Raw genomic sequence first — 57,671 nt, forward strand, 5'->3', positions numbered from 1 at the left:
AAGAATTTTCTCGGAGCAATGTATAGGCGGACAGCTGCGCGAAAAGGTAAAAAACGAGCAGCAATAAATGTTGCCCATGCAATGCTGCGAATTGCATTTTATCTCCTCACTCGTAAAGAAATGTACGTAGATCTTGGTGAAGATTATTTTGACAAACAGAAGCAGCAATCTATTGTAAAGTATGCCGTTCGAAGATTAGAGAACTTAGGCTACTCCGTAACAATTGCCGCTAACTCCTAGCTCCATTCCCCAGACGCTTCAAAAAATGATTAAGTGGCGTCTTATTTAGTGCGGCCTTTTTCTGATACTCCGGATTTAATTTTCATGGGAGCTCAATAAGAATTGGTTAATCTCAGCCTTTTACGAAAGATCCCAGGCGAGTTAAAATAACGAATGGATTGGCCTCGACTCTTTTTGAATTTTTAGTTGGGGGCGTTTGTTTCCATTTGCCAGTCCCTTAATGGCTTGTAAGTGCCGGTGAGAAAGTCCATTACATAGATGTCCGTTAAATCGTCTTTAATCAAAAATGTTTGCCATCGGACCTTGTGGTCCGGGTGATCTTCTCTCACATAAACCGAATAGTACTGATGCTTTTCCCATTAGATAATTCATGATTTGTGCTTCGGAGATCTGTGTAGACTGTCCCGCGCCCCTTTGGGTAATGAGAATAATATCTGTAACCTGATCCCAACTAACTGTAGCTCCTAAATCGTTGCTGATCCCCCGGATTGGGAAATACATAGATCCATTATATGATTTTTATTAAATGACATCAAAATCGAATGAAATCCTTTTCCAAATGGATATTCATAAGATGTGACACAATTATTGAGCAATTATGGCTTCCCCCCCACAAGAACGGACATCACCAGCCGTTCTTTTTGTTTCAATTTGAGCTGAGGCAGGATTATTAAAAATGATGAGGAACTTTTAAGATAAGATTGTTTCACTCCGCTAACGGGCAGTTTGCCATCTGCGATGACGTGAAGCAGGGGCTAAAATCTTAATTTTCTAAACCATCATTGTAAGCGTATTCAATTTGCGTCAAATGCTCATTTTTCACTAGCGATACAAAGGAGGAATGCCATGTAAGGTGCCATTTCTAGGAAGAAGTTTTGTATGGGAAAATGGTGATTTTGGACATGCCTCGCCTCCGTCATTTACTGGTCATTTCTTGTGAATAAGCAGGTCTAAATAGACTCGAAAAAATATGTTCTGGTTGTTGTCAGATAAATGCGTTGTATACTCGTTACATCGTTGCAAACCACGGAGAATGTTTTAAGAGGAGGATATTTGATGAACTTAAGATTTCTTGCAATTCTAATATCAGTATGTATCTTGTTTACTATGATACCAATCCAGACTTTTGCTTCTCCGCTCGCTGCGTCATATCCCTTGAATACGTCAAGTTCGTACATTGTTGCGCTTGGGAATGGCAAGGTTGTATCCAGTGCTGATATAGTAACAAATCCAGGCACTACTGGTGATAAAACTCCTTTAAATGCTGCTCATGCGCCGATTATATCAAACGCAAACACAGAGCTGTCAAATAATGAACAGTTCAAAATCTATTATAGTACGACTACGACTGCGGGATATAAAGGTACTTTTCTTATGCAGGCTGTCGGCAGATTTGTTGCAACAAACAGTGCAAAACTAGTAGCTGATGATGGAAGCACTACCGGAATAGATCCAAGGACAGCAAAAACCTTAACTGACTATAATGTCGGCGGTTGGGAATCCTTTGATTTCGTACCGCAGGGAGATGGCAGCGTTGCTATTAAAACATTTAATGCAAAAAAATATGTCAGCTTGCAAGCTGACGGCTCGTTAAAAGCAACAGTTCCTTACACTCAAACCCCAAGCGATAATGAAAAATTCGTTATTGTCACACCGACTGCCCCTATAAACCCATCCGGTTTAACAGTAACAGCAAAAACAGACGTATCTGTAAACCTTGAGTGGGTTAGACCGACTACGACCACTCCCGGTACACAAAATGCGTTTTATACAGGGTTTAATGTATACCGCTCAGAAGACGGAGGAGTGTCATACACTAAATTGAACACTTCCTTAGTAGTCACAACAGACCCTACAACAGTTACCTCCGATCCTGTCACCACTCAGTATGTTTATACTGACAATAGCATACCTACAGGAGGACACAATTACACATATAAAGTTGTCGCTGTGAACTGGGCTGGTGAATCAGCTAGTGGACCAACCACCAATGTAGTTAATGTTACTACTCCAAACGGTCCAGTGCCTTCTGCCCCTACCGGCCTTGACATAAACGATACCGGCGCAGGCAATCCGATCGTTGTAAGCTGGCAGCCTTCACCAACTGCTATAAGCTATGATGTATATCGTGCTGCAAGCAGATATGGTACATATACAAAAATTACAGCTTCACCAATTACATCTACTACTTATACAGACAGTACTTATACGACTCCGCTTTACAGCACCTATTATGAAATAGTCGCAAACAATGCAAATGGTCCAAGTTTGTATTCTAATCCAATTTCTAAAGAAACGAAGCTTTTCGGTCCAAATGTGTATATATTTAATAACTTAAACGGCTCTGGAGCAGGAGATTCAAATGCTTCTGTTAATAAAATCAGCAACACAATATTTTCTCAACAAGAATCAAATCAATTTGGCAATGCGAGATATTCATTGTTGTTCAAAAAAAGTACGGCGACTTACGGAACTAACTTTAACGTAGGTTTTTATACCCATGTTGCTGGTTTAGGTAAACTTCCGACTGATAGCGTTTTGCAACAATTGACTGTAAACGCAAGATGGCTGACCGGAACTTCAGGCGGCAATAATGCAACTGATAACTTCTGGCGTACGGTTGAAAACCTTACAATCAACAGCAATACAATGTGGGCTGTTTCACAAGCTGCGCCAATGAGACGATTAAAAATAAACGGCAATCTTACACTTGATGATGCGGGTGGCTGGGCAAGCGGCGGATTTTTAGCAGATAGTTGGATAACAGGCTCTGCTGGTTCAGGCGCCCAACAACAATGGTTCAACAGAAACAATCAGCTTACTTCATGGTCAGGAATTAACTGGAACTCTGTACTTGTCGGTAACAGCGTTACAGGAACAGTTACATCAAATTCCGGCAATCCGAGTAACTTGACCCAAGTGGCACAAGCTCCGGTTGTTAAAGAAAAACCTTTCTTGTACTATGATGATGTCTTGAACAATTATGAAGTATTTGTTCCAGGCCTTAGAACAAATGCCTCCGGAACTTCATGGTCATCTACAAGCATGGGTCCTGGATATTCGATATCGATCGATAATTTTTATGTAGCACAACCTACTACGGATACTGATGTAACAATTAACGCAGCCCTAGCCTCCGGCAAAAATTTAATACTAACACCAGGGATTTATCATGTTTCAAATCCAATAAGCGTCAACAATCCTGACACAGTAGTTTTAGGACTTGGACTCGCAACTATTACGCCGGACAATGGTTCTAATGCAATGAACATTGCTGATGTTGACGGTGTTAGCGTTTCTGGAATTATATTTGATGCTGGTCTTGGTAATTCTCCTCAACTGTTGCAAGTTGGTCCAGCAGGAAGCTCAGCCAGACATACAGCAGATCCTACATTATTAAGTGATTTATTCTTTAGAATAGGCGGTGGTAGTGTTGGTCCAGCAAAAGCTGTAGAAGCTATGGAAATAAATAGTAAAGATGCTATAGGAGATCATTTTTGGCTTTGGCGTGCAGATCATGGCACAAAGGTAGGCTGGGCGCTTAACACAGCGAAGAACGGTCTAGTTGTAAACGGTGACAACTTCACAATGTATGGTCTTTTCTGTGAACATTTTCAAGAATATGAAACATTGTGGAATGGAAACGGTGGTAAATTGTTCTTCTTCCAAAACGAACTGCCATATGATGTACCTTACCAGTCAAGCTGGATTTCTCCAACAGGTAGCAACGGATATTCCGCATATAAAGTCGCTGATAACGTTACAACACATGAAGCTTGGGGAATGGGCATCTATGATGTATTTATAAACAATATCGGATATATAACTCTTGATAACGCAGTCGAAGTGCCTAAGGTACCCGGTGTTAAGATCCATAATATTTGTACAGTAAATCTCGCTAGTGGCGTGGGCGGTGAAATTACTCATATTGTAAACGGCGATGGTCTAAAGGTAGGTATTGGTTCAAATTTTAGAGAGTCTTTAGCTGAATATAGCGAAGGACTTCCACTTCCTGTTATTACACCAGCCAGCGGTGGATACCTCTCTGATCAATTAGTAACAATAACGGATGCTGATCCGACTTCTGTGATTTATTACAGCTTAAACGGAACTACTCCTACAAGGACTAATGGACCAACAGGACCAACGTATACTGGCATTTTATACACAGGTCCATTTACATTGCAGGCATTAGAATCATCTTTATCGGCAACTGACCACTCAATTAATAATATAACTGCTGTCGCTTTTGACAACGATAGCTCAGGAATATCACAGCCTGCGACCGCAACTTATGGGTTTAGCATAGCGCTTAATAAACCTGCAACCGCTTCAGCAGTAAATCCAGGCAGTGGAAATACTCCGAATTTAGCATTTGATTTATCTAACTCAACACGTTGGGAATCTCCACATGTTACTTCAACAAATGATCCTGAATGGATTGAAGTTGACCTTCAGCATACATTCAACCTATCATTTGCAAGAATTCTATGGGAAGCAACTTCAACTTTAGGAAACGCCTTCCAAATTGAGACGTCAATTGATGGTAGTACTTGGACTCCTATATCGACAGTCACTGGCAATACATCGACTACTTGGACTGATTCTTATCCTACACATCCAACAGCAAGATATGTCAGAATGAACGGAAGTGTAAAAGGTGGAAACCAATACGGTTGGTCGATGCTCAGCTTCGAGATATATGGAACTCCTACCAATCCGGCTAATGCTATAAGCTCAACCTATGACCCCACTACAGGGATTCTTACTTTGACCGGTACAGATTTTGTTGGTAATACCGATGTAAGCAAAATCACTTTGAAGGGTACAGACAACGGTACTTACACGCTTACACCCGCAAGCACAACTAATGCAATTGTCGATCCTTCGGGAAATACAGTTACGATTAAGTTAGGTGCTACTGACATGACAGATGTTAATGCTCTTGCTGGTTTTAATCTTAACAATACCTACAAAGGCGCAACTTCACTTGCAGCAAATTATTTAGGAGTCAATTTAGGTTCTGCAAGTACAGTTGATTTGTCAATAATTAACAACCCCACTTATGCGGTGACGTATAACGGAAACGGTAACACGGGAGGCAGCGTACCGACGGACCCCTCCGCATATGTGCAGGGAGCGACTGTGACTGTGTCCGACAACACAGGAAGCCTTGTGAAGACGGGTTACACGTTTAGCGGATGGAATACAGCGGCGGACGGGAGAGGAACGGATTATGCGGCCAATGCCACCTTCAGCATGGGAAGTGCCAACGTTACACTGTACGCCAAGTGGACGGTGATCACGACTGCAGCGGTCATGCCATCTCAGCCGGACGGTCAGAACGGCTGGTATGCACATCCTGTAACCGTCACCCTAAGCACCTCCAACAATGTGATGACCGAGTATAGTCTGAATGGTGGTGCTACATGGCAGGCATATACGTCAGCGGTAACCTTTAACCAGGACGGTAAATATACACTTAGCTACCATTCGACGGACAATGCTGGCAATACGGAAGCTGTACAGACCACCAATATCAATCTGGATTCGTCCGCGCCGGTCACGACAGCTGTAGTGTCGCCTTCTGATCCTGACGGACAAAACGGCTGGTATGTTCATCCTGTGACGGTCACCTTAAACGCAGCCGACAATCTTTCGGGTGTGGCCAAGATGGAGTACAGTCTGGATGGTGGAAAAACGTGGGAAACCTACACGGCGCCATTAACGTATAGTCAGGACAGTAAATATACCATCAGCTACCGCTCGACGGACAACGCCGGCAATGTAGAAGCGACGAAAACAATTGGCTTCAATTTAGATGCGAATGCCCCGACGATTACAGTAACAGGTCTGGTTTACGGCCCATACAGCGATTCCCAGGATATTACACCGACCATTACGCCTTTCGATAACTTGTCAGGAAATGACAGCAGCAAGATGACGGTCACAGTAAGTACAAATGGAGTCCAGCAGGCCGTACAGCCAGGAGCAACCATTTCGCTTTATTCGCTTCCTCTCGGTTCACATGCTTTTATCGTATCGGCAAGTGACAAAGCAGGAAATATGAGCAGTCAAACCCTCTTATTCCAGACTACGACGAGCATCCAATCCATCCAGGCCTTGATCACACGTTTTACGAATATGGGATGGATTGATAATTCGGGCATCGCTGCTAGCTTGCAAAGCATACTGAGTTCGAACGATCTGGCCGGTTTCGAAAGTCATGTAAAGGCACAAAGCGGCAAGCATATCTCTACACAAGCCGCAAATTACTTGATTCGTGATGCTCAGTATTTGTTGTCTGGGCAATAAAAAAGAATCTCCTAGAGGTTTCACCTAACGGATAACAATAGTTCAATAACCAGCAGAAAACAAAGGAGGCCGCTAAATATTAGTGACCTCCTTCTTCTTGCTCCTTACAACCCGATAATTTTAGCGGCGATAGGTGGTTCATTTAAACAGTTCAAATAAGCTTTGTTTCCAAACTGACTGATTTTGAGCAATGTATTCTTCAGCTTCAATCAGCTTAGGAACCAATTCGCCACTTGACATCTTTAAATAACGCTTTTGAACTTGCGCCAAGTTGCGGTTTGGTTTTAGGTGCTGGTAGGAGAGGGAACCCGTCGTGGGCTTTGCTCGACTTTTTGTAGTCTTCACGGTACGAGCAAACTGAAGATAACTTGATCCTTACGGTATGTATGGGTGGTTTGTCCATCCAGTTCTTCATCCCACTCTAAATCACGACAGAGCCGCAGTGTTGGGTGCCCAAATCATAAAGTGAGGAGCAAGCAGGGTGCCTATTCCTCACTTACTCATTTAAGAGAGGCTTACTCAATCAGTTTGACATCGACAATGACTTCAAGGTCTTGCCCGCCGGCTCCGCGATAGACCCCTTTGACAGGGACGATATCGTTATAGTCGCGGCCATGACCTAACTTGATATAACGCCAGTTGACCTCGCAGTTGTTGGTGGGGTCATACCCGAACCAACCGCTGCCTGGGATCAGGCACTCCACCCAAGCATGGGAAGCTTGCGTAAATTCAGCGCTGCCTCCTTGCAAATCGCCGACAAAATGATACCCGCTCACGTATCTGGCAGGTATCCCCTTATCCCGGCAAACGGCGATCATCAGATGCGAATAGTCCTGACACACGCCTCGTCTAAGCTTCAACATTTCACCCACTGTGGTCTGTACGGACGTAGCAGAGGGATCATAGGTGAAGTCGCGATGGATCGTTGTATTGATAGTGCTTAGCAAGTCATACAAAGAAATATGTTGGTCGTTAATGGCATCTGAATAGGCCTTAATTTCGGTAGTGAGTCCTGTATAGCTTGTAGGCAGCAAGTATTCCGCGTATTCATTTTGAAAATCATCGCTGAGCCGCAGCGCCTTCTCCTCATAAGGGGAGAGCGCTGCACTCGGGATGTTATCGTTATCGTGCGTCACAACGGTAGACTTCATTTTGATCGTGAGCTCGCGGTGGATTTTATTCACGGTGAAGGCATGCACCCGATTATGAAAGTAATCGGAATACGTAAAAAAAGCAGATACAGGTTCGGTGATCAAACTGTGATGATAGCAGGATTGACGATTGTCGGTCAGCGGTGTTAACCGGACTTCATTGACACTGTCCTGCACCGTATCTGTGTAGGAATAACGTGTGATATGCGTAATCTCCAGTTTCTTCATGCAATGACCTCCTCCCTGGAGGGAAAAAAGACTTTGGACATCCGAGTGCCCATCAGGTTGCAAGATTCACGGAGAGCCTGCAGGGCCATTTCCAGTTTACCGGATAAAATATCTTCCTCATCCATGCAGGCCAGGTTAGCTTTCACTTTCCCAGCCAACTTGGCTAATTTGTGTACCGTCATGTTCAAATCGGGATCTTCAAGCTGAATGCTCTTTAGGGAACGTTCCAGCGCTTGAAAAGAGTAGCTGATCGATCTCGGGAAGGCCTCATGCAGCATCAGGAATTTGATGATGTTGGTCAGGTTCACCGTGTCCGCATACTCTCTGCGGAATGATTCATAGCCGCTGACTGATTTTAGAACAGAGAGCATAAGCGGGTAAGAGGACATTTCCTCTTTGGCATAGTCCTGGCATAAGGATTGCAGCAAGCGAAGTAAATTCTCCGCACGCTCCAAATACCGTCCTGCTTCTATGAAATGCCATTCATTTTGGCGCGGCATGACAGAGGTGGCCGCTCCGTGAAACATCGATAAATGGTCACGGACGTATCGGTAAAATAAATGCGGTGAATCGCTTGTGATATCGCGGACGTCTTTTTCTTTTAGCCACAAATATAGGCCATTCATAATATCCCATAGTTCAGCCGGCATCTTCTCGCGTATATTGCGCAGATTGGTTCGCGCATGATTGGTGCAGGCGAGCAAAGAGTTCACATTATTTTTATCAAGTGTAATGTATTGAAGGACGTGCTGCTCCGTGCAACTGCTATATTGCTCGTTAAAAGCAGCTCTGTCGCCGATCGTGTCGATTAACCGGCTCCACATTTGAACGCTGCCGTTCTCACGTTCCTCGCGGATATGATAATAAACATCAATTAACCTCGCGTGATTCTCCGTTCTTTCTGTGTACCTTCCGATCCAGAATAAAGCTTCCGCTGTTCGTCCCATCATCACCATGTTTTCGCTGCCTCCCGTCTAAATGTGGATTTCTACGAATTCGTCACCCATGTATCTTTGCAGCCCCCGCCTTGGGAGGAATTCACGACAAGTGAACCTTCTTTGAGCGCTACCCGTGTAAGTCCGCCAGGAATAACCTCAATCGTTTCGCCTGCGATAACGAAGGCTCGAAGATCAATATGCCGTGCAGCCATTTGGCCATCCATCATGACAGGTGCTCTCGACAGCTGAATGGTTGGTTGGGCGATATATCGATCAGGGTTAGCTATAATTTTCTGCCTGAAATCCGCCAGTTCACTCTCCGAAGCCGTTGGTCCGATGAGCATTCCGTATCCGCCCGATAGGGACGTTTCTTTGACGACCATCGTGCTCAAATGTTGGAGGACATGCTCGCGTTCATCCGGTCTCGATAGAATGTATGTAGGTACGTTATTGAGAATAGGTTCTTCATTCAAATAGTAGCGAATCATATCGGGAACGTAGGCGTAAATGGCTTTATCGTCCGCTACCCCTGTGCCTGGGGCGTTCACGATGTTGATGTTGCCGGCACGGTAGGCATTCATGATGCCTGCGACACCCAGCAGCGAATTAGGGTCAAAGGCAAGCGGATCAAGGAAATCGTCGTCAATTCTGCGATACAGGACGTCAATTTGGCGAAGACCTTTGATACTGCGAATGTACACCTTGTGATCGATCACGACGAGATCATTTCCTTCTACAAGCTCGATTCCCATTTGCTGAGCAAGGAAGGTATGCTCGAAGTAAGCTGAGTTATAGCAACCTGGGGTCAGCAGGCCAATAACAGGATCTTTTTTCCCGGCAGGACTAAGTCTGCGCAAAGCTGATAGAAACACGTTCAAACTTTGTTCGATATCTTGGATGGAGTGGCTAAACACGAGCTCGGGGAATAAGTGCGTCATGATGGAACGGCTCTTATATAAGTAGGAAAATCCGGATGGCGATCGGAGATTGTCTTCGAGAACAAAATATTCGCCGTGCTCATCACGGATTAAGTCGATGCCTGAAACGGTCACGTACACATCATTAGGAATGGAGAGACGCATCATTTCCGGCCGGAAGTAGCAGTTCGAGAGAACCATTTTTCTTGGAATAATGCCATCCTTAAGGATGCATTGGTCATGGTAGATATCCTTGAGAAATAAATTCAGCGCCTTCACGCGCTGCCTAAGCCCTTTCTCAAGCTTAAGCCATTCATCCCTTGGTATGATCCGTGGAATTGGATCGAAAGGAATCGTGCGTTCGAGCGCCTCCGTCTGATCAGGACTATACAGCGTGAAGGTGATTCCTTCTTCCATCATCCGTTTCATGGTGGCTGTTTGGCGCTTGTTCAGATTGCCGGACTTCATCTTCATGAACTGACGAAACACCGTTTGATAATGCGAACGAACCGAATAGGCGTTCATAAACATTTCATCGTAAAAGGGGTGTGGATTATAAGGCGTAGTGACCAGATTCTCAGGTTTTGACATCATAGCTTCCTGGTTTCTTAACTATGCTTTCGGAAGCTACATGGAGATATGGGCCCGAAGCAGAAACCAGGCCTCCTTTCTGATCTTCATTCTTAAAATGTGTTAGAAAATATAACGTGAATTGATGGCGATGCCTATATATTCTTATATTGTAGATTTTTCAGAAAATTATGTCAATATAACTGACATAAAATTAATATGACGAAAAAACCCTATAGTTCAGGAGTATTAAATATTTTCGGAAATTCCTATTTTTGTATTGCGTTACGACAGAAAGACCTATAGAATGTCGAATAAGGTAAATGTTAAAAAAAATCACACACTTATGTGAATATAGGGGTTGGTCATTCTTCGTAGCGAAGAAACTCTTTTCCTTACCCGTTGGCATAAGAACACCTCATTCGAAATGGCTCATTCAATTATCCTGCCCGTTCAGCAAAAAGCAGCCGATCTGAAATGTCGGCTTCCGCGGTGTCATTATTTAGCTATCGTATCCGTTTGTTTAATCAATCCTCTTATACATCCACCAACCATAAAAAATTCCTTGCACGAGCGACACTTGAAGTAACGGCTGATAGTGTAATGAATTTCTTTGGACAAACATCTAATGGAACGTCGATGCTATCAATATTATTCAAACCTGATTCTACTGACTTTGTGGCAAAGAATAAATAGCAAGAAATATAGTGGAATCGAATATAACAAATTCCAATGCAGCATTTTATAAAATCCTATCCATAGGAAGAGAGGTTCTCCAATAAAAGCACTAATTAAGGCAAACATAAGTGCCTTCAAATAAGCTGAGGTTTGCGGACTAATTTGAAGCATAAACATAATTAACACTGGAATCATACAAAAATCCCATGGTACATAATCTGGAATAGTTGGAATTGCTAATCCGGTATAATACCAAAGCCCTATATTCACTCCGGTAAAATCCAACCATGAAGCAATGATTATCGCTAGAAAACCAGCCAAAAGTAAACGTCCATTATTTTGCTTATTACGGTATCGAAGCCATAAAATCCAGGGGACAATAGCAAAACACCAAGATAACCAAAAGTCCCATTTAAATAATGTTTGTTCGGTCCAATACCAAATAAAATTAATACTGTTTTCAGTATTGATTTGAAAAAATTCCCCAACTTTTTTAATTTTCTCTGGGTCTTGAAGCGTTCTAATTACTCTCACCTCTAAGGTCATTATAATAATAATTTCACCTTAGAGTATGAAAATTATTCCACTTCGCAATCCTGCCCGTCCCATGATATACCATTTGACCATTCTCATAGAATTTGTATACCCCACCTCTATATGGTAATATATTGTAATATTTCCTATATTGTTATCAACGGAGTGATTACCTTTGTCAAAATTTTCTTCATTCATATTAGAATTAATAAGGATAGTCATTTACCTTGCCATTGGGTATGGAATACTGGGCCGTATTGAAGAATTAATTTTATATTCTCCTTTTAATATTCATTTAGAAGATTACTTTTCGCTTTACTTAATTGGTAATCTATTGATATTATTTATTTTTTACAGGAATGTATTACAATTCTTTGGTTGGTTTAAATCTGAAAAAAGTCGAAAATTATCATCTTCTACAAGTATTATCTTAACAATAGCAGCCGTTTTTCTGATAATATTTCCTTTACTTGTACATTAATGATGAAAATAGTTAGTGGGAGGACCTATTTAACCCTCCCACTAACTATTTTTAAATTTTGCTTATTGCAGGAACAATATCAATATCCGAACCATTATCAGAAACTGTACCTTTTGGACTTATGTAGTAGTTAGTCGGAACTCCTGACCAGTTTTGAGTTTTACCTTGATACAAAGAAGTTGTATTTGTACTTTCATTAGATATTACAAAATCGGCAATTTTTACAACCCCACCCGATCCTACTACTCCATATGCAGTAAAATAGACTGAGTTTGTTATTTTAATGTGACTGGCAGAATTTATATCTGTTGTGCTGAAATTTGTTGAAACAGTATGATTAATAACACCTAAATCAACTGTAGCGTATCCAGTAACGTCAACAGTTGATTTAGTCGTAGCAATAACCTTTCCCCGTAAAATAGTATTTATCAGTTTGAACTGAAGAAAATGTTCTTGATGTTGAACTACCAACCTTTGGGATAGTTGGAGTATTGCCTATGATGAAATCAGAGTCCTCTTTTGAAAACTCCTGTCCGATACCATACTTTTTATTAATCTCATCAATTTTTTCAACTATATCTTGGTTCTGAGGGGTTGTAGCAACTTCTTCTGTTACTGGTACATTCGTCTGTTCTGCTGCAAAAACATGAGAAGAAATCATAGATACAGATAGTAGCGACGCAACAAGAACAGATTTAAAAACTTTTTTCATTTGTAACACTCTCCCATTTTATTGGTATAATTTTGAATACTTTTACATCATTCTAATCTTTTCTCTTGAATTCCTCTTTTTCAGAATATTAAGTAAATTATTATCACAGATGGAAATATCAAAAAGTTAAAAAGCCCCCACCAGCCAATTAAGGCCAGTGAGGGCTTTTGTGTTTACCTCTTGTTTGGAGCAACCCCCGCAGGGTTCTCGGCATCAACATTGATTCCTTTCTCCCTCGCATTGATTACAGCAAGCACATGAGTATATTCTCCAGCGGTAAGCGTCCGATCAATTGCCTTTTGACACCAAGTCCATTCGATCTTGCCAGAATTAAATGCTGCTCCAAGAATGTTATATACTTGCTGCCAGCCCCTGTCCTCAAGCTTCATCATTTCCTCTTCATCCTCCTTATTTTGATCAATCCAGCGAGCATAAAGTGCCTGTCTATCTTCCAGGCCATTGATACCACCATTTACCCGCCGCGTGGCCTGTTCGACAGTCGCTCCACCATCGATCAAGGCATTCATTCCAGCATTTGCCCACCAAAAGCCTGCACTGCTCCAAGGATATTTTTCAGCGACATAGGCGACGCCTTGCATAATTTTCTGGTCACCTATGCTGTTCGCAAACCCTTGGGAGTTATTACGGCCTGTAAGCGATATAACCGGCACCCTTATAGCGAGGCCCATCGCCCCACTGCGTGTTACCTAGGTCTGCCCGGCCTTCATATGCCGTACCACTCGCAAGCTCTTGAGTATACTTTCCAAGTCCGCTTTCGTGCCCGCACTGGCTCATAAAATGCGCGATTCGCGCTGAAGTTGTGATATCGTATTTCGTTAATGTGTTATTCAAATTGGTCAGCATAGTGTCCGTGATGCCACGCCAGCCAAACGCTGAAAGCTGCGCCGCTGATATCAAATTCATTTCCCGTCCCCCTTTCCTTGCCCTGGAGGGCTTAACGTTTTATTTTGAATATGGCCGGCTGCTGCGGCAACAAGGAACGAGTTGGCTAACGCTAGTCCATACACCCGCCAATCGTGAGTATTTGCACCTACCGCGATCTGTGCAGTGACTAACACCATAAATGCAATTACTACGGCGTACACATCGGTCGGAACCTGTCTAATCAACACGATCCGCCAATACTTTCGTATATTGCACGATAAAGAACGTCAGCAAAGAAGCTCCACCCATCGCGGACAGAGCTTCCCATGTGAAAAATGCGTCTTGCATTGGATCCCCTCACTATGAAAGATTTCGTAGTCCCCACACTTCGCTAAGCTTGTCATACTTTTCTTCAAGACTTGCCATGTTGTGCTGAATGGAGTCCAATGTTTTTGTGATTTTCTCTAGATGTTCCATTAACTGCATTTCACGCGACTGGCAGTCGAGACGCTGCTGCTCGTACAGTTGAACGAGCTGCTGCTCACGCTTGGAGCTATCTTCTTTTAAGTTCTTCTAGTGTGTCTGCAGGAATCTGTAGACCCCAAAAAGTAGACCGATAAAAAGAATCGCCCAAACATATTGACTTGACGCGAGATGCTCGATAGTTGACATTTCTGACATACCTTTCACCTCTTGTATTTTGCTAGTGGTTCGGAAGCTCTTTCACATCTTCCAACCAGGCAGATTCCCATAAATCCTGCGGGCATACATCGCCTGTTGACTGATCGACTATCCGAATACCGGTCTCAGCGTACACCGCCGTAACCAACTCCTCGGCGCATTCAAACGCATCCGGATCGTCCCAATAGATCGGACAGCCAAACCGTTTGCGCAGCAGCAGGGCAATAACCTCGCCCCAGCCGTATGGCTTGCCCTTTGTTTGAATGATTCGATCAAGCACGCGCTTCCTTATTTCTAACGGTAGCTTCAGGCGCTTAACATCGTATTGGGCGTAATCATCCAGCCGTGCAAAGCCTGCATACCGGAATGGGTTTGCCTCAAGAATCGATTTTCGTCTAACAAAATAGGCTACGTGAGAGTATTCACTCTTCGTAACCCATCGGACAATAAATGAGATTATGCGGCCAATCAACGTTGGATTGTATCGTTTATTACCCCCATTTGCAACCAACTCCTTATGTCTCTCAATATTATTCAAAGCCGATCATTATTTTTTTGATATTAAGAAGCTTATCCCGAAGTAAATTTTTGTTGAATAAATTTATACTTTCAGGAAATTTTAACAACCGCTTTAAAAGACACAATACAAATTAACCTTCCTTCAATATTTGTTCGAATGAGATGGTTTATAATGGCAACACTTATAACTAGGCATTGAAAAACAAAAAATATTATGGAGTCAGCATGGATAAACAAAAAGTAATTCAATATGCAGATCAGAACACTTCACAAATTCAATACCTAATACAACAAAAGGTTAAATTCTGGACATCTGAAGTTTTATTCTCTTCATACTGGTGGTTTGCGCTGTCCTTATCAGTTATTCCATGGTTAATATGGTGGATTTTTAGGAACAAACGAAGCACTGATCGTTTGTTTTACGCTGGGTTATTTGTTATGTGTATTTCACTTATCTTAGATGTTTTAGGAGATCAATTAGGATTTTGGTACTATCGATTCAACTTAATTCCTGTTCTTCCAACTTACTTCCCTTGGGATTGTACTTTGATGCCTGTAACTATTATGTTCATGCTTCAAATTAAGCCAAGAACAAACCCGTTCATTAAAGCAATAATTTTTGCAATTGTGTCTTCATATATCGGCGAGCCAATATTTAAATGGATGGAAGTTTACGTTCAATCTAACTGGAAATACAGCTATTCAGTACCGATCCAAATCATCATTTATCTAATAGCTCACTATTTATCTAAAAGAAACAAATTCGATGAATTAGTTTGATAATGAAATTGTCTAGGGAATATTTCCTTCTCCAACTTATTACATAAATCCCCTAAACAATGACAGAATATTATAAGGAACCACCAATTTACAAGGGAGGAAATACACCATGTTTGGCTATAAGAAGTCTGATCTGATGATTATGAGCCTCGGGGCTGCTGGACTGGTATTGACAGGAGTGTTATCCTAACGCATCCTAAGTAAACTGGATTCCCGATAGTTTTCTTCTAAGCCCCGTATCCATACGGGGTTTAGTTATGTTCCTCAATATGTTATTCTTTTCTCACCTTATATGAAACTTCTCTTTTATTGAGAGCATCAAACGAATAGCCAAACATACCTAACCCGATTAAAACACCAACAATTCCATATACTGCAATGGTTCTCTTAATGACCATCTTCAACATCATGGCTTGCTCCTTATTTTCGATCGATAAATTCCATGTTTTATTTAATGTTGTTGATATCATGTTCATCATCAGTGGGTTTCCGAACAAAATCTCTGCAACGCACTTCACATGCCCCGAACTGAAGATAGTTTTTTTGTCCTTGCCTTAGGGATACTTCGTTTGGTCCAAGGGTACGAATGGGGTACCAAACCCTTCAAACATTTAAAATTCAATCCGTTTACATCATTTATAAATTCTCAATTTTTTCAACAATAGAGGGTTTCACATATCATTGCGACTGAAATGTGAAACCCTCTATTTTTAACTAAACAGTTCGTTTGTTCAACAACATGTAGTTTTCTTTAAAGAACCAAATTCAACTGCTACCGGCCCGGGAGCTGGAGTAAAGCAGGCAGCCTCAGCTGGCTCAACGGGAGCACAGCAAAGCGACAAGTCACGTATTTCACCAGCACTCTCAAATTCTGAATCTTCTTTTGTATAAAAAATTTCCCAAGCGTTTCCATCCGGATCATATACCCAAACTTTATCTTGTACAGCATAACAGCAGGTTGTGTTCATTTCATCGATTAGAAGAAGTCCAGAGTGGCGTAAGCGCTCACCCATCTCCAGAACTTCTTCAGTATTGTTGACTTGGAAACCCAAATGGTTAAGTACACCATTCTTCTCGAATGGACGAACATTTAGAGAAAAATGCAATGCTGGTTCTTCGAGTTCAAACTTAGCATAATTATCTTTTACTTTAGTTGGCTCAGTACCAAAAAAGGCCTTATAGAAAGAGAGTGATTTTTGAAGATCGCTGCAATTAACTGCTACATGCATCCGTTTGATCATACTCATTTACCTTCTCTCACAAACCGCTCAACACGGTTTTTAATGGAGTCACGAACTTCATAAAACTTTGAAGCAATTTCTTCTTCCGTCCCTGTAGCCTTAGCGGGATCATCAAAGCCCCAGTGCCATCTTTCAGCCTTATCGTTTTTTACGGCAGGGCAGTTATCGTTTGCATGACCACAAAGAGTAATAATGTAATCGGCTTTCTTCAGGGTCTCTTGGTCAATCACATCAGAGGTGTGGCCCGAAATATCAATGCCGTCTTCTTCCATTGCTTGTACGGCTCGTGGGTTAAGTCCGTGCGCTTCCAAACCTGCGCTTTTTACTTCATATTTGTCACTCCCCAGAGCTTTCAAATAACCGTCTGCCATTTGGCTTCTGCAAGAGTTCCCCGTACAAAGAAAATACACTAGTTTTTTATCCATGTTGCAATACTCTCCTTAATCATGCAGTAGTTTGTATACTAGAGTGGCAGTTATGGCGCCAAACATGGTCGCCACTAGATATACCCATAAATGCTGTGTTATCCCTGAAACTAAAGCTGGACCTAACGATCGTGCAGGATTCATAGAGGCTCCGCTTATCGGACCAGCGAACATCGCCATAAGTCCAACTGTGCCACCTATTGCGATACCAGCAAAACCTTTGACGGCTTTGCCGTGTACGGCGGATCCTAAAATGACCATCATCAGGACAAAAGTCAAAATAAACTCAAGAACAAAAGATTGTTTCTCCGTTGAAAACGGAATAGTAGCTCCTAAATTCGCAATATTTCCAAATAGCAGAAGCAATGTATAACTTGCAGCAATCGCGGCAGCACATTGAATTACGATATAGAATAAACTATCTCTTAGAGTCATATCACCTAGTACCCAAAATCCTAATGTAACAGCGGGATTAAAATGAGCGCCGGAAATATGTCCGAAAGCATAGATTAGAGCCATTACAACAAGCCCAAAAGTGATTGCGACCCCTACATGCGTAATGCTTTTGGTGATGTTGTCAATTACCATCGCTCCAGGACCCGCAAAAACCAAAAAATAAGTCCCAATGAATTCAGCAATCAACTTCTTCTTCATGGTGTACTCCTCGAACTGTACATCAAAATTATTTGATTTAATAACTAAAAAAATTTAGCAGCAGTTGCTACCGTCTTTTCTAGCAGGTTTAAAAATGCAGCATAACTGCTCAGATAAGATCCTACTTACTTCATCCTGATTGATTTCATAATAGCTCCAAGTTCCGCGTGTTTCCTTCGTGATCATTCCTGCGTCCAGCAATATTTTCAAATGATAGGATAGCTTGGATTGAGGCATATCCACGATTTCCGTTAGATCACATACGCAAGTGTTTCCACGCTGGGTAAGCTCATACATAATTTGCAGACGTTTTTCATCAGCAAGTGCTTTGAATTTTGATTCGTAAGCTTTAAAGGAAGCGTTTGATGGAGCAACTTGATCGACCGGTATTTCTTTAATCATTGGTATCACCTTCTTTGAGCATTAACTAACAGCAACAGCATGCGGTAGATGTTTGAAATTGTGCTTTTCTACTTACTGCAATAAACTTTAAGACCACGCCCCGGATAATCTGTCTTTGCTTTTTCTCAATGCAACACGCTTGCCATGCGATCGCAGCAGCTTTTTCTACTTCCATTTTGCGTTCAAGCATCAAATTTTCCAACGCAATAATGTTCATATTCATTTTACTCCCTCCCTAATATTTAATCAATTTTTTTGATTAAAAGCATAGTATAAATTTACCAACTAAATTTTTGTATGTCAATAATTAAATCAAAATATTTTGATTTAATTCTTTTTTGTAAAAGAAGCTGTTGCAAGGCAGCAAACTCTCCTATTTCTACAATATCAACTCAGATGAATCATCAGGCCCTTCTCCGCTCGATCAATTTGAATATTCCATCTAATCGTTCAACATTACTTATCATATGATCGATACTTTTTCTGCTGTTTCTCCGCATCCTCTTTCAGCTCTTCAACATTAAACGCAAATAAAGCTTCTCTATAATGCCAACTTCTCTTGCCTGTTGTATTCCACGATGTTATATTTACGAATATATGTTCGCAAATTGATATTGGAGGGTTATCGTGATGGCATCTGTCACACCTACTGAAGTTGAAACATTTCTTATCCGTGAATATGTCATGTTGCCTTTTTTGATTAAAATAGTTGAAAATAACTTAGATAAAATGAAATCAGGTGATTATGGACGGCCGCTGCAAGAGCTGTATATTGGGATTACGACCAAGATGATCGACAGAATCAATGCTGATCTTACCATAGTTAGAAAATCACTACGTGATCTTAGAATCAAGATTTGGGAAGATAAAAGCAAGGCAGGGGTGGGTAATGCGATATATTACCGCTATGTCTGTCGCGGATATGAACATGAACTAGCTATCCTAAGGGAACAGGCAAAAGCGGAGCTTGGTACTCGCTTGGGGAAATATGCTCAGAGGTTGGAAGATGAGTTAACTCGAGGATAAATAAAATATTGAATTTCCAATAATACCGTATTTTGATAAGGTGTTATTTAAGCCCTCCAGTTTGAATCACTAGTATTTTCTCCAGACAAATGCCAATAAAGTCTGTTTATCCGGGGGGTCGAGCCCACTACAGGTCATACCCGACAAGCTTTGATGTACAAGGCTTCTTTTCTTTTTATTATTAGTAATTAAAGATATAAAACCATGTGCCGGGGACGAATTAGGGACTGTTTTGTATCTTTTCTTGTAATCATTGTGTACCGATCCGATACGCATTCTCAGTGAAAATTGAACTGAACATTGAAATGACACTTTAATGAGGATGCCATGGAATGTAAACTGCAGCACATTATGAAGGATCAAGGAGAAAGACTTAAATCAGCCGCTCCTGCGGCTTCTCAAACAAACCAAATGATGCGATAATATACATACATCTTGAAGGAGTTGATATCATGAGCGAACAACTTTTGCAGCAAATACTTACTGAATTGAAAGGTATTAAGACCGATCAGCAAAGTATGAGAATTGATATCCAAGAACTTAAAATTGATGTTCAAGAACTTAAAACCAGTCAACAGAGTATGAGAGTTGATATTCAAGAACTTAAAACCGGTCAACAGAAACTTGAAGCGGAGATCATTGAGATCAAAAAAGACACCGCACTCATCCCTTTTATCCAGCAAGCTATCACAGAAGCATCAAAAGAAATAGCTGTTGCTAGTGAAAGTGTCAGGCACATAGAGGGAACGCTAACAGACCACGAAACGATTATCGACATGCTTTCAAGACGTTCACTAGAACAAGAAGCAGCGGTGAAGCGAATTAAATAGCAATCCCGACCGTCGCCCGCAAGCGGCGGTTTTTCTTATAAAAAAAATGACCTCGACACGGAGGTCATTTTACTCCAAACTTCAACTTTGCGCCTTCGGTCGAGATCTCTTCCATTGTCATAACAATTGCGTAAGTGTGCTAGCCTGATTATGCAGCGCTTTCGCTTGCTCGCCGATGTTGGCAAACTCCTCAAGCGCTTGACGAACGCGGATTTGACTGTCTGCTGCGGCAACATCCGATCGCTTGGTTCCCTTACCGATCTCAGAAACCTGCCTAACAATGTCAGCAATATTGCCTCGTACCTCTTTGGTTGCATGGTCTACCTGCTGAGCGAGCTTACGCACTTCTTTGGCAACGATATCGAACCCGCGACCGAATTTGCCAGCATGGGCCGCCTCTATTGCGGCGTTAAGCGCGAGAAGGTTCGTTTGAGAAGCAATGTCACTAATCAAACTAATGATTCCTTGGATGGAATCGACTTGATTCTGCAAGGATTGAAACAATTGCAAGTTGTCGCCGGATTCCTTGACGATACTTTCGATGGAGGAGGCTACTTCCTGACTGCGGCTAATCCCATTATCCGCCCGCTCAAGAAGTGCTTTAGCCATGTGATGTAGATCTTCTGTTACCTTAGTAACGTTACCTTCAAGACGTTCTGTAATATCGGTAGCTACCTTAACAACGGCTTGTACGTGACCATCCTGATATACAGGCATATATGTGGCCTCAAGCCAGATGATACGGCCATGCTTGGTTACACGCTGTATTTTTTCTTGAAAATGGACACCTTGTCGTAAGTTGTTCCAAAGTGTTGTGTACGCTGGACTTTCGACTAATTCTTTGGTGCAAAATTGTCTGTGCGTCATACCCGGCATCTCGGAAGCGGTGTAGGCCATAGCATTCGCGAAATTATTATTGACCCACAGTACTTTCCCGTTTAGGTCGAATTCGATCATAGCAAGTGTACTCTCCATTGCAGCAAGGACAGAACCCTCGTTTAATACTTGTGTACTTTGATGCTTTTGTGAACTATCCATATAAGCCCCCTGAATTATGGTGTCATGGTTAGGCTACAACTCAACCATCTCTATTGCTAAAATATTTTATTGTACTCAACCATTTAAATATCCTCTTTTGCACGATACTTGACAGTCAAAATTTCCCGAATCGTTACAGCATGATTTCTACTAGGACTTTCGCCGCACGTGCTGAGATGCCGAATTTTTCTTGAATAATAGGTTGATATTCACCCATGAAATGATATAGTTAGTATATCAACTACACGCACTAGGGAGACTTAGATGGACACGCCTTTATACGAACAGTTGTATATGCATATTGTTCATGAGATTCATGAAGGTAAATTGAAGAGCGGAGATCGTGTGTCCTCCGAAAAAGAGTTGGCCGAACAATTCGGCGTCAGCCGCATCACGTCGAAAAAGGCGCTTGAAAAGCTGGCTGAAGCAGGCGTCATCAAACGAATTCAGGGTAAAGGTTCGTTTGTGGCAGACGTCCACCCTTCCAACTTGGAATTCATGCGCCAACTGGAGGAACGACCGGCTCCATTGATTCATGCGCAAGATCGACCGCTTATTGGATTAATTATTCCAGGTTTTTCCGATGAATATGGCTTAAAACTTCTTCAAGCGATGGAAAAGCGGAGCGCACAGCATCAATGTGATCTGCTCATCAAGCGGACCGGCGGCAGCAAGGAAGAAGAAGAGCATGCGATCCAGCTTTTTGTCAACCTGGGCATCAAAGGCTTGATCGTGACTCCCGTCCATGGCACGCACTATAATGCGGAGCTGATTCGCCTTGTATTAGGGAAGTTTCCCGTCGTACTGGTCGACCGCTATTTGAAAGGGATTCCGGTATGTTCCGTATACACGGATAACAGGAAAGCTGCGCAAGATCTTACCCTTCACCTGATCGATAAAGGGCATCAAAACATCGCCTATTTATCGCCACCGGTGGAAAATACGTCAGCGCTGGAAGACAGGCTTCTGGGGTATCAGTTGGCTTTTACGCTGGAAGGGTTGAAGCTCAATCAGGACTATTGTTTGACCAATATTACGGGCACTCGCACAGGTTCTTGGGCAGAAGATTCAGCGATACTCAAAAACTTTTTGGAACAAAATATCGATGTCAAAGCCTTTGTTGCTTCTGAATATTCGGTAGCCACGATGCTGGCTCAAGTCGTTGACGCCTTGGGAAAGAAGGCTGACACCTACGACATCGTCTGCTTCGATTCCTTGAACGATTATTTGGGGAAGCCGATTTTTACCCACATTCAACAAGATGAAGAGCGAATGGGCGAAGAAGCAGTGGACTTGCTGATCTCGCAATTATATGGCGAAGCTGTCCCCGAACAACGAATTATTGAACATAACATGATTATAAAAGAACAGTAAATACAATGAATTCCAACAAAAACCATGAATGCCATGGTTTTTTCCTCGTTAATTCGCCCCTGTTTTGTCTCCTTTCGTCTGAAAAAGAATTTTTTTGTACAGACATGTCGCAAAATCGTAGTGGACATGGTATATTTCCCCATATTATTATACTAAGTATACAAACATATTTTACTGGCTTGTTTGTATCAGGAAGTGTCATACTATTCTTACTTTTCTGAAGGAGGTAACAGTATGTATCGGAGCAGTAAAAAAATGTTATCCATCTCCACCTGTGTCTTATGTGCATCCATGTTATTCGGTTGTTCAAAGGGGACTGAAACGACAACCACCACAGCAAGTACCAGTACCCCAGCAGCAACTAGCGCAGCTACAGCTGCGGCAAAGGAATCGAAAGCACCCGATGCCGCCAAAAAAACCATCACCATCACATACAGAGACGATGGTACTGGTGAGAACGGAACGCTTTACAAATGGATTAAAGATGTGGCCGCCAGCTATCCGAACAAAGATGTCGTCATCAAGCAGACGCCGATCCAGGCTTCTGAAGGCGACTACTTCGCGAAGATTGCGCTTGCCCTCAAATCCAAAGACACAGCACCGGATATCGTTACAGAAGACACCTTCATGTTAAACTCCGATGCCAGCGCAGGCCTCCTGTCTCCTATCGATGACAAGGTCAAAGGCTGGACCGACTGGACGAACGGTTCCTTCATCGAAGCAATGAAAAAAGGGGTAACAGCCGCCGATGGCAAGATTTACGGCGTACCGTATAACACGGACTCCCGGGGCCTCTGGTACAACAAGCAAATTTTCAAACAAGCCGGACTGCCTGAAGACTGGAAGCCAAAAACTTGGGATGAAGTCTTGAGCGCAGCAAGAACAATTAAAGAAAAAGCAGCGAAGGACGTTGTACCTATTTGGATGAATATGGGTAAAGCAACTGGGGAAGCGACTTCCATGCAAACATACGAAATGCTGCTTTATGGAACTGGCGAAAGACTTTACGATGATGCAAGTTCGAAATGGATCGTTAAAAGTCAAGGTATTATGGATGCGCTTTCATTTGTTGACAGCGTTAACAAAGAGAAGCTTGGCCCTCCTCTCTCCAAAGTATTGAATGGTCAAGCGGGCAACTCCTCTTCTCGTGAATATTTGCCAAAAGGCAAACTGGGTATCTCCTTGGACGGTTCCTGGATCGCAGGTAACTACTTGCCAAATGGCGCTGCTCCATGGCCAGAGTATAAAGACGTTCTGGGCTTCGCTCCAATGCCGACAAGCAAAGGTCAAGCACCTGGTTCCATTACACTAGCTGGCGGTTGGGCTCTCTCTATTCCTACTAATGCGCAGCATAAAGATGAGGCATGGGATTTCATCAAGTATGCCCTCAACAAAGAGAATACGCAGAAGCTTGTTGTTGCAAGCGGTAACATTACGGTTCGTGCGGACGTTGCCAAAGATCCGGGCTATACCCAAATGCCTTTCAATGCAATCGCTACCGACTATTTGAAAAATGCAGAATTCAGACCTGCTCGTGACAAATATCCAGAGGTGTCCACACAAATTCAGACTATGGTCGAGTCTGTGGCAACTGGAACCTCTCCTGCCGATGCGATGAAGAAGTATCAGCAGGACGTAACGCGAATTGTTGGAGAAGACAAAGTCAGTGTGAAGTAATGGCAGCACGCTTGCCCTGGCGCCCTATCTGAGATTACGGGAGCCAGGGCAAGCCCAGTTTGCCTTCACGTTCACCAGGGAGAAAGGAGAGAACTATGATGAGCAGTGCGGCAATTCCGGTAACATCCAGAAAGACGTACACATGGTTGTATTTTTTATTCCCTTCGTTGGCCGTTATGCTGGTTTTCTTCATCTATCCGATCTTGCTAACGTTCTTCTACTCATTTACGAACTTGGCATTGACCGGGGAATCAGCAAAACAGCTAAAATTCGTTGGTTTTGACAACTACGTCCGCATGTTTGCGGATCCGACCGTTAGGGTAAGTATCTGGAATACGTTAATCTTTCTGATCGGCTCGGCTGTCATCGGCCAACAAGTGTTGGGATTCCTGATTGCTATCTTAATGAAGCGCAAAAATAAAACGTTCCGCCGTGTGATCGGTACGATCGTCCTCGCCGGTTGGGTAACACCTGAAATCGTATGTGCATTATGTCTCTATAGCTTTTTCGGTGACGAGGGTACGCTAAACTCCATTCTAGGCGCAATCGGCATACCGACAGTGACTTGGCTGTATACCGTTCCTATGCTTACGGTTATTTTGGCCAATATCTGGCATGGAACAGCCTTCTCGATGCTTGTGTTCCAAGCAGCGCTGGACGATGTGCCGAAAGAAATCGAGGAAGCGGCGCTTGTCGACGGTGCCTCACGTTGGAGAATTTTGACATCCATTATTCTGCCTTATATTAAAGGAACGATTACGACCAATGCGATGTTGGTTACTTTACAAACGCTTGGCGTCTTCGGCCTCATCTATGCGATGACCGGCGGCGGCCCTGGCACGGCAACGACTACTTTACCAATCTTTATGTATAACCAAGCCTTCATTAACTATCAGCTCGGTTACGGTACGGCCATATCCCTGCTGCTCTTGCTTCTGGGTATTGTGTTGAGTTTATTCTATATTCGCTCTTTAAAAGAGTAAAATCACGAGGAGACTTCGTATGACTGAGATATACCGTAAAGTCGTTTATCGCACCTTGCCCTACGCAGCGCTCACCTTCATCGGCATTTGTTTCCTGCTCCCGCTCTTATGGGTGCTAGTTGCCTCCGTGGATCCTAACGCCATGCAATCGCTCAAGGTTCCCAGCTCTTTGACAGCAGGCAACTATATCGACGTGATCACTAGTCGCGCCAACCAGCGCGCATTTCTAATAGGACTCATCATTTCGCTAGGTCAAGCTTTGATTGTCGTTCTATTAGGTCTGCTAGCGGCTTATCCACTGTCCAGATATCAATTGAAGTATAAGAAGCCGTTCATGCTGACCATCCTATTTATGACCTCGCTGCCTATCACTGCAGTGATGGTTCCTGTGTATCAATTGTTTTTAACATTAAAGCTCTATGACAATATTTTCGGCGTTATTCTGTTTAAAGTCGCCTCCGCCATGCCTTATGGCATTTGGATGCTCAAAAATTTCATGGATTCCGTTCCGAACGAATTGGAAGAAGCGGCTTGGGTGGACGGAGCATCCATTCTCGCAGGCATCCGTAGAATCGTCACGCCATTGATGATTCCGGGAATATGTACGGTGGCCATCTTTACCTTCTCAGGAAGCTGGGGCAACTTCTTCGTTCCCTACATTCTCTTGAATACGCCTGAGAAGTTCCCTGCGGCGCTGAAGCTGTATCAATTCTTCGGCCAGTATGGCATGGTTGATTACGGCAAATTGGCGGCATTTTCTACGCTCTATGCCATTCCGTCGGTTGTCATGTACATCCTTTCGCAGCAATTTATGTCCAAAGGTTTCGGCCTCCAAGGCGGTACCAAAGGGTAGTTACATGCAGGGCTATTGAAGCCCGGCATCGATGTTTTTAAGAAAAAGCCTTATTAATAAGGCTTTTTTTCTTTCCTCTACTCCGCCTAAGTCAGTGAGGCATTTGCATCAATGCGATAGGTTAATTTCATTGAGGTGCACCGTGATATGCTTGCATACAAAAACTCAGATATTAATTCCGTGTTTTCTGTGCAAATTTAAATAATTGTAGAGTCTAGTACACGTACAAGAACATGTCTCAAAGCGGATATGACCCCAAAATTCTACAAGCATCTTGAAGTCAGGTAAGGTTGCTTGTGCGCAAAAAAGACGACCTATCTCCTATTTTACCAGGAAAGCATGTCGTCTTTTTGTAATTTGAATATTTACTTTAATTCAATCGGTTTTGCATCGACAGGTTCAAACTTATCCCCGTCTGTCGCACCATCAAGTAAAAAATTAACCGTTTTGATTTTGTCAAAATTACTGTCCACTTTTACAACAATTTTTCCTTTTTTTACTTGCTGGCTTGCATATAGACCGTCTAAATCGTCCGAGTAAGACGTTTGATTTGTAATGGGCACGATCTCTTCATTGTTCAAGCTAATTTTCCCTTTCGTAGGGAACCAGCTTATTTTGGAATTTGCCATATTTGTAATGCTTACATCAAAAATAATGGCATGAATAGGTTCCGTTGTCTTATCGTTTTGATAGGCCGTATCTAATGTAATATTAGAAATTTGCATCATTAAGCTCCCAGACCAGACAACTGCAATCGTTTCATAGGATTTCGTATTTTTAATACTTATCGTCCGTTTACTCTCATCCCAGCTCACATCTGCACCTAACGCCTCCGAAACTACTCGCAACGGTACATAGCTCGAACCATTAATGATTTGAACATCCGTGTCAATGGGCTTGCCGTGCACCAATAAACGAATATCGGACGCGGCGTAGGCGCCGATGCCTAATCCAAACATGAATATGCTTGATATACCAAGAATAATTAAACGCCTGTTCATTTCTTCCATCACTCCAATAACATCGTTATAAAGAGTGATTTCGACAGAATATTCCAATTTCCTTTTAAAACCGCACTTCCTTTTACTTCTTCGAACGAATGAAAGCAGGAAAGCTTAAACATCAAGGAATCTTAACAACAAGCTCGCTGAGATAAGAAGAAGTGGAGACACCATTAGACGGACCAAACTCGAATTCAACAGAATCCGCATATTTATCGTCATTGTGACTTATCTGTAATGCAATCGGCGCGTGTCCTTCCGGCACCCATCTAGCTGTAGCCTTATAGCGGCCGATCGGAATTTGATCGACGCCGGCACCGCCAGCAACTGGCCCTCCGCGTTTCGTAATCGTTTGGCCTACACTGCCATCGAGCAGCGGACCAACAGGCGTCAACGTGATTTCCAAATCGCTCATATCGAACTCCGGCAAGGAATCATCCGTTGATGTAAAGAACGGATAAATATATATCTGTCCATCAAACTTACTCCAGGTGAAGTTGCGTACAGCCCCTGTACTTCCCGAAAGCGGAAGATTCAGGTCAGCATTCAAATGGAAAGTGAAATCTTTCCCATTGAACGATTTCGTTACGTCAGCGCCCATACGATAGGTTGTTGCTATTTGCGGCAGTTCAATCCGATAATGGCCTGATTCATCCGTAACGCCAAGGAGATTACTGTCATACAACAATGTGTTATCCGCAAACACAACGATATTAGGGATTGGTTGGCCTTTTGCGTCTCGTACATAACCTTTAACGACATAAGGTTCAACATCCTCTTTTGGCGGATCTGGAATTGGGGCCGGCGTTGGTGTCGGTTCTGGAGCTGGTGTCGGTGTCGGTGTTGGTGTTGGAGCCGGCACAGGGCTTGGTGTCGGTGTCGGTGTTGGAGCCGGCACAGGGTTTGGCGTCGGTGTCGGTGTCGGTTTCACATCCGATTCTTCAATTTTTACAATCGCCTCGTTGCCACTTCTAGAATAGGACACCTCGTATCCGCTGTTTTCCGCTACAAATCGGAGCGGCACTAAAGTACTGCCATTCAAGATCTGCGCGGGTACATCCAAGCTCACGTTTTCCCCATTGACTTTGGCAGTGCTGCTGTTAATCGTCAGTTCGATGGTCATACCATCCTTGGTCCCGATCGCTTGTTGGGTCGAACCTGACTCCACCCATTTCACTTCGTAACCGAGTGTTTCGAATAATTTACGGAATGGAACGAGCGTTGAACCATCCTTCAAGATAGGTTTTGCTTGGTCAAACTGAAGCTCTTGGCCATTGAAAAACACATGAATCAGTAGACTATCAGAACTTGGTGTCGGGCTTGGTGCTGGTGCTGGACTCGGCGCCGGTGTCGGTATCGGACTTGGTGTCGGTGTCGGACTTGGCACAGGTGTCGGTGATGGCGCTGGACTCGGCGATGCTGGGGACCCTTCTGCGATCATTGGACTTTTAAACTTAATCGGTGTGGAAGATACCTTTCCCAGCGGCGTCCCGATTTCCAAGACATAATATTGCGTTTCCTTGATCGTACCGTTATCGCTCGCGTACAAATCAAAGGTAAGATCACCGTTAAATTCCCCGACCGGCATTTTTACATCTTTTTGAAATCCGGAGTTGATGATCACGTTCTCATGCGTAGGGCCGCTTGCCGTTGTAGTGGTTTTGTCTTGCACAATGCCTAATAGCCATCCGGTAGTCTCGTGGTTGGTTCGCCAAACCCCTTGAAAATTGTCCTTGCCATAGGCATCCGTGGAACGCAAGACGACGGAATTAATCGTTGTTTTCTGAGCAAGGCCCAATTTCAACCTGAAGTGCCCATCCTTATTGCCCTCAGGTGTAAAATCGGCGGATCCGACGACATCAGATCCAGTATCCAACAGGCTAAACTCCTTAATAATCACGCCTGCAGGCGCTGTCTCGCCAAAAGCATTGGCAATTCCGCCAAACGCCAAACAGCCCGTTAGCAAAAGTGTAATAACCGAAGGTTGCTTTCTTTTGTTGAAAATGGATAACATACGTTTCATTCTCCTTTTCCTCCATCTGGTGAATTTCTTTCCTGATTTAATCTTACTTCGTCGGCATTCCCGTTTTCATGAGTGAAGGCCGGGAAATAATCAGGAAAAGACTGGGAAAGCATTCAGGAAGTGATTCGGGAAAAGGGTTTACTCCGTCATATCCCCCAAATGGGGGATTGTAATCCATCACCTTTTAGATAAAATTACAACATAATGAGCTAGAGATACATTTTGTATTGAACAAACGATTATCAACTTTAGGGGGCGAAACAACTTGAAAACACCGAATGAATCCAAATTTATAGTTAAACTGTCAAGCGGAAAAATCATTAGTGAACCGATGGACTATAAAGATGCCCTGCAAGTATTTATGAAACTTTTTGATCAAGTAAGCGGTGTTTCAGTTGTACCTGACGATTCGAAAAAAGAGGAATGAAGCGGTCTATTCCCTTGAACTTCCCTTTGTTTTAACCGTGAAAATACTTAAAGCAATCGTCAAAACCACATAAGTCCAGAAGCCGTGAATCTCAAACCCGGGCAAAAACTTATCCAGCAGCCATAATTTGATTGGGGTTAACACCAGAGACGCTAGAATTAAGAAAGGTGTCGTCAAACAGCCAATTCCAATTACGATAGACAATACTGACATCGCCAAAACAAAACTATAGATGAGACTGATAACGAACATGAAGATGGAGGCTAGAACCAATGTTTGGGTATCCGAAATCGAAAGATATGGACTGAAATAGTGACTGCCGATCCAAAATACAATGATTGTGACTATAAAATTAAGAATGTTTCTCAAGTCAAGCCCCTCCTTGCATCGCTCATTCGTATACTTAAGTTTTTACCCCTTTTCCTACAATAGATCCATGTATATTTAATTTTGCAAATTTGAAAAACCCTCCATTTCCCGCACTCCAAAAGGCAGCACCTCGTGAAATTGTTATATAAATAAATATTTTACTCATTCAAAAGAAATAACTTTTTAATAACCTCTTGCTACAATGAACTTACCCCTTACAACAAGTCATCCCATATGCAAAAGAGCGATCCCGCCGCTACGCTAGTAGTTGGGGGATCGCTCCTTTTAATCAATGAAATGATGAGCGCCGCGTTATTGCCATGAAGTTGGCTTAGTCTTCGGCTTCCTCTTCAGGAACCGCGTCAGCCGGTTCACTTTCTTCTTCTCTTCCAAAATTCTCTTAATGCCGCGAATAAGTACCTTTGGCCTCATTTCATCTTGATGTTTTAATTTATGCAGTTCTTCAATAAATGATGGCTTCATGTTCACTCATCCCCTATAATTTGGTAGGACTATTCTACTATATGTGTAGAGGAATGTCGAATTTAGTCGAAACAACGATTACTTACCTAAACCATCCCCATCGCTCGCTCATACTATAATCTCATTAGCGCCCTACGCTCGGCCAGCGGCTTACACACCGGGCACACGCCAACGATTTTCCCGTTCTCGTCCGAGTAGAACGCCAGTTTCTTATTCTCCTTCCGGCAGAAAGAACATTTCTGTTGTTTCCTTGCTTGTTCCCTTTTCTTACTGTGCGCAGATAAGTGAATCACTTTATTATTATGTACCGGTACTTGGCGTTTCCTGGTTATGCGGTAAACTGAAAGCAAGATAAGAAACAGGATGATCACACCGACAATAATCCATCTCATGATTCTACCTCTTTTCGCTATAGGCTTCACTTGTGATTAAAAAAGACCACATCACCCTAATCTATAGGTGGTGCAGCCTTTCCTATTAATTGCTATGTACAAGTCGCTCAAAAGCCTGCTCGAACGCTTCCTTCGTATCCGCCTGCTTATAGCGAAATAGGCCATGGTCATCGCGGATCTCATGTTCTTCAAGCTGTAAGCTCATATATACATTGGCAATGTCCTGCGGAGGCCCCTCGACGACGAAATCGACGCCTTTCTTCTTAGGAGAAACAATATAAGCCAGCTTACTCTTCGGAGAAAAGGATTGAAACAGGACGAATTTGCCCGAACGTGTTAAGTAATCCAATTTCTCAGGATAATTCTTCTTTGTGCCGCAAGGCATTTTAAATGTGGAAATCAAAGACATCGAACGTTCAGCTCCAATGATTGATCGGTCAACCGTGTGACCATTTAGTCTTATTTTATTTGATTTCATCACTTGCTGCAAGGCTCGCAGTGCCGCCAGTCAGCAATTCTTCATTCCGTGATCGGCTTCAGGTCGCTTAGCTTCATCGTCGCTTGTCTGTTCGTATCGTGAAAGACGACCCGAATGTCTAATTGATCATTGTTAAACTCAAAAGAGAGTATCGTACAATTGCGCCCTCGGTTCTTCGTCTTTCTGGGATTGTCCGGTGCAACGACGTAAGAGCTTCCGATAGAAAGCTTCACCGTATCATGCAACTCCGTTTTCATCTGCAAAACCTCTCATGCTGTATTAATGATTTATTTTACTGATTTATTAAGCTTACCTCCAAGAAACGCATTCGTCCAGTTTTGCGGACAATAACTCACCTTTTTTTTAATCCTATTCGCATCGATAGTGTCAAATTCAGACAAACTCTCCTATTTTACACCTCTATTCATAATGTGCATTTCATGATACTTTAGTACACATAATAGATGTGAGGGTGATAGAATGATGAGAACAATCTATGAGAATTATAGAGGATTCAAAGTTAGTAAGCAGGAAGATAGGTACAACGCCAACGCCATCTCGAATGAAATCAAGTTCAGTCAATGGAAGCTCAGTGATGTTCTCGATTCCATTGATCATTTTATCGAGCTAAATTGCTCTTCTGAGATTCAGTCCGTTCTTCCGCAAAATTAATTTTTGTTCCCATATATAAAAAGACGTGCTAACCGCACGTCTTTTTGCTATTCCAGCCCATCTCGTCCTGTCGAAAAATCGAATCATTTCCTCTGGATTGTTCTTGCTTGCGTATGAATGATATCGTTTTCAAAACCATAACAATGATATAGATTCCAAACGCCGTTATGATCCACAAAATCCTAACAGATTGCGAGTGATGGAAATGGTGGCTGTGAAGTATTGTGAGAAGTGCAACGCAAGGATCGATGACGCACCTTACTGCACGTATTGTGAAGAGAAAAGCAAGTCACGCTTCGCCCCTCGAATCATTGTCTTGATCATTCTCATCTTGCTGGCAGTCACACTTCTACTCATATTCAAATAAGAAGCACCGTTACTTACGGAGCAAGACTTGTGTCTTGCTCCCTTTTTGTTATAATGCGTGCTGCACGCGGCGCTCCCTATGGCGAATAGACCATACGAGCGTACAAACCGGTAATGCCCATAAAAATGGCGCAAACACCACATACTGCTCAACAGGAACGCCTACAATCGTACCGCAGACGATGGCCAGCAGATTCCACGGAACCATCGCCGACGTGATCAGGCTGGTGTCGGCCACGACGCGGGAGAGCTGGCTGCGCGGGAAGCGCTCTTCCCAGAACGGCATCAGGCTCCGGCCGGTCATCATAATCGGCAGCGTCTGCGTGCAAGCGACTAGCGCCAGCCCGAAGCCAAACAGCGCCGTACGGACGGTGGCTGCAAACATGGAGCCGGATGTGGTTCCGAGCAGCTTCTGCATGTAGGGCTGCAGCACGCGACCGGCTTCCAGGATGCCATTGAAAGCGCCGGCTAAGGCAATCAGCGCCATCAATTCGAGCATGCTGGACAAGCCTTTGGTCTTCAGCGCTGGAAAGGCGGCGGGATGGTAGCCGGACCACATCAGTTGGACCCAGTCTGCCATGTTCACATGCTGCAGGACGGATCCTGTTACCACCGCCGCGCCGATGGACAGCAGAAAACCATATCTGGTTCGCAGGCGCAGTAGAATGGAACTTAGAAGCACGAGTACTGGGACTATCAACCATAACGAGTATGCAAAACTTCTTACAAATTGCATTTCAAGATGTACATGCGCGTTAGCGTGCCAAATGCCGTTGACATCGATTGCCGCATAAAAGGCAAAGCAGATGATAAGCGCCCCGACGGTGGTCGGCAGCATCGCTTGAAATTGCTGCTTCACCGTAACGCCTGTCGAGGCGGCAACGAGTTGGTTGGCGCTTGAGAACGGAGACGTCCTGTCCCCGACGAAAGCTCCTGAAACCAGCGCACCTGCTACCATCGGAAGCGGAATTTGCAGCAGCGCCCCGATGCCGATCAAGGGAATGCCGACAGAGCTCAGCGTGCCGCTGGAAGTGCCTAAAAGCATTGATATGATTGCTGCCAAAACAAATGAGAATGTTAAATAATAGCCAGGATGTATAAAAGCAAGCCCTTGGTCGATCATATAAGGAATGGTCCCACTTGCCGTCCACGTCGGAATCAAGATTCCGACAAGACCGAGAATCCATATGACCTCTTTCGTATGCTTGACGCCTTCCCACATACTCCTCATAAGGATGCTCCAAGAAGATCCTGCCTGTAAACTAAACATGATTAATGTGAGTAATCCGACCATAAAACCATAAACGAGCGGAATACTAAAGCCATATGCGATGCCTAGTCCCGTAATCGTAAGAGCTACGATTAGACCGAGCTGTCTGCTGGATAACATCTTTACTTCCCTTCTAACTGTGAGTCGTTGGCGACGGATTCGCCGCACCTCAGCTATTGTAGCATACAGACCTCCTCGTGAGATTGTTTTTTTGTGTTCATAATTTGACGGAAATCTGTAAAAACTTGAATGTAACTCTCAATCTGGAACTATGTCCGGGAGGAAGCTATTCATGCACCGATTTCCAAAACGTCTTTCTTTGCAACTGAAGCTTGGCCTGCTTCTGCTGTTTCCGTTCGTGGTGACAAGCCAGAGCACGGCCGGAGCGGCTGTAGCCAGCGCGAGCTCAACCGTGCAAGACAAGGTGAGTACCTATACCTACAAGCTTACTGTGAAAATGTCCAACCGGTCAGCCTATAAAAGCGAAGCCACTTTCACGGACAAAAAGCTGCTGCGCGCACTGCAGGAAGCCGCTCCAGGCAGCGCTTATACAGAGCCGCTGCTTCCGGACACAACCCTTAGCTATGCCTTCAAAGCAAAAGAACAGAACTTCAGCGTCACGCCGAAGGGTGAAGTCATCGACAGCTTCACAAAGCGCCTTCTGAATGTGCCCAGCGACGTGCAGGAGCAGCTGGCGGCGCAAGTCACGGCACTGCGGACACAGCATTACGGCGAGCTGCTCCCTTGGGAACAAGCCAAAGACGTGCTGCCCAAATATAGTAAATTTACGATCGTCGACGTCGATAGTGGGCTGAGCTTTGAAGGCCAGCGCCGTGCAGGCTCCAGCCATGCGGATGTCCAGCCGCTGACCAAAAACGATTCCGCGACGCTCAAGACGATATATGGCGGCGAATGGAGCTGGGACCGCAGAGCGGTCCTCGTCAAGCTGAACGGCCGCACGCTGGCCGGCTCCATGCACGGCATGCCGCATGGCGGTGACGGCATTCCCGGAAATGACTTCAACGGTCATTTCTGCATCCACTTCCTCGGGAGCGTCACACATGGCTCCCGCTCGCTAGATCCCTCGCACCAGCTGATGGTGCAGCGGGCGGCAGGCTTGCTGAACGAATACGTCAGCAAGCTCTCCCCTTGGGCGTTGATCGACGTGTGGATCATCGGAGCCAACCAAGGCGACCCGCAGCTGCTGCAAGTCGCCACCGGGCAAGAACAGGCTGTGCATATGCGATCGATGCGCAGGCTGTCCAAATTCGCGGAGCGAGACACCTCCAAGCTCCTGCAGCTCACCACCGTGGTCGACGTCTCGGCTACGCCGGAAGGCTCGAACACGACACGAACCCGGCGCATTCGCTTTCAACTTGAGCGCGATTCACTGGATGCCCGCTGGTATATCCGCAGCGCGGATGTCCAATAAAGAAGCCCGATCTCTCGCCAGTGTGACTAGCGAAAGATCGGGCTTTTCTTTATTCCTCCGGCTGATTGGACGCTTTGCGCAGCTCGTTGGCCAAGCGATGGAATTCCGCTCTGGCCGGATCACTCGTTGTCGCCTCGTAGCCTGCCGCGAGAAACGGAATTATTTTGTTCGCATCCGCGGTAGCAATCATATAAGGCGCCGGGGCTAAAGTATTCCAAAAGCCCTCATTGCCGTAAGATTCGTCGTAATCGACACCTATCCCGTGCAGGGTGACATCATTTTGATATTGGTACACGTTCATATACGCGGATTTTTCCCCCCGGCTCCAGGCATAGGTCTGCCAAAATTTCGAACATGCTCCGGCCGTACGTACGGCCTCGACGACGTCATACGAGCCATAGACGCCGGTAAAGTAATCTGGAGTCGCTTCGCTTGCTGCACGGATATATTCGATGACCGTCGACATTTGTGCAGAGCTAGCGTCAAAATCAACGGCAAAGTAGATGGCGCTTCCCGGCGGCTGCCCCACACTCTGTGCGACCTGCAGAGCCGTATCGCCATCAGCTAAGCCTGCACTGCGCCCGCCCAGCGCTCGGCTGGCTGTCGTCTCGAATACGGACAACAGTTGAAGCCCTGCGGCTGATATGGCGTTGGCCTCCGTTTTGGTAAGTGCTTTGGCTCCGCTCGGCACGAGATATCTCGCCACGAACACGTAACCATCCTGAACGAAAGCAGCCGCTGTCTTCGTCGTCAATGGCGTTGAACAGTCGAATCCTTTTGTCAAGCTAATCACCTGTCCCTTATCGGAAGTTGTGTACATGATCAGCTTATGCCGAACATGGCAAAGGTGACCCGGCTCTCCGTACTTGTCCGTTAATCGGCGATGTGATCCACATGCATGACGGCGTGATCGTAGGAGCTCCAATCGCCTGTGCCGATTAAATCGATCAGGTAAGGCGTGCCCTCTCCCTGACTCCCCGCTACTTGAGGTGTCTGCGGACCAATCAGTCGCTGATGGATATGCGACTGCCCTAACAAAAGCTGCTGTTTGTCATAGAACGATAGCGTAATGTCATACATGTGCGCTCCTGCCACTTTTCCGCTTATCCACGCTCTTGCGACGGTGAAATCGCCGTTCTTCTGCATGTGGAGTATACCGAGCAGCGCTTTCCCTTCATCATCTTCGAACTGATAGAAAGGTGGCAAAGGCAGCCCAAAATAATACGGGAACGTGTTTTGCAGCGTTGCCAACTGAGCTGTTTCTGCCATGTTATCCACAGGGATTAGAAGTGGAGAAGTCACGCCATGCCCGGCCCCCTCTGGATTATAGATGGCATATGGTGCACTCGTCACGATTTCGCCAGATAGCTGCCAGAAGCTGATAGTACCCCATACATATTTTTCCATAGGTCCAGGATGAATACGGCCAATCTGCCATGCGGTGTCATCTAAGGTGAATTGACCTGTTAGGTAGGTACGGTCCCCAACATGAACCGTATAAAGCCGGTTGACCGTCATGTGATCGCCATAATCCGGATTGAGTGCCGTCCCGAAAGCGTGTGATTTAGCATCTGGAACAGCGAGCTCAGGGTTGATCAGCCACTGATCGCCTCGCCAAGCCGTCTCGATCTGCAGTGCATAAAAGCCGGATGGCGAGCGGAATTCCGCTTTGGCATGCACCGTCTGTGGCGACAAAACCGCTCCGTTCGCCGATTCGTGGAAAGGCTGATCATAAAGTGGCGTATCGGCAGCCAAGTCAAGGTCCAAGCTGACCGGGCTGATGAAGCCGAGCTTGTGATTGTCGACCGGGACCCACATGGTGCCCAGCCAGGAAGTTTTTATTTGCAGCCACGAGGTTGCATCGGCTTGCTGCATATACGAGGCTTCAAACTTCGATCCCATGACCTCGACTTTTTGGGGAGTGAGCGAGGCCCATGAGGAGGTGCTGAAATCTGGTTCTGCATACAGCGGTGTCGTTTCCAGCAAGGAAATTTGGGGCGGCAAGTCACTTGGCCATGCGATGACAGACGAAGCTTCTTTTTGGACGTCGGCTGCAGAGGCGCTATGTGAAAAGCAAATCATTACAAGAAGCAGAAGATAGGCTGTCTTTTTCAAAACGTTCCCTCCAATTTCCATTCTGGTGTCTATAAAATAAATACGCGTTCTTCGCCTGAACCACCTGCTCTTTTCATCAAAATATACAAAGGAGGCGTGTCAGCCCCCTCAAATGGCACAAAAAAGAGGCTGTCGCACAAGTCATCACAGATGACCTGGAACAGCCTCTTGGGGTTTAGCCGTCCTCTCTTGCGATCGAACTCTGCTCAGCGATAATTCGCCACGTTCACGCCGAGATGGGTGCTACGTGTTCACCGAGCCAGCAACATCCGGCGTTCCGTCCGCATGCCATTTGAGCTCGCAAACGTAAGTGTGCCGGTTCGGATCATAAAGAGGATCACCGACAATCTCTTTATAATTTCTGGCATGGAACACCAGCAGATCATGGCTTCCATCCTCAGAAACGGTAAAACTATTGTGGCCTGGTCCGTATAGCTGGATTTGCTCATTGGTGACGAGCACCGGTTGGCGGGATTTGTTCCACGAGCGCGGATCCAGCAGATTCGCATTTTCATCAGCAGTTAAAAGCCCCATGCAATAATGATGATCCGTAGCACTTGCCGAATACGTAATGAAAATCCGCCCATGGCGTTTGAGCACAGCAGCGCCCTCATTCACTTTGAAGCCGATGATTTCCCAGTCAAACTCGGGCATCGACAGCATGGCTTGCTGGCCACGCAGCGTCCAAGGACTGCTCATTTCCGAAATGTACAGATTGGAGTTTCCTGGAATATGCAAATCTTTTTGCGCCCAGACCAGGTAACGGACACCACGATGTTCAAAAGAGGTCGCATCCAGCGCGAAGCTTTCCCATGCGGTCCGCAGCTGTCCTTTCTCCACCCACTGGCCGTCCAGCGGGTCCGTGGAGCTATTTTCCAACACATACATGCGATGATCAAAAAGGCCCTCATTCGTCTCCGTCGTTCTGGCGGCCGCAAAATAGATATACCATTTGCCATCGACGAAGTGCAGCTCCGGCGCCCAAATGTTGGCGCTTAACGGGCCTGCATCATGTTTGCGCCACGCGACAACCGGCACGCTCTCTCGGAGACCGGCAATCGTAGCGGAGCGCCTAATTTCGATACGGTCATATTCAGGCACAGATGCCGTGAAGTAATAGAAACCGTCCGTATGTTTATAAATCCACGGATCAGCTCGCTGCTCCAGCACAGGGGTCAAGCGGATCGTTTCTTGATCGTTGTTCATATCTACACTTCTCCTTTATGCAGTCTGTTCGCCACCTCTACCCCTTCACACCGCCAACGGTAAGTCCGGATACAAAAAATCGCTGAAAGAAAATAAAAACGAGCAGGATGGGCAAAATCGCCAGGACGGAGCCGGCTATTAAAATGTCATAATTGTTCCCGTACGGAGTGACTAGCGACGACAACCCGATTGGCAAGGTTAATTTATTGCCTGTTTTGAGCACAATCATCGGCCACACGAAGCTGTTCCAGCTTGCCAAAGCTTGCAGAATCGCCATCGCCCCGAACGCCGGCGCCAACAGCGGCACCATTATTTTGAAGAAGATGCCATATTCCGAACAACCATCGATTCTCCCCGCATCCATGAAGTCCTTGGGCAGTCCCGCTGCATACTGGCGGAAAAAGAAGATCGGCAGCGGTGCGACAACGAACGGCAGGATCACCCCGCTGTACGCATCGATCAGATGCAAGCTGATCATCTGTTTATAAAGCGGCAGCATAATGATTTCGACGGGCACCATCATGACGAGCAGCACGAGTACAAAGATGACATTCCTGCCCACGAACCGGTACATGGCCAGCCCGTAACCGACCATGGACGATAACAATAAGCAGCACGCTGTATAGACAACAGAGATCAGGACGCTGTTTTTATACCAAATCAAATACTTCTTCGCTGAAGCCGAGAACAGGAAAGCATAGTTATGTAAAGATATTAGCTCTGGCTGCAGCCGCACATTTAAGCCATAACGCAGCATTTCTTTGGAAGGCTTGAGTGAAGCGAGCGCCAGACAATAGAACGGAAATAAGGCCAAAATGGCGAGAACCAAAAACAACAAAAGCAGCAAAGAGGCTTGCAGACGTGTATGCGATTGTACAGGCATGTCCTAATCCTCCTTTTTGAACAGACCGAAAAATTTCAGCTGAATCACGTTGATCACCATCGTCACAGCAAGCAAGGTAATCCCGATGGCCGAGCCGAAGCCGAGATTATTTTTCTCAATGCCTTCCCGGTACAAAAGACCAATCATGGTGAGGCCGATATCGTTCGGAGAGCGGTTGCCGTTCCATAGGATGAAGCTTTCCGTAAACATCGAATAGCCGCCGTAGATGGAGATTGTGATGACATAAATGGCAACCGGCTTCAGCAGCGGCAATGTAATCCGCCAGAAGCGGTCCCATTTGCCTGCGCCGTCGATCTGCGCCGATTCATACAGTTCCTGCGGAATGCTCTGCAGGGCGGACAAAAAGTAGATGATATTGACGCCTGTGAACCTCCATGTCGCCAAGATGACAAGGACGAGCATGCCGGTGAAGGAATTCGCCAACCAGTTGATCGTCGGCAGTCCCAGCAGATGACGGAACGCATTCATCACGGAGTCGTCCAAACTGCCGAAGACCAGCCGAAAGACGGTGCCGGCCACGACGACGGAGGTCAACGAGGGGATAAACAAGGCCGAACGGAAAAAGGCGCTGGCCTTAGTCAGCTTCGTATTCAGAAATACGGCCAAAATCAATGGCAGAGGAATCAGCACGAGCAGCGTCCAGAACGTGTACCGACTGCTGTTCCACAGCGCTGTGATGAACGATTCGCTCCACAAATTTTGGTAATTTGTAAGACCGATAAAATGCGTTTGACCAGGCAAAACCTCCTGAAAACTCATGACGATCGTGTTGACGACCGGATAGGCAAAGAAGATCAGAAATGACAAAATAAACGGCAGAACAAACACGTATGGAGCGATGCGGGAGGAATACAGAAATTTATTCATTCGATTATCGCTACTCCTCTCTGGAAGACGCTGCCGGCCTTGCCCTGTACGGTTTTAAGGCTGAGCCGGCAGACGGAACGCTATCGTTTGGACAGCTGGTGCAGTTTCGGATTACTTTATATTTTTCACGGCATCGTCCAGTACTTGTTTCGGATCTTTCAAATCATTCAAAGCCTGGAACATCGCCTTTGTCTTGAGATAGTCGGACACGGCTGGTGTTTTTTCTTTGATATTGGTCGGCGCGATCTCATTCTTAACGGAAATAAGCACATCCCACAGATTTTTACCGAAGTAAGCCGTAAATTTGTTGTCAGCTTTCAAAGCCGGATCGGACCATACATCGGAGCGAATCGGATCAAATCCGAGCTGTGACCAAATTTGAATGTTGCCCTCTTTGGACAATTTCGCAAATGCAAGGAATTTTTTGGCAACCTCTTGATTTTTGGATTGCTTGGTAATGACCGTGCCCGTTCCTCCCATCCCGGAGGAGTGCATATCGCCTTGCTTGAACACAGGCATCTGCTTGATGATGATTTTGCCTTTCAGATCAGGCATGTAGTCCGTGAAACGTCCCATATACCACATCGGCATCCACACCGACGCTGCGCCTCCTTTGTTCATGAAGCCGTAATACTCTTCGGCGTGATGGAAGCCGCCTGGCGCCACGATGGCCACCTTCTCCTTCACCAGCTTCTGCAGGTAGGTCAGCACTTCGGTATTGACCGGATCACCGAGTGTCACATTGCCACTCTTATCCAAAAAGTCTGAACCGTGCTGCACCACAAGCGGCCAATAAGACCATTGATCCTGCGTTTCTACGGTCGTCATCGGTTTGCCTGTTTTTTCCAAAACCTGCTTGCCCGCCTTCTCATAATCGTCCCATGTTTTGATATCGTCCGCATTGACGCCTGCTTTATCAAGGATTTCCTTGTTATAGTAAATGACCTGTGCGCCAACATGATAATCAATGCCGTAATACTTGCCATCTTTGGCATAATTATCGAGCCTGGACATGACCAGATTGCTCTTTTCCGGCTCCACAATATCGTTCAATTCCGCCAGCTGCACGTCACCTTTGAGGAAGTTGCCGATTTTACTGATCTCAATGTCCGCCATATCAGGCGCACCGGTTCCCGATTGCAGGGCAACGAGCAATTTATTGTGGTTGTCATCGTAAGGAAAAGTCGTCGCTTCCAGCGTGATCGGCTGCTCAGGGTGCGCTTTGTTCCAAGAATCCGCCATGCTCTCAAAAAACTTCTGATGCAGCTCGTTAAACGTCCAGAAGCTCAATTTCACCGCTTTGCCTGACGAGGCGGCGCCGCCTGCTTGGGCAGCTGTGGTCGCACTGGCGCCGGCGCTGTCGCTCGACGTACCTGTACCTGTGCTCGATGTGCAAGCCGTTACAAAAAGCATGGAAGCCAAGATGGCCGCAGAAGATAATTGCAGCTTTCTCTTCATACAAGGAATCCCCTCCAAATGGAAATTTTTAAATGGCGATAGCTGTCTTGAAAATCTCAGTTCATCGTGTAAGCGCTTCACACAACAAATTATAGAACATATGGATGCGTAATTATATAACCAATTCATTATAAAATTATGTTTATTATAATTTACTTTTTGGACTGCCCCATATATATAGATCAAAATATAATAAATATATTTATTATCATGAAAAGTATTCCCTTTTTCATATTTTTAGGTACAATACTAGTAATACATAAAGGAATCAGGTGACAGATGAATGACGAAAACTCCACTTTATAAACAAATCTACCAATCGATTAAAGATAAAATTATTTCCGGCGAACTGCGGCCCAAAGACCGTGTCCCTTCCGAGCAGGAATTCATGGATGAATTTATGGTCAGCAAAATTACGGTAAAGAACGCCCTGGCCGCCCTTGTTGATGAAGGGCTAGTCACACGAATTCAAGGGAAAGGCACTTTCGTAGCCGCCGTACCCGCTTCAGTTGCCGTCAACCCGCTGCCTCTCGCCAACCGGTCTGCGTCCTCAACGGCCAAAAGTTACATCGGTCTGATTATCCCGACTATGAAAACGAAAGTCATTCAACGGCTCGTCGATTACATTGAATATTATGTCAAAGAAGCCGGCTACCAACTGATCCTGCATATTACTCGCGAGTCCTCGAGCGAAGAGTCCCGCTCGGTGCAGGAATTGATCGGCACCCCCGGCGTATGCGGGATTATCGTTTTCCCGACGGAGGATGAGCGTTATAATGAATCGCTCCTCAGGCTCTCGCTGGATAAATATCCGTTCGTCTTCATCGACCGGTACTTGCGCAACATTGAAACGTACCGCATCACCTCCGACAACTGGGGCGGAGCTTACCAGACCGTGAGCAGGCTGCTGCAAAAGGGGCATGAGCGCATTGCGCTTGTCTCGCCGGACAACACGAACACGTCGATCGAAGATCGCACGCATGGCTTTGAGAAAGCTTTTATCGACAACAACATCCCGATTGATAAAAGCTTATGGTGCCACGTGCCGATCGACATTCTCCGCAATGGCGGCACATCGGCTTATGTGGAGAGCTTCCTGCAGCAGCAGCCGCATATCACCGCTGTGTTCGCCTTGACCGCGGAGATGACGCGGTTGACGCACCATGCGCTGCATCAGGAGCAAGGGCTGAATCCGCAGATCGAGCTTGTTTCCTTCGATGATCCGGAAATCCCGGGAATCTCGCATGTTCTGCAGGATGAGGAGCAGATGGCACATTCCGCCGTTCAGCTGTTGCTGGATCAGCTGGAAGGGCATTATGTGCCGCAGCGTGTGGAAATTCCAGTACAGTGGGTTGAGATTTGAATCTCATCATAACGAATAAAAAGCTGCTCGTTCATGGAACGAAGCAGCTTTTTCTCAATTTGTAATACCTATCTATTCGCTTCCCGCTATCTTGAAGCGACTGATTTGCGTTTGCAGATCTTCAGCCATCTGCGATAAAGCCATGGAGGAGGAGGATATTTCCTCCATCGAAGCCAGCTGCTCTTCCGTGGCGGCGGAAATATTTTGCGTACCGGCTGCTGAAGTCTGGGCAGCTCCATTAATCTCCTCGATGGAGTAGATCATCTGTTCAGTCCCTGTGGCCATCTGCTGAACCGCAGTCGTGACCTCCTGCACTTGATCCACGACTTGGCTTACAGCCTGCTGGATTTGTTCGAAAGACGCTCCTGCTGATCGTACCGTCTCCATGCCGCTTGACACTTCCGACGTTGCAGATTTCATGGAGTGAACAGCTTTGTTCATATCCGTCTGAATCGTCGAGATAATCAAGGAAATTTCGCTAGCAGAATGCGAAGACTGTTCAGCCAGCTTGCGAACCTCCGCCGCAACAACCGCGAATCCTCTGCCTCCTTCTCCCGCTCTGGCCGCTTCAATCGCCGCATTTAAAGCCAGTAAGTTGGTTTGCACGGCGATTGTTGTAATGGCCCCAACAATTTCCCCGATCTGTTCCGACCGCTGGCCTAAACCGTCAATGACTTGTCCCAAGCCGTCGATCGCTGTATGAATGGAGTTCATTTGACGGCTTACGGTTTGAATGGCCGCATTGCCTTCGATTGATTTGTCAGACGCTTGCTTCGCTGTTGCCGTAACGACTTGCGCACTTGCCGCGATCTGCTGCACGCCTTCTCCCATTTGCTTCAGCGTTCGTGTCGCTTCATCAACGGACTGAACTTGATTATTGACCCCGTCAGCCACACCTTGAACCGTATTGGCAATATGTTCGCTCGCTGTACTGGTTTGCTCGGCGCTCGCCGTTAGCTCTGCCGAGAAAGCTGCCACCTGATGCGAGGTTTCGGCAATTTGTCCGAATAAGCCTCGCAGCTGCTCCATCATTTTATTGAAGGAAGCTGTTAACTGGCCGAGCTCGTCCTTGGAACGGTAACTGAGATGGCCGGTGAAATCTCCGTTCTCCGCTTCCGCCATCTTCGCTTGAAGTTTGATAATCGGATTTACGATCATCCGGGTTATGAGGATACCCAATCCAATACAAACGGCAATCATAATGAGTGAAACTAGGATAGAAAACACGATGCTACGTTTCGCATTCCTGTCGTTGGCACTGCTCATTTCACTAGCCATGGATGTGAATGAGGATTCGATCTGCTCGTTGATTGCCTTTATGTTATTTATGGCAATGATTCCTTTCGTTTTATACAGACTGTAGGCCTCATCATTTTTATTGACCGCCCCAAGGTCTAACATTTGTTTAAGTATGTCCAAATAATCGGGGTAAATGGCTATTAACTTGACTACTAGTTCCTTTTGTTCTGACGATATGTTGGAACCTCGCAGATCTTCAAGCATTTGGTTATTGGCATCGGCTAGCTGCTGATAGCTATCTACCAACTGTTTACCTTCTTCATCCGTTACGTTTTGCATACTTTGGAATGTTACAGATTCCATCTGTTTATTGTTCGTTCGAAACGTACCGAAACTTACAGACGGTACCAAATTATCCTTGTACATCGATGTCGTGCTGTTGGAAAGTCCAGACATCGTAAAATATCCGGTTCCCGTCAGAGTAACCATTGCCAAGACAAAAATACTAATTAGCACAAGCAATTTTCTAGAGACGGTTAAATTACGCATAATTTCGTTTTCTCCTTAGGAAGTATTTAAACTGTTCTGTACGCTTAGTTACAGTCTTTTACAAAGTTTTGATACATCCACAAAGATAACATTTAACTTTTAAATAAATATCGCAAAACAGTTTCATAATTATTTTTTTTCCATATAATTGTTTAATATTTGAACTCATCCTTGTAGCTTTTCATTTTCAGCCCCGTTCTTCTCAAGTGTACGGCAACGTCTGCCCTTAGCTCCGCTCGTTTGAACGCTTCGTTCCAGTTGTTGCGAACCTTTTTGAACGCAGCTGTATCCTGCCGGTACAGATCTTCGCCGAAACCGAAAATATCCGCTCCGAATTCATCCTGAACCTTGTTCATCGTATGCTCCAAGGATGCTTGCAATTGTTGTCCTGCCAATTGTTCTAACTTCAAGTAGGTTTGTGGCTCGGATAAATCCGCTTTACAAGACATCCCGTCGAGGTTACCGTTAATAAATATTTGCACAATGACATGCGGTTTGCCGCCGTCGTAGAACGCCTTGATCTTCGTTCCTGAATCATACACATTGACATCAAAATGCTCATTATCTTGACAAGGTACCGACAATACGGTGTTTTTGATCATGTCCTGGGTCCACAAATAATTCCGCGTATCGTCCAAATTGAGATGTCCGACAAGCTTCTGCTTGTTAAATACGCCAAGACCCGTCAAGATTACGTTATTGCGCAGGTTATCGGATTTTAAATTTTCATCTTTCGAGCCTGCTTCCGCATTCCCTTGGACGGCAACTGACTCCATGACAGGATCTCTGCCTTCAGAGCTGAATGCTTCAATCATGTCTTTCATTTTAACTTGCGGATCTCCGCCCCATTCATGATTTAAATTCCCGCTTTGCCGAAACAATTTGGTTGAAGGTGAAATCCCACCCGGTATAATCGTAGAGATCGCTTCCAGCGCGGTACCATGTGTAACCAATACCATGTTGAAATCGTCCCGCAGCTCCCAATCCCGTTCCAAAAAATCCAAAAAGTCCAAATTGCCTTCTCGGGCTACTTCCTCGTTCAAAGCAAATATGCGCACGTGTGAATAAATGACTTTACGGGGAAGCCCGACATTCAATTTACGTCGCAATTCTTCTACTGTATTCCCTTCCTGACTATAAACGATAGCAGGAATCGAGCCTCCTCCGCTCTTTTTTCCCATCTCTGACGGATTAATTATCTGAACGGAAAGCTTCCATTTCATATGCTCACCTTTATCCAACGCCATGCCGAAGGCAACAAATAAATTATTAACTTCAACGGTGTTGCATCCGGACAACAGAATAAGCACTGTGAGTCCCGTTAGAAAAGAACGTTTGATCACATTCATGGCTGCCTGCTCCTCCATTTCTCAGACTATTTTTTCTTTCTATACAGCGGAGCTTTTGTTTTTAAAAAGAAGCTTCTTTGAAACATTTTCGGATAGGGCAGTCGAATCCACACCCCAATAAGATCCCGGAAGGAGGAAGGCGCTAATGGGGTCAAATAAGGAATACCCAGTGAGTTCAGTTTAACTAAATGAATCATGATGAGAATTAATCCGAACCCCATCCCGTATAAACCCATAGCCGCACTCAGCAGGATTAACATGAAACGAAGCAACCGTAAGGTAAGCGCCATGGAATAGATTGGAACGACAAAACTAGCAATTCCTGTAAGGGAAACAATCACGACCATCACACTCGACACGATACCCGCTTCAACAGCAGCTTGTCCGATTACTAGCGTCCCGACAATTGAAACTGCGTTGCCGACCGCCCTCGGCATCCGAATGCCGGCTTCCCTGATGATTTCGAAGGTGATTTCCATCAGCAATACTTCAACCACGGTTGGGAACGGAACTTCTTCCCGTTGGCCAACAATCATGATTAACAATAAAGATGGGATCAGTTCTTGATGGTAGGTCGTGACCGCCAAATAAAACGCTGGCAATACCATGGCAAGAAATAATGAAATGAAGCGGATTAAGCGAATGAACATGGACATTAAGTAAGGTTGATAAAAATCTTCCTGACTGCGGAAGAAATCGTTGAACACGGCTGGCGCGATGATTGCAAAAGGGCTACCGTCTACGATGACAGCCACTTTCCCTTGAATGAGGCTGGCTGCCAACGTATCCGGCCTTTCTGTGTTTAGAAACATCGGGAACGGTGAATACATATTGTCGCTTAGCGATTCTTCAAGAATTGACGAATCCATCAAGAAGTTTATTTGCAACTGCTGCAGACGGCGACGTAGCTCTGTGACGATGGTATCGTTGGCTATATTTTGCATGTAGGCCATGACCACCGATGTATGGGTATCTTTGCCTAGCACCTGGGATTCAAAACGAAGCGCAGTATGTTTAATTCGCCGCCGGACAAGCGAAATATTCGTTTGCAAGTTTTCCGTAAACGATTCTTTCGGACCGCGGATGATTGTTTGCGTGGTCGGCTCTTCGACGCCGCGGGACTTCAAGTTAACGATAGAAAGCGCAAGTGCTTTATCCAATTGCTCGAAAAATAATAACGCATAGCCATCCAACAGGCACGAACATGCTTTTTCAAGCTCAGTTAAGATTAAATAGGAAAAACCCGGGAACAACTGCATCCGAAGATGCTCCAGGTCATTGAAAGCTTGAGACGCAAGCGCAGGTGCGAGCAACGGCTGGCGGATCGTGTCGATCTCCTGTGCGTTCGTCATACTATCCAAAAAGCAAAATAAGACGCTTTGCCCGTCCACAAGCATCCGGTCGAAGCGAATGTCCACGGTATTGCCGAACGCAGCTTGGAGGCATTCCAGATTCGTTTCCAAGATGGCCGAAATGGGGGCATCCTTCATATCTTCGGGGAGGAGCGAATTTCTAGTAGTCGCTTGATCGTTTGAAAAGAAATTCATCGGAAGCCCCCTTACGGTTGATTGCCTGCAGCTGCCCGCTTCCTCAATTTCCACAGGACAATTCCGCATAATACGCATGGAAATCCGATCTGAAACGGAATATGCAGGACATAAGGAACAAGTTTAATCCCTTCAAAGACGTGTTCGGCAAAATTATGCGCTACGGTGACGGACAAGACCGATAGGATTAACCCCATTGGCAGGACAAACCGTTGATAACGAATGTTTGTCAAATGTTCCAATCCCTTAAGTCCGCCGTAAAAGTACACCGACACCTTGACCACGATGCCCAGCATCATCATGAAAGTCGCCAGTGCATCGATCCGCTCAATAAAATAGCCGATGGTCAAAATACGTGCGGAGCTCAGCAGCGGGTAGGTCGCCCTGTCTCTTCCATCTACGCCGATTGTGCCAATTTGAATGATACAGGAGAACACGAGTCCTAAGGAACTGACGAGAATCGCATACATGCTAATTCGCCGCGCTTTGGAGAACATCGTGGTGAATGGAATAATCATCGTGAATGCGATCAGCTCCCCGAACGGAAAGGTCATGACGCTGGGAAACGCAGCTTGAATAATGGGGCCGACCCCTTCCCCCATCACAGGCAGCAGCTTTTTAAACGAGACGTTCCCGTCAAAAATTAAAAGAAAGCCGATCAGAAATAAAAATCCGATCAAGATCGGAGCAAACAACTCGCCGATCCGGCCAATAATTTGCAGCCCCGAGCTTGTCAGGTACATGCAAAGGATAAATAAGCAAACATGCAAAATCTCAACCGGCGTCTGGGTCAAGAGTGTGGTTTTCATAAGCTCGATTAAATCACGATCTACGCGCATGCAGATGTAGAAGAAATAAATGACATAGAGATAGGTGAATACAACGGCAATTGGCTTCCCTAGGGCAAACTCCATAACTTGGAATAAGTTGCGGCTTGGCAGTTTAGTCATAAACCCGAAGAAGATCAATAGAAGGGCCGCTCCCGCAGCCGACGCCAATAAGATTGAAATCCATGCATCCTGCTTCGCATCACTGCCAATGCCGAATATGATGGCGCTGCCTGTTTCGAAGGCCACCATCAAGAGAAATAATTGCGAGGTTGAGATCTGCTCATTGCTTGGATTCATCGTGGTTTACCGAGCGAAGTTTTTGGATGTCCATGAATAGGCTTATGAGTAAGGCTACGGTCAATTGCAGGTACAGAATCGGTTTCCCGAAACTCGTGTGAATGGTTGCCAATTTCAAGTAAGATTGCAGTAGGGGCAGATGATAAATGCTGGCATCAAAAAGTGCCAAAACCGTAACTAGGCTGAAGAAGACAATGACGAGGGTCAAAGAAATCATATCGAACGACTCCGCTGAGATCATTTTCGCTTAGGGTGTTCATTTTTGGAAAAAATTATGCAGAAAGCCCCCCAACCACTTGGATGTGCCGAAAGAATGAGGGGCTATATCTGAAACTGAAATAATCCGCCCGGGTTAGCGCCACGGCGGATTATTGTTCGGGTTATTTCATACATCAGACTAGGAGGCCTGTTTGATTTTAGAATAAATAAAAAACCCTTACGCAGCAAGGGTTTCACCACTATGGGCCCAGAGGGACTCGAACCCCCGACCAATCGGTTATGAGCCGACCGCTCTAACCAACTGAGCTATAGGCCCAAATGAAAAATTTGGTTGCGGGGGCAGGATTTGAACCTGCGGCCTTCGGGTTATGAGCCCGACGAGCTACCGAGCTGCTCCACCCCGCGTCATTGGTTGCCGCTTACAGCGACAAAAATAAATATACACCAGCGCCGCGAGGAAAGTCAAGCGTTATTTTCTGCAAGTTGTCTAAATTTATAATGTACTGTATCGTACGCCGAAACGGCCTTTTTTGGACTTATAGACTTCCACTTCTTGCGGGCATTCATAACCGTAGATCCACCAATCTTCTTCCATTCGTTTTGCCAAACAGCCCGCTTGGAATTTGGAATCGTAAAGTTTGGCCCAATAGATCCAATGCATGTTCGTCACTCCGTTTGTTTGTTTGGGATTTGGATATCCCTATCATACCCAATTTGGGGTATCCTTATGAGAAAAACCATTTTTCGTTTTTACCTCTATACAGTTTTAGAAAAGGATGGAAAGCGGTATAATAAGGTACCAGGACTCATCATCAGGAGGGATTGAAATGAATTGTGGCATTGCCATATTCCCGTCTAAACAAGTGCAGGACGCAGCGAACAGCTATCGAAAGCGATATGACCCGCACTATAATTTCATCCAGCCTCATTTGACAATCAGGGAAAAAGAGGTATGGGACGAGGCCAGACTTTCAGTGGCCGTGGAGCACCTGGAGCAAGTGACAAGCGACTTCGCCCCTTTTGAAATTGAATTCAATCGCTTCTCCTCCTTCTATCCTGTCAGCAATGTGATTTATTTGGCGCTGGCGGATACCGAAGCGATGATGCGACTGCATCAAGCCATATGTTCCTGCGATTTGGAGGAATGCAGCAAGCCGTATACGTACAACCCCCATTTGACCATCGGTCAACAATTGGGCAGTGACGAGCTTCACGACATTTTAGCAAGCCTTAAAACAACGCCCGTCGATTTCCGTACGCGTGTGGATCGTATCCATCTGTTATATCAGACGGACAATGGGGCTTGGACGGTTTATCAAACGTTTCTGCTACGAGGCCAATAGCATGAAAAAAGCCGCGAAGAAGTGTTTCGTACACTTCGCCTCGCGGCTTCTTTATTTTATTGCGAGAACGTTGTCAATAAACGTTTTTGCTGCTCGCCCAGCTCACCAGTGAACACTTCGTATACTTTCACGGTGATCGGATAATCAAGCTGACTGGAATGAGCGTTCATGTCAATCGTATTTGTTCCATCATATAAACGGCCTGTGCCGGATATGGGCTGAATGGAGCTGCCGATAAGAGAACCAGCTCTGTCATACAATTCAAACAACAGCTTGTTATTGAACGCGTCTGCTGTCACTTGCTTATCCGCCGTAATCGTCAAATCCAGCTTTAATTTATAATTATAAGACAACGTACCAAGGAAAATACCGGAAAGAGACCAATGATTAATCTTGATGTCATACGGATACAATTTAAGCTCGTCGCTTGTCAGATCGTCTTTTTGCACAGGTACTTTCGCCGTTGCTAATAGAGATTTATACGTCGTATCTCCGTTCGTCTGCTTGCTGTACAGGTTCATTCTCAGGCCTTCACCCGTTTCCGAGGATGGCAACGCGAATGCATAGCTGACAACATAGGAAGCTTTAGGCACGACAGTCAGCGCTGTTTGTGCCTGGCGGCTGCCTACATACGCATAGCCGTCTTTGCTGATCAGCTCCGTTTGAATCGGCGGAATCGGCAGCGGTCTGTCGCTGTTGTTCGTCAGCTTGAACTTCGCGACCGCCGTCTGGAAGCCATCATCTTCATTGCTGGTGATATGCAGCTCTTCCAAAGATATATCCACATTCGCCGGTACGAAGTTATTGGTGGAATCCAGCTTCACAGGTGTTCCCAGTGTGTACTGTGGCGCAGGGATGACACCTTGTGCCAAGGCGCCAGCCGGCAGCAGGATGTTGACGCGACCTACGCGGTAAGCCTCATCGCCGCTTGCCGAGGCGAAATTCTCCTCCGTGACCACGTTCAAGCTGTTGAACTCGGTATCAAGCTCTGTCGGGATGACGATATGTACATACTTTTTCTCGCCCGCTTCCAGCGTGACTTTGCTTTCCGCACGGTTGCCAGGGTATACTTTGCTGTCTGTCTTCCCGTCAATTCCGAAGCTCGGCACCGTTTGACGCTCATTCGTCGGGTTGACCGCTTGAATCTGAACAACCATGTTGACACCTTTGGTTGTGATCTCTTTATGTATATCTACGGGTACGAATTGAATCGGAGAATGCAGGGATGGCAGGGTGAACGACTCTCCCCACTTCAGTAAGGCTGAAGACTTGGTTACGTTGCTGTCGCTGCCGTTCCAAACCATGTCAGCATCTGCCGTGATCGTCAGCATATTCGTCTCTTGCTTTGGATATACATCCAGATCTACATCCACGAAGCTAATGGAGGCGATAGCAACATCGTCAGCGCCGTCAACGGTCGACATGTAGCTGAGCTCTTGATCGCTCTTCGGCTGGATCGCTTTCGGATTCTTCGTGCTCGGTTTGAGCACATAGTCCACGCCGTCAGCCGTACGGATGCGCAGTTCATAATCCGGCACACGCGTCACTTTGCCGCTCGTATTCTTCATGCGGATTACCGCACCGAGCTTAGTCGAATCGGAATTGTGCTCCTTGAAAAGGCTCTTCACTTCGACTTGAAGCGAATCTGTCAACGTGTAGCTGACTGTGCTTGCTGCAGCCGTACTCACGACACTTGCAGCTTCAGACGCCCAAGCCGGGATCGCTGCTGTTGAAAACATAGCAGTCGAAATCGCAAGGGTCGCCAACGTTCTTTTCATCTTCTTGTTCACTTGATTTCCTCCTAAAACTTTTCATCGTTGATGGCTATTAATTCGCCACTTTAACCTTGTCTTGATCTTTCAACTGATGTTGGCCGGAAACGACGAGAATTTCGCCTTCTTTGACCCCAGAAATAATTTCCTGATTCGTTTCGTTGAGGCGTCCCAGCTCGACTTTGCGCTTCTGCACAACGTCGCCATTCAGGATGTAAACGAAATTATCTCCGCCCTCACGCACAATACTCAGACTCGGCACAACCGGCACGACTTGCTCATCTTCCTTCGTCAATTCAATTTGCGCTTTGGATCCTGGCTTGAGCTTGCCATCCGGATTCGGCACTTCCAATTCCAAGTCGTACGCTTTGGATTGACCATTAATAACGTCGGATAAGAACGTCACTTTGGCATTGGCTTTATCAGTTACGTCAGGTATGTAAAAGGTGAGCTCGGATTTACCTCTAACCAACGCGGCGGCAGCTTCGGTGAGCTGCGACTTGATTTTCACCGGATTCGTTTGTTGGACTTCGCCGACACGGCCGCCAGGGTTGATCGTTTGACCGACCTCGACACTCAGGTCAGTCAGCACGCCGGACGCCGGCGCTTTGACTTCCAGATTGCTGAGATCTCTTTCGAGCACCCGGCTATTCACCAGCGCAGTTTCATACGCAGTTTCAGCTTGAGAAAGCGAATTGGTTTCTTTCAACGATTTAAGTTTTCTACGCGCGCTGTCTAAGTCCTTCTTTGTGTTATTTAAAGTTGTTTCAGATTGGTCCAGCTGGATCTTTGTCGCGAGTCCCTGGTCATAATCATTGTGAACCCGGCTGTAGGCTTTTTGCAGATCGTTTACGGTTGTTTCCAATTTGGTAACAGCATCTTGAGCATCAGCAACGCCGTTATCGACATTCTGCTTCGCCGCATTAAGGCCATCTTGGCTGCCTTTCAAATTAACGGTATTCAAATCTTTTTGCAGCAGTTTATCGGTCGGATCCAGGCGGAAAATAACATCGCCCTTCTCCACCTTCTCTCCGCGCTTCTTCAAAATTTCAATGACTTCGCCGCTGGCTTTCGGAACAACGTCCAATTGTATGGACGAGACTACATCGCCGACCTGTTCGACAGGCTCGCTGATCTTTTGTTTCGTGATTTTATCGGTCTTCACGGTTTTCACCAGCTCGGCGCCTGCCGGCGTATTCGTGGGACTTGCAGCCGGCGCGGCGGAGCAGCCGGCAATGATCGCCGCGCTAAGCGCGACGATGCCGAATATTTGAGCACTTCGTTTAATGGTGAGCAACTGACGTTTCATTTGCGATTTCCCCTTTTCCCCTGTTTTGCTTATTGGACAGCTGACGCGCCGGAATCCGCTGGCGTTACGTCATTCTTATGTTTTCTCTTAAAGAAGCGGCCTTTTCTTTCTTTAAACAACATCTCATAGACGATAGGAACGATCACCAGCGTTAACGCCGTGGATGTGGTCAGACCGCCGATCACGACGACCGCCAAGCCCTTGGAAATAATCGTGCCCTCGGATAAACCTAAGCCGAGCGGCAAGAGCGCGATAATCGTTGCGCCTGCAGTCATGATGATCGGTCTGAGACGTGTAATCCCCGCTTCAATGAGCGCATCCCGGATCGAATGGCCGTGCTCTCGGAGCTGCTGCACGCGGTCAACGAGCACGATAGCATTGGTAACGACGATACCGATCAGCATCAGGAATCCGATCAGCGATGTCACGTTAACCGATTCGCCGGTAACTAGTAATCCGAGAAGGCCGCCAATAGCTGCAAGTGGTAGAGAGAATAGAATCGCAAGCGGTGCTCTGGCGTTGCCGAAAGCAATAACCATGACCATATAAACGATGAAGACTGATGCGATTATGGCGATGAACATCTCCATAAAGCTCTTCTGGATATCATCGGATACCCCTTTCACTTCACGGCTGACACCTGATGGAAGATCAAGCTTTGCCAGCTCAGCCGAAACCTTTTTGCTGACGCCGCCTTTGTCCGGGCTGTCAATTTTGGCGCTCACGCTCAATATTTGCTCCTGATTTTCGCGGCTGATGCTGTTCGGCGCATCAATTTGTTTTACTTTCGCCACTTCGTTAATCTGAATCGTTTGCCCCGTAGGCGTTTTGATTTGGAACAAGCCTAACTTTTCAACGGAATCTTTATAAATCGGGTTCAACATAACTTTCGTTTCGTAAGTTACATTGTTAAACTTCATATCGCCTAGCTTATCTTCGGTAATCCAACTGCCCACTGTCTGTAGAATTTGCGCTGCGGACAGGCCGTATAGTCTTGCTTTATTTTGGTCGACAGTAATCTCAACCTCAGTCTTGGAATCGCTCAAGCTGTCTTTGATTTCACTTAATTCAGGGAACTGCTCCATTCTTTCTTTTACCTGCTGCGCAGCCTGACGGAGATAAAGCTGATCGTCACCTTTCAGCGAGTAAGAGAAGTCGCCGCCTGTCGATGTCGGAGGTCCGCCTGTGAACAATTGCACATTGACCTCAGAACCTTTCGGCAGCAAACCAAGCATTTCTTCCTTATACTTCTTAGCGGCCTCATCGGCATTCGTCGCTGCGCTGAACTCGAAGAACATCATCGTTCTGTAAGCGTAGCGATCACTGCTTTGGTTATAACCGACGAGTGACTCAATATATTTGAAAGTTTGCTGGCCGGTTGAATCTTTGAACGATTTAAGATGCGCTTCAATTTCCTTCGACTTTTCATTCATCATATCCATCGAAGTGTCTCGCGGCATTTTGATCTCAATCGCACCCTGCTTCACTGACTCACTGTCCGGCATGAAGGAAACAGCGAGATGCGGTACCGTGCCGGCAATCGATACGACCAAAATAATGAAGGCTAGCAGCAGCGTTTTTTTGCGGTTATTCAGCGACCAGATGATTGCTTTCTTATACCTTAGACCCATAGGTCCGACTTCATTCTCGTCGTGGTGTTTAATGTTTTTGCTTTTCAAAACGAGCAGTTTGGCGAGCATCGGAATTACAGTCAAAGCTACGATTAAGGAAGATAGCAGCGCCACAACCAGCGTGATGGCAAACGGACGGAATACTTCACCGACGACCCCGCTGACAAAAGCGATCGGACCAAACACGCCGACAGTCGTGATCGTAGAAGAAGTAATTGCGTTTGATACTTGCTGCGTCGCCAGTTTAATGACAGATTCATTGCGCTCCTGCGCTTTCTGCAGCTGGCTGAAAATATTCTCGATCACAACGATACTGTCATCGACGACCCGGCCGATGGCAATGGCCATCCCCCCGAGGGTCATGATGTTGAGCGAGATACCGAGCGGCCCCATGACGAGCAGCGTCACCAGAATGGATAAAGGAATAGATACCAGGACAATGACAGTCATGCGAAGATTACGCAAGAACAGCAAAATCATTAAGGAGGCAAGAACCGCACCTAAGCCGCCTTCTTGCACCATGCCGTGAATCGATTTTTTAATATCGTTGGCGGAATTGTAAATGGAATGGAATTTCACGCCAGGCAGTGTTTGCTGCCAATCCTTGATCAGCTTATCGGCGCCATCGGCAAACTCAACCGCATTGGCCGCTTTCGTTTTGTACAGCAGGACACCGATCGCCGGTTTGCCATCCAAGCGGGCAATGAACGTAGACTCGCTGATCGCTTCCACCTTGGCCAGCTGCTTAAGCAGTAGCGTATCGCCGGTTTTTGTTGTAATTTTCAAATTATCCAGATTGTAAATGGTGTCGAACTCGCCTTTCACCCGAACCATCTGCGAGTTCCCGTTCAAATCAACCGTTCCTGCCGGACTGGATACGAGTGCAGCCTTGATCAGCCCCGAAACATCCGCAGGTGTCATCCCGTAGTTGCTGATGGCCGGCGCATCGAGCTTGATCGTCAAGACCGCGTCCTGATTGCCGACGGAATCGATGTGGTCGACGCCTTTCAATCCGTTGAAGCCAGGCAGGATCGTATCTTTGTACGCTTGATCCAGCTCCGTCTGATTCATGCCCTCGCCGCCGTATACCGCCAAGTAATAGACCGGCTCGGATGCGAATCCAGCTGTCAGAACTTTAGGCTTCTCAGCGTTAGTCGGCAGCTTGACATTGGAGATCAAACTTTCGACGTCCTTCTTGACGTCTTCCGGCTTCTTGTCCTGCTCAAGCTCCAGGATGATTTGGGAGTAATTATCCTGCGAGCTGGAAGTCAGATTCTTCAGTCCATCCAGCCCGGCAACCGCCTTCTCCAGCGGCTTCGTAATCTCATCCAAAACATCCTTCGGCGGCGCAACGTATGTCGTACTTACAATAACGACCGGAAACGTAATATCCGGCATGCTCTCGACTTTGAGCGTCGTCGTCGAGTACGCCCCTCCCACCAGAATCAGCAGCATAATGATGAAGACCGCCGCCATATTTTTCATTGAAAAATTGGTTAACTTGTTCATGAAACCTTCTCCCCCGTCACCAGCTTTGCTACCAATAAATTCCTGCACTTCCTTTACCATCATAACGGTTAATTCTTAACAAAAGATAAAATGATGTTGAAAATTTTATGTATTTTTCAAATATGACATCCTGCCTCCAACCTTCGTTCCCACACCCCTTACCTTGATCGTTCAAACACCACTTCACTGGGTTAATTATAAATGCCACATCGTTCCAAAAAAAGGTGAAGTTAGTCACATCTCAAGTCATATTTCAGTCATAACCGGCTTCCTCTGGATATGACTCTTGTGACTTTGCGTAAGAAAAGCGAAGGCTTTTCCGCCTCCGCTTTCCTATCCAAAAATTAGTCCGTTGTAATAAACCAATCCGCCTTCTGCGAGGCAAGCAGCTTACGCTGTCCCTGGAACTCGTCATAAACGCTGAGTGTGTACTGCTTCAGGAATTGTGTTTTGAAAATAAGCCCTGCATCGGCAATCGAAATCTTGAAATCCTCCCGCTCGCCAAGCCGGATTTTCGTATCCTCGTCAGCCGTCGAGTCCCCGTTAATGACATCAAAATCTTTGAATTCGAACTTGCGTTCGAAGCGTTTCTCCCCGCCTCCATCTTCGAAAACGAGCAGCAAATTATGGCCTTCTGTATTGATTTCCGTCAACTTCTCTTTGGTCAATTCATAATCGAACTTCAAAGTGAATGTGCTGTTTTCAATCGCTGTCCCGATTTTATGAATATTCAGCTTGTAAGGAAACAATTCCACGTCCGTCAGCTGCGGCTTGATGTCTCTCTTCTCTTCCGGCAGCCAGAAAGCTACAGGATTCACATAAGCATCCGGCACGGCCTTATCGCCTTCGGAGAGCTTCCCATCGGTCACCGCTTCACCCAGCAGCAAGCTAAGCTGATCGGTGGTGAAGCCTTTGGGGACGACGGCCCATACGTTCAGCAGCGCTTTGCCGCTTGGGCTGATCTTATTCGTCACTTCAGCGATCGACGCCGGGAACACGGTCCCATCGGGCGAACGGAAGTTCGCGACCAGCTTGCTGACATTCGTGAACCGCTTCTCCAGATTCGTCACTTCCACCATAGCCGAGAACATCGTATTCGTCTTATCCTCGTAAGTGGAT

Annotated in this window: 56 protein-coding genes, 2 tRNA genes and 1 pseudogene (1 of these 59 running past the window's edge); 14 read left to right on the plus strand and 45 right to left on the minus strand. The window is 45.6% G+C overall.

Annotated elements, in window-relative coordinates; all coding sequences use genetic code 11:
• Nucleotides 1-240: pseudogene (locus O9139_RS29850) on the plus strand (IS110 family transposase); the annotation flags it as partial.
• 276 nt (nt 241-516) lie between these two features.
• Here the strand turns inward: O9139_RS29850 and O9139_RS33505 are convergent.
• Nucleotides 517-741, minus strand: a complete 225-nt coding sequence (locus O9139_RS33505; RefSeq protein WP_377525402.1) for a hypothetical protein — start codon at nt 739-741, stop codon at nt 517-519.
• A 555-nt stretch (nt 742-1,296) separates the two neighbouring features.
• On the opposite strand from O9139_RS33505, the gene O9139_RS29855 reads away from it, so the two are divergent.
• Nucleotides 1,297-6,555, plus strand: a complete 5,259-nt coding sequence (locus O9139_RS29855; protein WP_270885386.1) for an OmpL47-type beta-barrel domain-containing protein — start codon at nt 1,297-1,299, stop codon at nt 6,553-6,555.
• 515 nt (nt 6,556-7,070) lie between these two features.
• On the opposite strand, the gene O9139_RS29860 is transcribed toward O9139_RS29855, so the two are convergent.
• The 10 genes from O9139_RS29860 to O9139_RS29905 form a co-directional block, all read right to left on the minus strand.
• Nucleotides 7,071-7,934, minus strand: coding sequence for a transglutaminase family protein (locus O9139_RS29860; RefSeq protein ID WP_270885387.1), 864 nt, complete (start codon nt 7,932-7,934; stop codon nt 7,071-7,073).
• Entirely contained in the window at nt 7,931-8,890 is a 960-nt protein-coding gene (locus O9139_RS29865) for an alpha-E domain-containing protein (RefSeq protein ID WP_270885388.1), read from the minus strand. The genes O9139_RS29860 and O9139_RS29865 overlap by 4 nt, the downstream gene beginning before the upstream one ends.
• 32 nt (nt 8,891-8,922) lie before the next feature.
• On the minus strand, nt 8,923-10,380 hold the full coding sequence (locus tag O9139_RS29870) for a circularly permuted type 2 ATP-grasp protein (protein WP_270885389.1): 1,458 nt from the start codon (nt 10,378-10,380) through the stop codon (nt 8,923-8,925).
• Nucleotides 10,381-11,010: 630 nt separating this feature from the next.
• Nucleotides 11,011-11,583, minus strand: a complete 573-nt coding sequence (locus tag O9139_RS29875) for a CBO0543 family protein (RefSeq protein ID WP_270885390.1) — start codon at nt 11,581-11,583, stop codon at nt 11,011-11,013.
• Between the two features lie 520 nt (nt 11,584-12,103).
• Nucleotides 12,104-12,523 (minus strand): hypothetical protein, encoded by a 420-nt coding sequence (locus O9139_RS29880; RefSeq protein WP_270885391.1) that lies wholly within the window; start codon nt 12,521-12,523, stop codon nt 12,104-12,106.
• Complete coding sequence (locus tag O9139_RS29885; protein ID WP_270885392.1) at nt 12,441-12,764, minus strand: hypothetical protein; 324 nt, start codon at nt 12,762-12,764, stop codon at nt 12,441-12,443. The genes O9139_RS29880 and O9139_RS29885 overlap by 83 nt, the downstream gene beginning before the upstream one ends.
• A 173-nt stretch (nt 12,765-12,937) precedes the next feature.
• Nucleotides 12,938-13,363, minus strand: a complete 426-nt coding sequence (locus O9139_RS29890) for a hypothetical protein (protein ID WP_270885393.1) — start codon at nt 13,361-13,363, stop codon at nt 12,938-12,940.
• Nucleotides 13,364-13,406: 43 nt separating this feature from the next.
• Complete coding sequence (locus O9139_RS29895) at nt 13,407-13,688, minus strand: hypothetical protein (protein ID WP_270885394.1); 282 nt, start codon at nt 13,686-13,688, stop codon at nt 13,407-13,409.
• Nucleotides 13,685-13,894 (minus strand): hypothetical protein, encoded by a 210-nt coding sequence (locus O9139_RS29900; protein ID WP_270885395.1) that lies wholly within the window; start codon nt 13,892-13,894, stop codon nt 13,685-13,687. Before O9139_RS29900 ends, O9139_RS29895 begins: the two co-directional genes overlap by 4 nt.
• A 458-nt stretch (nt 13,895-14,352) precedes the next feature.
• The gene (locus tag O9139_RS29905; RefSeq protein ID WP_270885396.1) at nt 14,353-14,610 is read right to left on the minus strand and encodes a hypothetical protein; all 258 of its coding nucleotides are present in this window, start codon (nt 14,608-14,610) and stop codon (nt 14,353-14,355) included.
• 464 nt (nt 14,611-15,074) lie between these two features.
• Here O9139_RS29905 and O9139_RS29910 point away from each other — a divergent pair, with 464 nt between their 5' ends.
• Nucleotides 15,075-15,629 (plus strand): CBO0543 family protein, encoded by a 555-nt coding sequence (locus O9139_RS29910; protein ID WP_270885397.1) that lies wholly within the window; start codon nt 15,075-15,077, stop codon nt 15,627-15,629.
• 272 nt (nt 15,630-15,901) lie between these two features.
• Here the strand turns inward: O9139_RS29910 and O9139_RS29915 are convergent, their stop codons facing one another.
• The 7 genes from O9139_RS29915 to O9139_RS29940 all read right to left on the minus strand — a co-directional run bounded on the left by O9139_RS29915 (nt 15,902) and on the right by O9139_RS29940 (nt 18,574).
• Nucleotides 15,902-16,108, minus strand: coding sequence for a hypothetical protein (locus tag O9139_RS29915; protein WP_270885398.1), 207 nt, complete (start codon nt 16,106-16,108; stop codon nt 15,902-15,904).
• On the minus strand, nt 16,077-16,217 hold the full coding sequence (locus O9139_RS33235; RefSeq protein WP_377525554.1) for a CPCC family cysteine-rich protein: 141 nt from the start codon (nt 16,215-16,217) through the stop codon (nt 16,077-16,079). The genes O9139_RS29915 and O9139_RS33235 overlap by 32 nt, the downstream gene beginning before the upstream one ends.
• Before the next feature lie 143 nt (nt 16,218-16,360).
• A complete protein-coding gene (locus tag O9139_RS29920; protein ID WP_377525557.1) occupies nt 16,361-16,867 on the minus strand; it encodes an ArsI/CadI family heavy metal resistance metalloenzyme in 507 nt (168 codons plus the stop codon).
• A 5-nt stretch (nt 16,868-16,872) separates the two neighbouring features.
• On the minus strand, nt 16,873-17,295 hold the full coding sequence (gene arsC / locus O9139_RS29925) for an arsenate reductase (thioredoxin) (RefSeq protein WP_270885400.1): 423 nt from the start codon (nt 17,293-17,295) through the stop codon (nt 16,873-16,875).
• A gap of 15 nt (nt 17,296-17,310) precedes the next feature.
• Nucleotides 17,311-17,949 carry an MIP/aquaporin family protein gene (locus O9139_RS29930; RefSeq protein ID WP_270885401.1) on the minus strand — a complete coding sequence of 213 codons (639 nt, stop codon included), beginning with the start codon at nt 17,947-17,949 and terminating at the stop codon, nt 17,311-17,313.
• A 54-nt stretch (nt 17,950-18,003) separates the two neighbouring features.
• Nucleotides 18,004-18,351, minus strand: coding sequence for an ArsR/SmtB family transcription factor (locus O9139_RS29935; protein ID WP_270885402.1), 348 nt, complete (start codon nt 18,349-18,351; stop codon nt 18,004-18,006).
• A gap of 25 nt (nt 18,352-18,376) precedes the next feature.
• A complete protein-coding gene (locus tag O9139_RS29940) occupies nt 18,377-18,574 on the minus strand; it encodes a hypothetical protein (RefSeq protein ID WP_270885403.1) in 198 nt (65 codons plus the stop codon).
• 407 nt (nt 18,575-18,981) lie between these two features.
• Here O9139_RS29940 and O9139_RS29945 point away from each other — a divergent pair, with 407 nt between their 5' ends.
• Entirely contained in the window at nt 18,982-19,377 is a 396-nt protein-coding gene (locus O9139_RS29945; protein WP_270885404.1) for a hypothetical protein, read from the plus strand.
• Between the two features lie 452 nt (nt 19,378-19,829).
• Nucleotides 19,830-20,207, plus strand: a complete 378-nt coding sequence (locus O9139_RS29950) for a histidine kinase (protein WP_270885405.1) — start codon at nt 19,830-19,832, stop codon at nt 20,205-20,207.
• 117 nt (nt 20,208-20,324) lie between these two features.
• Here the strand turns inward: O9139_RS29950 and O9139_RS29955 are convergent, their stop codons facing one another.
• Nucleotides 20,325-21,245 carry a methyl-accepting chemotaxis protein gene (locus O9139_RS29955; RefSeq protein WP_270885406.1) on the minus strand — a complete coding sequence of 307 codons (921 nt, stop codon included), beginning with the start codon at nt 21,243-21,245 and terminating at the stop codon, nt 20,325-20,327.
• Between the two features lie 264 nt (nt 21,246-21,509).
• Between O9139_RS29955 and O9139_RS29960 the strand changes: the two genes are divergently transcribed.
• The 4 genes from O9139_RS29960 to O9139_RS29975 all read left to right on the plus strand — a co-directional run bounded on the left by O9139_RS29960 (nt 21,510) and on the right by O9139_RS29975 (nt 26,132).
• Entirely contained in the window at nt 21,510-22,619 is a 1,110-nt protein-coding gene (locus O9139_RS29960) for a GntR family transcriptional regulator (protein WP_270885407.1), read from the plus strand.
• 234 nt (nt 22,620-22,853) lie between these two features.
• The gene (locus O9139_RS29965; protein WP_270885408.1) at nt 22,854-24,296 is read left to right on the plus strand and encodes an ABC transporter substrate-binding protein; all 1,443 of its coding nucleotides are present in this window, start codon (nt 22,854-22,856) and stop codon (nt 24,294-24,296) included.
• A 95-nt stretch (nt 24,297-24,391) separates the two neighbouring features.
• The gene (locus tag O9139_RS29970) at nt 24,392-25,279 is read left to right on the plus strand and encodes a carbohydrate ABC transporter permease (RefSeq protein WP_377525414.1); all 888 of its coding nucleotides are present in this window, start codon (nt 24,392-24,394) and stop codon (nt 25,277-25,279) included.
• 19 nt (nt 25,280-25,298) lie between these two features.
• On the plus strand, nt 25,299-26,132 hold the full coding sequence (locus O9139_RS29975) for a carbohydrate ABC transporter permease (RefSeq protein ID WP_270885409.1): 834 nt from the start codon (nt 25,299-25,301) through the stop codon (nt 26,130-26,132).
• 365 nt (nt 26,133-26,497) lie between these two features.
• Here the strand turns inward: O9139_RS29975 and O9139_RS29980 are convergent, their stop codons facing one another.
• Together O9139_RS29980 and O9139_RS29985 are read right to left on the minus strand one after the other, a co-directional pair.
• A complete protein-coding gene (locus tag O9139_RS29980) occupies nt 26,498-27,142 on the minus strand; it encodes a copper amine oxidase N-terminal domain-containing protein (RefSeq protein ID WP_270885410.1) in 645 nt (214 codons plus the stop codon).
• Nucleotides 27,143-27,254: 112 nt separating this feature from the next.
• Complete coding sequence (locus O9139_RS29985) at nt 27,255-29,156, minus strand: stalk domain-containing protein (RefSeq protein ID WP_270885411.1); 1,902 nt, start codon at nt 29,154-29,156, stop codon at nt 27,255-27,257.
• Nucleotides 29,157-29,421: 265 nt separating this feature from the next.
• Between O9139_RS29985 and O9139_RS29990 the strand changes: the two genes are divergently transcribed.
• Nucleotides 29,422-29,583 (plus strand): hypothetical protein, encoded by a 162-nt coding sequence (locus O9139_RS29990; protein ID WP_270885412.1) that lies wholly within the window; start codon nt 29,422-29,424, stop codon nt 29,581-29,583.
• 6 nt (nt 29,584-29,589) lie between these two features.
• Here the strand turns inward: O9139_RS29990 and O9139_RS29995 are convergent, their stop codons facing one another.
• The 5 genes from O9139_RS29995 to O9139_RS30015 all read right to left on the minus strand — a co-directional run bounded on the left by O9139_RS29995 (nt 29,590) and on the right by O9139_RS30015 (nt 31,562).
• Complete coding sequence (locus O9139_RS29995) at nt 29,590-29,952, minus strand: phage holin family protein (protein ID WP_270885413.1); 363 nt, start codon at nt 29,950-29,952, stop codon at nt 29,590-29,592.
• 312 nt (nt 29,953-30,264) lie between these two features.
• Entirely contained in the window at nt 30,265-30,435 is a 171-nt protein-coding gene (locus O9139_RS30000) for a hypothetical protein (protein WP_270885414.1), read from the minus strand.
• Nucleotides 30,436-30,548: 113 nt separating this feature from the next.
• On the minus strand, nt 30,549-30,827 hold the full coding sequence (locus tag O9139_RS30005; protein WP_270885415.1) for a hypothetical protein: 279 nt from the start codon (nt 30,825-30,827) through the stop codon (nt 30,549-30,551).
• Between the two features lie 85 nt (nt 30,828-30,912).
• Nucleotides 30,913-31,236: a hypothetical protein gene (locus tag O9139_RS30010; RefSeq protein WP_270885416.1), complete on the minus strand. Its 324-nt coding sequence runs from the start codon at nt 31,234-31,236 to the stop codon at nt 30,913-30,915.
• A 110-nt stretch (nt 31,237-31,346) separates the two neighbouring features.
• The gene (locus O9139_RS30015; protein ID WP_270885417.1) at nt 31,347-31,562 is read right to left on the minus strand and encodes a hypothetical protein; all 216 of its coding nucleotides are present in this window, start codon (nt 31,560-31,562) and stop codon (nt 31,347-31,349) included.
• Nucleotides 31,563-31,785: 223 nt separating this feature from the next.
• Here O9139_RS30015 and O9139_RS30020 point away from each other — a divergent pair, with 223 nt between their 5' ends.
• A complete protein-coding gene (locus O9139_RS30020; RefSeq protein ID WP_270885418.1) occupies nt 31,786-31,977 on the plus strand; it encodes a hypothetical protein in 192 nt (63 codons plus the stop codon).
• 415 nt (nt 31,978-32,392) lie between these two features.
• Here O9139_RS30020 and O9139_RS30025 read toward each other — a convergent pair whose 3' ends face one another.
• Nucleotides 32,393-33,733, minus strand: a complete 1,341-nt coding sequence (locus tag O9139_RS30025) for a Na+/H+ antiporter NhaC family protein (RefSeq protein WP_270885419.1) — start codon at nt 33,731-33,733, stop codon at nt 32,393-32,395.
• 172 nt (nt 33,734-33,905) lie between these two features.
• On the opposite strand from O9139_RS30025, the gene O9139_RS30030 reads away from it, so the two are divergent.
• On the plus strand, nt 33,906-35,045 hold the full coding sequence (locus O9139_RS30030; RefSeq protein ID WP_270885420.1) for a hypothetical protein: 1,140 nt from the start codon (nt 33,906-33,908) through the stop codon (nt 35,043-35,045).
• A 49-nt stretch (nt 35,046-35,094) separates the two neighbouring features.
• On the opposite strand, the gene O9139_RS30035 is transcribed toward O9139_RS30030, so the two are convergent.
• The 6 genes from O9139_RS30035 to O9139_RS30060 form a co-directional block, all read right to left on the minus strand.
• Nucleotides 35,095-35,838 carry a DUF1906 domain-containing protein gene (locus O9139_RS30035; protein ID WP_377525559.1) on the minus strand — a complete coding sequence of 248 codons (744 nt, stop codon included), beginning with the start codon at nt 35,836-35,838 and terminating at the stop codon, nt 35,095-35,097.
• Between the two features lie 80 nt (nt 35,839-35,918).
• On the minus strand, nt 35,919-37,160 hold the full coding sequence (locus tag O9139_RS30040; RefSeq protein WP_270885422.1) for a hypothetical protein: 1,242 nt from the start codon (nt 37,158-37,160) through the stop codon (nt 35,919-35,921).
• A gap of 243 nt (nt 37,161-37,403) precedes the next feature.
• Nucleotides 37,404-38,366, minus strand: coding sequence for a glycoside hydrolase family 43 protein (locus tag O9139_RS30045; protein WP_270885423.1), 963 nt, complete (start codon nt 38,364-38,366; stop codon nt 37,404-37,406).
• A 37-nt stretch (nt 38,367-38,403) separates the two neighbouring features.
• Nucleotides 38,404-39,249: a carbohydrate ABC transporter permease gene (locus tag O9139_RS30050; protein WP_270885424.1), complete on the minus strand. Its 846-nt coding sequence runs from the start codon at nt 39,247-39,249 to the stop codon at nt 38,404-38,406.
• 3 nt (nt 39,250-39,252) lie between these two features.
• Nucleotides 39,253-40,137, minus strand: a complete 885-nt coding sequence (locus tag O9139_RS30055; protein WP_270885425.1) for a carbohydrate ABC transporter permease — start codon at nt 40,135-40,137, stop codon at nt 39,253-39,255.
• A 111-nt stretch (nt 40,138-40,248) separates the two neighbouring features.
• Nucleotides 40,249-41,595 carry an ABC transporter substrate-binding protein gene (locus tag O9139_RS30060; protein WP_270885426.1) on the minus strand — a complete coding sequence of 449 codons (1,347 nt, stop codon included), beginning with the start codon at nt 41,593-41,595 and terminating at the stop codon, nt 40,249-40,251.
• A 283-nt stretch (nt 41,596-41,878) separates the two neighbouring features.
• On the opposite strand from O9139_RS30060, the gene O9139_RS30065 reads away from it, so the two are divergent.
• On the plus strand, nt 41,879-42,958 hold the full coding sequence (locus O9139_RS30065) for a GntR family transcriptional regulator (RefSeq protein WP_270885427.1): 1,080 nt from the start codon (nt 41,879-41,881) through the stop codon (nt 42,956-42,958).
• A gap of 72 nt (nt 42,959-43,030) precedes the next feature.
• Here the strand turns inward: O9139_RS30065 and O9139_RS30070 are convergent, their stop codons facing one another.
• The 8 genes from O9139_RS30070 to O9139_RS30105 form a co-directional block, all read right to left on the minus strand.
• Nucleotides 43,031-44,746, minus strand: a complete 1,716-nt coding sequence (locus O9139_RS30070; protein ID WP_270885428.1) for a HAMP domain-containing methyl-accepting chemotaxis protein — start codon at nt 44,744-44,746, stop codon at nt 43,031-43,033.
• A 152-nt stretch (nt 44,747-44,898) separates the two neighbouring features.
• Nucleotides 44,899-46,095: a Ger(x)C family spore germination protein gene (locus O9139_RS30075; RefSeq protein WP_270885429.1), complete on the minus strand. Its 1,197-nt coding sequence runs from the start codon at nt 46,093-46,095 to the stop codon at nt 44,899-44,901.
• A gap of 26 nt (nt 46,096-46,121) precedes the next feature.
• Nucleotides 46,122-47,642, minus strand: coding sequence for a spore germination protein (locus O9139_RS30080; RefSeq protein ID WP_270885430.1), 1,521 nt, complete (start codon nt 47,640-47,642; stop codon nt 46,122-46,124).
• 11 nt (nt 47,643-47,653) lie between these two features.
• On the minus strand, nt 47,654-48,769 hold the full coding sequence (locus O9139_RS30085; protein ID WP_270885431.1) for a GerAB/ArcD/ProY family transporter: 1,116 nt from the start codon (nt 48,767-48,769) through the stop codon (nt 47,654-47,656).
• Nucleotides 48,753-48,986, minus strand: a complete 234-nt coding sequence (locus O9139_RS30090) for a hypothetical protein (protein ID WP_270885432.1) — start codon at nt 48,984-48,986, stop codon at nt 48,753-48,755. The genes O9139_RS30085 and O9139_RS30090 overlap by 17 nt, the downstream gene beginning before the upstream one ends.
• A gap of 244 nt (nt 48,987-49,230) precedes the next feature.
• Nucleotides 49,231-49,304 (minus strand) — tRNA-Ile (locus O9139_RS30095).
• A gap of 12 nt (nt 49,305-49,316) precedes the next feature.
• A tRNA-Met gene (locus O9139_RS30100) sits at nt 49,317-49,393 on the minus strand.
• Between the two features lie 88 nt (nt 49,394-49,481).
• On the minus strand, nt 49,482-49,649 hold the full coding sequence (locus O9139_RS30105) for a hypothetical protein (protein WP_270885433.1): 168 nt from the start codon (nt 49,647-49,649) through the stop codon (nt 49,482-49,484).
• Between the two features lie 166 nt (nt 49,650-49,815).
• On the opposite strand from O9139_RS30105, the gene O9139_RS30110 reads away from it, so the two are divergent.
• Nucleotides 49,816-50,331 (plus strand): 2'-5' RNA ligase family protein, encoded by a 516-nt coding sequence (locus O9139_RS30110; protein WP_270885434.1) that lies wholly within the window; start codon nt 49,816-49,818, stop codon nt 50,329-50,331.
• 56 nt (nt 50,332-50,387) lie between these two features.
• Here the strand turns inward: O9139_RS30110 and O9139_RS30115 are convergent, their stop codons facing one another.
• The 4 genes from O9139_RS30115 to O9139_RS30130 all read right to left on the minus strand — a co-directional run.
• Complete coding sequence (locus O9139_RS30115; protein WP_270885435.1) at nt 50,388-52,121, minus strand: hypothetical protein; 1,734 nt, start codon at nt 52,119-52,121, stop codon at nt 50,388-50,390.
• Between the two features lie 37 nt (nt 52,122-52,158).
• A complete protein-coding gene (locus O9139_RS30120) occupies nt 52,159-53,412 on the minus strand; it encodes an efflux RND transporter periplasmic adaptor subunit (RefSeq protein WP_270885436.1) in 1,254 nt (417 codons plus the stop codon).
• Between the two features lie 29 nt (nt 53,413-53,441).
• Nucleotides 53,442-56,552 carry an efflux RND transporter permease subunit gene (locus tag O9139_RS30125; RefSeq protein ID WP_270885437.1) on the minus strand — a complete coding sequence of 1,037 codons (3,111 nt, stop codon included), beginning with the start codon at nt 56,550-56,552 and terminating at the stop codon, nt 53,442-53,444.
• A 344-nt stretch (nt 56,553-56,896) separates the two neighbouring features.
• Nucleotides 56,897-57,671, minus strand: partial view of a DUF4352 domain-containing protein gene (locus O9139_RS30130; protein ID WP_270885438.1) — the final stretch only. 1,388 nt of this gene lie beyond the right edge of the window; 775 of the gene's 2,163 nt are visible here — the last part of the coding sequence; its start codon lies off the right edge, out of view; its stop codon occupies nt 56,897-56,899.

The organism is Paenibacillus aestuarii (assembly GCF_027789125.1).
GTDB classification, from domain to species: domain Bacteria; phylum Bacillota; class Bacilli; order Paenibacillales; family NBRC-103111; genus Paenibacillus_E; species Paenibacillus_E aestuarii.

Bases quoted from the DNA above. Each gene is read 5' to 3' on its own strand.
- O9139_RS33505 (WP_377525402.1), bottom strand. From the start codon at position 741: ATGTATTTCCCAATCCGGGGGATCAGCAACGATTTAGGAGCTACAGTT.
- O9139_RS29855 (WP_270885386.1), top strand. From the start codon at position 1,297: ATGAACTTAAGATTTCTTGCAATTCTAATATCAGTATGTATCTTGTTT.
- O9139_RS29860 (WP_270885387.1), bottom strand. From the start codon at position 7,934: ATGAAGAAACTGGAGATTACGCATATCACACGTTATTCCTACACAGAT.
- O9139_RS29865 (WP_270885388.1), bottom strand. From the start codon at position 8,890: ATGGTGATGATGGGACGAACAGCGGAAGCTTTATTCTGGATCGGAAGG.
- O9139_RS29870 (WP_270885389.1), bottom strand. From the start codon at position 10,380: ATGTCAAAACCTGAGAATCTGGTCACTACGCCTTATAATCCACACCCC.
- O9139_RS29875 (WP_270885390.1), bottom strand. From the start codon at position 11,583: ATGACCTTAGAGGTGAGAGTAATTAGAACGCTTCAAGACCCAGAGAAA.
- O9139_RS29885 (WP_270885392.1), bottom strand. From the start codon at position 12,764: ATGAAAAAAGTTTTTAAATCTGTTCTTGTTGCGTCGCTACTATCTGTA.
- O9139_RS29890 (WP_270885393.1), bottom strand. From the start codon at position 13,363: ATGCAAGGCGTCGCCTATGTCGCTGAAAAATATCCTTGGAGCAGTGCA.
- O9139_RS29895 (WP_270885394.1), bottom strand. From the start codon at position 13,688: ATGAATTTGATATCAGCGGCGCAGCTTTCAGCGTTTGGCTGGCGTGGC.
- O9139_RS29910 (WP_270885397.1), top strand. From the start codon at position 15,075: ATGGATAAACAAAAAGTAATTCAATATGCAGATCAGAACACTTCACAA.
- O9139_RS29915 (WP_270885398.1), bottom strand. From the start codon at position 16,108: ATGATGAACATGATATCAACAACATTAAATAAAACATGGAATTTATCG.
- arsC (WP_270885400.1), bottom strand. From the start codon at position 17,295: ATGGATAAAAAACTAGTGTATTTTCTTTGTACGGGGAACTCTTGCAGA.
- O9139_RS29930 (WP_270885401.1), bottom strand. From the start codon at position 17,949: ATGAAGAAGAAGTTGATTGCTGAATTCATTGGGACTTATTTTTTGGTT.
- O9139_RS29935 (WP_270885402.1), bottom strand. From the start codon at position 18,351: ATGATTAAAGAAATACCGGTCGATCAAGTTGCTCCATCAAACGCTTCC.
- O9139_RS29940 (WP_270885403.1), bottom strand. From the start codon at position 18,574: ATGAATATGAACATTATTGCGTTGGAAAATTTGATGCTTGAACGCAAA.
- O9139_RS29945 (WP_270885404.1), top strand. From the start codon at position 18,982: ATGGCATCTGTCACACCTACTGAAGTTGAAACATTTCTTATCCGTGAA.
- O9139_RS29950 (WP_270885405.1), top strand. From the start codon at position 19,830: ATGAGCGAACAACTTTTGCAGCAAATACTTACTGAATTGAAAGGTATT.
- O9139_RS29955 (WP_270885406.1), bottom strand. From the start codon at position 21,245: ATGGATAGTTCACAAAAGCATCAAAGTACACAAGTATTAAACGAGGGT.
- O9139_RS29960 (WP_270885407.1), top strand. From the start codon at position 21,510: ATGGACACGCCTTTATACGAACAGTTGTATATGCATATTGTTCATGAG.
- O9139_RS29965 (WP_270885408.1), top strand. From the start codon at position 22,854: ATGTATCGGAGCAGTAAAAAAATGTTATCCATCTCCACCTGTGTCTTA.
- O9139_RS29970 (WP_377525414.1), top strand. From the start codon at position 24,392: ATGATGAGCAGTGCGGCAATTCCGGTAACATCCAGAAAGACGTACACA.
- O9139_RS29975 (WP_270885409.1), top strand. From the start codon at position 25,299: ATGACTGAGATATACCGTAAAGTCGTTTATCGCACCTTGCCCTACGCA.
- O9139_RS29980 (WP_270885410.1), bottom strand. From the start codon at position 27,142: ATGGAAGAAATGAACAGGCGTTTAATTATTCTTGGTATATCAAGCATA.
- O9139_RS29985 (WP_270885411.1), bottom strand. From the start codon at position 29,156: ATGAAACGTATGTTATCCATTTTCAACAAAAGAAAGCAACCTTCGGTT.
- O9139_RS30000 (WP_270885414.1), bottom strand. From the start codon at position 30,435: ATGAAGCCATCATTTATTGAAGAACTGCATAAATTAAAACATCAAGAT.
- O9139_RS30005 (WP_270885415.1), bottom strand. From the start codon at position 30,827: ATGAGATGGATTATTGTCGGTGTGATCATCCTGTTTCTTATCTTGCTT.
- O9139_RS30010 (WP_270885416.1), bottom strand. From the start codon at position 31,236: ATGTCTTTGATTTCCACATTTAAAATGCCTTGCGGCACAAAGAAGAAT.
- O9139_RS30015 (WP_270885417.1), bottom strand. From the start codon at position 31,562: ATGAAAACGGAGTTGCATGATACGGTGAAGCTTTCTATCGGAAGCTCT.
- O9139_RS30020 (WP_270885418.1), top strand. From the start codon at position 31,786: ATGATGAGAACAATCTATGAGAATTATAGAGGATTCAAAGTTAGTAAG.
- O9139_RS30025 (WP_270885419.1), bottom strand. From the start codon at position 33,733: ATGTTATCCAGCAGACAGCTCGGTCTAATCGTAGCTCTTACGATTACG.
- O9139_RS30030 (WP_270885420.1), top strand. From the start codon at position 33,906: ATGCACCGATTTCCAAAACGTCTTTCTTTGCAACTGAAGCTTGGCCTG.
- O9139_RS30045 (WP_270885423.1), bottom strand. From the start codon at position 38,366: ATGAACAACGATCAAGAAACGATCCGCTTGACCCCTGTGCTGGAGCAG.
- O9139_RS30050 (WP_270885424.1), bottom strand. From the start codon at position 39,249: ATGCCTGTACAATCGCATACACGTCTGCAAGCCTCTTTGCTGCTTTTG.
- O9139_RS30055 (WP_270885425.1), bottom strand. From the start codon at position 40,137: ATGAATAAATTTCTGTATTCCTCCCGCATCGCTCCATACGTGTTTGTT.
- O9139_RS30060 (WP_270885426.1), bottom strand. From the start codon at position 41,595: ATGAAGAGAAAGCTGCAATTATCTTCTGCGGCCATCTTGGCTTCCATG.
- O9139_RS30065 (WP_270885427.1), top strand. From the start codon at position 41,879: ATGACGAAAACTCCACTTTATAAACAAATCTACCAATCGATTAAAGAT.
- O9139_RS30070 (WP_270885428.1), bottom strand. From the start codon at position 44,746: ATGCGTAATTTAACCGTCTCTAGAAAATTGCTTGTGCTAATTAGTATT.
- O9139_RS30075 (WP_270885429.1), bottom strand. From the start codon at position 46,095: ATGAATGTGATCAAACGTTCTTTTCTAACGGGACTCACAGTGCTTATT.
- O9139_RS30080 (WP_270885430.1), bottom strand. From the start codon at position 47,642: ATGAATTTCTTTTCAAACGATCAAGCGACTACTAGAAATTCGCTCCTC.
- O9139_RS30085 (WP_270885431.1), bottom strand. From the start codon at position 48,769: ATGAATCCAAGCAATGAGCAGATCTCAACCTCGCAATTATTTCTCTTG.
- O9139_RS30090 (WP_270885432.1), bottom strand. From the start codon at position 48,986: ATGATTTCTTTGACCCTCGTCATTGTCTTCTTCAGCCTAGTTACGGTT.
- O9139_RS30105 (WP_270885433.1), bottom strand. From the start codon at position 49,649: ATGCATTGGATCTATTGGGCCAAACTTTACGATTCCAAATTCCAAGCG.
- O9139_RS30110 (WP_270885434.1), top strand. From the start codon at position 49,816: ATGAATTGTGGCATTGCCATATTCCCGTCTAAACAAGTGCAGGACGCA.
- O9139_RS30120 (WP_270885436.1), bottom strand. From the start codon at position 53,412: ATGAAACGTCAGTTGCTCACCATTAAACGAAGTGCTCAAATATTCGGC.
- O9139_RS30125 (WP_270885437.1), bottom strand. From the start codon at position 56,552: ATGAACAAGTTAACCAATTTTTCAATGAAAAATATGGCGGCGGTCTTC.